This window comes from Zobellella taiwanensis (assembly GCF_003012795.1).
Taxonomy (GTDB): Bacteria; Pseudomonadota; Gammaproteobacteria; order Enterobacterales; family Aeromonadaceae; genus Oceanimonas; species Oceanimonas taiwanensis.
Genome location: NZ_PXYH01000021.1, coordinates 1 through 56585 on the forward strand (window position 1 = coordinate 1; position 56585 = coordinate 56585).

Genomic DNA, 56585 nt, shown 5'->3' on the forward strand with positions numbered 1-56585 from the left:
TATCGGGTCAGGGCTGCGTATTCTACGCAATCCTTGGTGTTCGTCAAGCGGTTAAACCGAAGTTTTTACTGCTTGTTGACGTTGGCGTGTTGTGCCGTGTCAGTGAGGGCGCATTATAGGGAGCCGCGGTTTTTGCGCAAGGGCTTTTTTGAGCCAAAATGTTCGCTTGGCCGTTTTTTAACCCAAACGTCATTTATGAGTCTATACCTGCTGTTGTGCCAAGGGGGATAACACTTCGGCCACCAAGACAAGATGCTTTGGCGGATGCAGCCCAAACGGGCTTGCGGTAAGATAGCGCCCCTTTTTTATACCTCCCCCTTCAGCTTGGAGATTTGAATGCCTTTTTCCCTCGGCCAGCGTTGGATAAGCGATACCGAAACCGATCTGGGACTGGGAACCATAGTCGCCATCGATGTGCGCATGGTAACCATGCTGTTTCCCGCCTGCGGTGAAAACCGCATGTATGCCAAGGACGATGCTCCCGTTACCCGAGTCATGTTCAATCCCGGCGATGTTATCAGCAGTCATGAGGACTGGGAGCTGGAAGTCGCGGACGTGACCGAGCAGGACGGACTGCTGACCTATCACGGTATTCGAGTGGATACTAAGGAGCCGGCTAGCCTGAAGGAAACCTTTCTCAACCACTTTATCAAGCTGAACAAACCCCAAGAGCGGCTTTTTGCCGGCCAGATCGACAAAATAGGCCGCTTTAACCTGCGCTTCCAGGCCCTGACCCATCAGTTCAATCAGCGCCGCTCGCCTTTGCGTGGCCTGGCCAGTGGCCGGGTCAGTCTGATCCCGCACCAGTTGCATATCGCCCGGGAAGTAGGCAGCCGCTATGCCCCCAGAGTATTGCTGGCCGATGAGGTGGGGTTGGGCAAGACCATTGAAGCCGGCATGATCATCCAGCAGCAATGGCTTTCGGGCAGAGCCTCACGCATTCTTATCCTGGTGCCCGATGCGCTGATCCACCAGTGGCTGGTAGAAATGCTGCGCCGCTTCAACCTGCACTTTGCCCTGTTCGACGAGGAACGTTGCGTCGAGGCCTTTGCCGATGCCGCCAATCCCTTCGATACCGAACAGCTCATTATCTGCAGCCTTGATTTTATTACCAAAAAACGCAAGCGTTTCGAGCAACTGCTGGACAGCCAATGGGATCTTCTGGTAGTCGATGAAGCTCACCACCTGGTGTGGGATCCGGAGCAACCCAGCCGAGCCTATGATGTGGTGGAAGCCCTGGCAGGACAAACCCCGGGCGTGCTGTTGCTGACCGCCACCCCGGATCAGCAAGGACATGAAAGTCATTTCGCCCGCCTGCGCCTGCTCGATCCAGAACGTTTTTACGACTATGACGCCTTTCTGGCAGAAGAAGAAAGCTATCAACCGCTGGCTCAGGCGGCCCAGGCCCTGCTGGGAGAAGCCGAGCTCGACGCCAATGCCATGTCCCGACTGGCACCCTTTCTAGATACTCAGGAAAATACCGACTTCTCCGACCCGGAGCAACGCCATGCCCTGTTGGCCCGTCTGCTGGATCGTCATGGTACCGGCCGCCTGTTGTTCCGCAATACCCGCCAGGCCATCAAGGGGTTTCCATCACGCCAGTTGCACCTGCATCCCCTGCCCCTGCCCAATCAGTACAAAACCGCCATCCGGGTTGCCGGCCTGATGGGCAGCCAGCAGGATACCGCCACCCAAGCATTGCAGGCGCTTTATCCGGAAGATATCTATCGTCAGTTCGAGGGGGGCGACAACGCCTGGACCCAGTTCGACAGCCGGGTCGACTGGCTGTTGGAGTTCGCCCGCGGCAAGCGTAACGACAAGATACTGATCATCACCGCCCGGGCCGGCGTCGCGCTGGCACTGGAAGAAGTGCTGCGCATCCGCGAGGGTATCCGGGGTACCGTATTTCACGAAGGCATGACCTTGTTGGAACGGGACAAGGCCGCCGCCTATTTCGCCCAGATGGAAGGCGGAGCCCAGGTGATGATTTGTTCCGAAATCGGCTCGGAGGGACGCAACTTCCAGTTTGCCCACCAGTTGGTGCTGTTCGATCTGCCGCTCAACCCTGATCTGCTGGAGCAGCGTATCGGCCGCCTGGATCGGATTGGCCAACAGCATGATATCGATATCCACGTGCCCTACCTGGAAGGCACCGCCCAGCAAGCCCTGGCCCTCTGGTACCACCAGGGCATGAATGCGTTCGGCAAGCCAAACGCCATTGGCCAGCCGGTCTACCAGCAATTGTCCGCTCGCCTGCTGGAACTGCTGGCCGGCCATGGCCAGGATCAGGACTTGCTCGATCAACTGATAGCGGATACCCAGGCCCTGACCCGGGAGCTGAATCAGCAAATGGAACTCGGCCGGGATCGTCTGCTCGAACTCAACTCCAGCGGCCTGCTGTACCATCGCAATCTGGCCACCGAGCTGGCCGAAGCCGACCAGGATCCCACCCTGGCCATCTTCGCCATCAAGCTGTTCGACGAAGTGGGCATCCATCAGGACGACAGAGGAGAAAACGCCATCGTGCTGCGCCCCACCGAACAGATGCTGGTTCCCAGTTTCCCGGCCCTGCCGGAAGACGGCGCCAGCATCACCTTTGACCGGGACACCGCGCTCGGCCGGGACGACCTGCAGTTCCTGAGCTGGGATCATCCGATGATCCGCGGCGGCATCGACCTGGTCCTGGGATCGGAGATAGGCACGACCGCCGTTGCCATCCTCAAAAACAAGGCGCTGCCGGTAGGTACCCAGTTCGTTGAACTGATTTTTGTCGCCGAGTCGGCCCACCACGCCCAGCTCTATCGTTTCCTGCCACCCGCGCCGATCCGCCTGCTGCTCGATAAAAACGGCAACGACCTGGCGGACAAGGTAAGTTTTGATTCCTTCGACAAACAATTGAGTTCGGTCAACCGCCACCTGGCCAGCAAGCTGGTCAATGCATCCCAGTCGGTCATCCACCGTTTGCTGCAGGCTGCGCAGCCGACGGCGGAAAACCGGATGCAGCAATTGGTGGAGCAGGCCCGCAGCCGGATGCACGCTTCCCTCGGTCAGGAGCTGGAGCGCTTGCAGGAACTGGCCCGGATCAACCCCAACGTCCGCCAGAGTGAAATCGAGCACCTACAGGAGCTGAAAGCGGAGCTGGACAGCCTGCTCAGCCATACTCGCTTAAAACTGGATGCAATCCGGTTTATTGTGGTCAGCCATCAATAAGGAAAAAGAACCGAGCCATGGTGTTGCTGCGTTACGATCCGCCGACGGATCCCCAGTTTGAAGTGCTGTATCAAGACAACAGCCTGATCGTACTGAACAAGCCCAGCGGTCTGCTCAGCGTCCCCGGGCGGGAAGCTGTTCACCGGGACAGCCTGTCCTACCGGGTGGCCCGGGTTTACCCGGATGTACAGGTGGTGCACCGGCTCGATATGGCCACCTCGGGGGTCATCGTCATGGCCCTGCATCCCAAGGCACACCGGGAACTCAGCCGGCAATTCCGTGAGCGGGAAACCGAAAAGCGCTATTACGCCTGGGTTTACGGCAGCCCCGCAGCCGACGCCGGCAGCGTGGATTTACCCCTGTGCTGTGACTGGCCCAACCGGCCCCGGCACATGGTCAGCCTGGAGCACGGCAAGCCGGCCCTCACCCACTGGCGCTGCCTGCGCCGGGAGCCGGGCCGCAGCCTGCTCGAACTCACCCCGATCACCGGCCGCTCCCACCAATTGCGGGTGCACATGCTGAGCCTGGGCCATCCCATACTGGGCGATAACCTTTATGCCAGTGGCGAGGCCCTGACCATGGCGCCGCAGTTGCAGTTGCACGCGGCCCATCTGGCCTTTCGCCATCCCAGGTACCGACACTGGCTGGAGTTTACCGCTCCGGCCCCTTTCGACATGGCGCACGGATGAAGCCCCTCTGCCGACTGCTGCTGGCCCTGGCCCTGTTGCTGAGCTCGCCAGCCTGGGCCCGGCTCGACTGGTCTGCCCTTGAGCAATACCGGGCCCAGCAAAGGTTGCTGTATTTCGAGGCCGCCAGCCCTGCCCTGGCCGGGACCCTGTTGGTATGGCCCGAACAGGATCGGCAGCACGACTGGCTGGCCATGGCCCAGTACTGGCAGCAACGGGGCTGGGATTTCATTCTGTTGCTGCCGGAGCCCGCCCAGCATAGCCTGGATCCGGCTACCGAACAGGCCACGCCGGCACAGCAGGCCTGGCTTGACCGGCTCGGCGAACGCCTGGGCCAGGTCCTGGCCGACACAGAGTCAGCTCCCCCCCTGTTGGTGCTGACCCAGGGCAGCGCCACCCCCTGGTACCAGCAACTGGTCGAGGCCGGCCGCCTGCCGCCGCCGGATGCCCTGGTCGTGCTCGACGCCAGCCCTGCCGGATACGCCCGCCAGCAGATGCTGGCCATGAGCCTGGCCCGCTCGGACTACCCGGTGCTCGACATCTACAGCCATCCTCACGACCCGGCCAGCCGGCTCAACCGGCTAAGGCGCCAGTATCAGGCGACGCAAAGGGAAAAAAACGACTATGGCCAGCAACACCTGCAGGGCCATGCCCTGCTCGAACGACACATCACCGCCTGGCTGGTGAGGCTGGGCTGGCTGGCACCGCCTCCCGGCGCCCCCGACTATTTGAAAGGAAGAATCCATGAAACTGGTATTTCTCGATCGACAGACACTGGCGCCGGAGATTGAGCTGCGCGCTCCGGGTTTTGAGCACAGCTGGCAAAGCCATGCCACCACCCGGGAAACACAAGTAGTGGAGCGGCTGCAGGACGCGGATATCGCTATTGTCAACAAGGTGCCAATACGGCAGGCCCATCTGGATTGCCTGCCTCACCTCAAGCTGATCGCCATTGCCGCTACCGGCAGCGACAACGTGGATCTGGACGCCTGCCGCCGTGCCGGGGTGGCGGTGTGCAATATCCGCGACTATTCCCGGAACTCGGTCCCAGAACATGCTCTGGCGCTGATCATGGCCCTGAACCGCAACCTGACGGCCTACCATGCATCGGTGGCCGCCGGACGCTGGCAGCAATCGGGGCAATTCTGCTACTTCGACTACCCGGTTCGGGATCTGGCCGGGCAAACCCTGGGGCTTATTGGCTACGGCACCATAGCCCGGGATCTGGCCCGGCTGGCAACGGCACTCGGCATGAGGGTAATGGTGGCGGCACGCAAGGGCCAGCCGGCCGACAACGAGCGTCTGCCTTTCGAGCAGGTCATTGCACAGGCCGACGTCCTCAGCCTGCACTGCCCGCTCAACGAACAAACGCGCCATTTGATTGGGGCCACCGAGCTGGCGAGCATGAAACAGGATGCCCTGCTGATCAACGTCGGCCGGGGCGGCCTGGTGGATGAGGCGGCGCTGCTGGACGCCCTGCGCGAGGGGCGCATTGGCGGGGCCGGTTTCGACGTGGTGAGCACGGAGCCGCCGGCACCGGACAACCCCCTGATGCAGGCCCTGAGCCTGCCCAACTTCATTCTCACCCCCCATGTTGCCTGGGCCAGCCGATCGGCCATGCAGCGCCTGGCGGATCAACTGATCGACAATATCGAAGCCTTTGCCGCCGGAGCGGCGCAAAACCGGCTGGTGTAAAATTCGGGGACTGGGGATTAGGGAAATCGAATCCTGATCCCCAGTCCCTATTCCCGGATTTTCAGCGGATATTACGGGCGGCCTTGATGGTTTCCCAGGCCTGCTGGATTTCCTGGGCCTTTTCCTTGGCCATGTCCATCATCTCTTGCGGCAACCCCTGGGCCACCAGCTTGTCGGGGTGGTGCTTGGACATCTGCCGCCGGTAAGCACGCTTGACGGTGGCGTCATCCGCCTCGGCGGCCACCTCAAGGATCCGGTAGGCATCACGCAACCGATCCGCCGGCGGCTGGCGCGGAGCACCACCGGCCTGGCCGCCGCCCCGGAACATGTGCAACTGGGCTTCGGCATAGGCCAGCAATTGTTCCAGTTCATGGCCGGAAAAGCCGAGTTCCGCCGCTATGGCATGCAGCAGGCGCCGTTCGGCCGGGTGCAATTCGCCGTCGGCAAACGCCAGCTGCAACTGGACTTCCATAAAGAACCGCAGCAGGTTGCGGCTGTCGCGCACCTGAGCCCGAAAACGGCGCAGGGTCTGGGCCAGCGGGAAATCGCTGTCCTTGCCCTCGCGAAAGGCCTGCTGGGCCTGGCTGCGCTGCTCGCCCTGCAATCGCATCTGGGTCATCAGGTGCTCGGCCAGGCGGATTTCCTCGCTCGACACCCGGCCGCTCGACTTGGCCAGGTGCCCCATGGTGGCAAAAGTGGCATAGAGAAACTCCTGCTGGGCCCCCCGGTTGAATTGCCAGGCGTGGGCCAATTTCTTGTCGAGCAAATGCCCCAGCCACAGTCCCAGCAAGGCCCCGGGCACATTGCCAATCAACAGTCCGAACAGAAAACCGATCAGTTTGCCCTTGATCCTGGCCAGCATTTATCGTTCCTCGCGCCTGCCGGCCCAAGGATAAGAACAAAGCCAGGAGGATTTCCGCAGGCGGGCAGTTGGGGTCATGGAGTGGTTCCCGAATCGACAGTGGATGGTGCGGGCAGGGCCGTAGTGCTGACAGCGAGAATGCATTATCATAGCCCGCTACCATAAAGTAATGACACCAAAAGCTCAACCAGCCTGAACCCGGCCCGGGCGGTGTCGCCAACACCAGGAACGCGAGCGTCAACCCATGAAAATACGGATTATCGGCCTCCCCCTGCTGCTGCTCCCCGGCCTGGCCCAGGCCCAGGAGGAAGCTTTTCCCCCGGAGACGGATTCGCCCCTGTCCTTCAGCCGCTGTTTCAGCCATGTGCCGCTGCGGGTGGAATCTACCGGCAGTGATTTCAATGCCCCCATCAGGGTTAGTGCCGACACTCTGGAGGCCACTCGCGACGGCAAGATACTCTACCGAGGGAAGGTACAGGTCGAGCAGCAGCAGCGGCGCTTCAACGCCGACTATCTGGAGCTGGAGCAGGCAAGCCGGGATGTGCTGGCCGAGGGTGGCATCCGCTTCAGCGACGGCACCATCACCGTCGACAGCGACCGCCGCCTGAGCGGCAACCTCAACAGCCGCGACACCGAACTCGAGCAGGCCAACTACCAGTTGCATGGCGAGCCGGGACGTGGCCAGGCAGCGCGGGTCAGGCTGACCGACAACACCAACCAGGTCGATCTGAACCAGGCCAGCTATACCACCTGTCCGCCCGGTGAGGAAGCCTGGCAGCTCAGGGCCAGTACGGTCAGGGTGGAGCAGGACGAAGTGTTCGGCGAAGCCTGGAATGCCGTGCTCTGGCTCGGTGACGTCCCGGTGTTCTATTTCCCCTACCTCAAGTTTCCGGTCAAGGACGAACGCCAGAGCGGCTTCCTTTACCCCAGCCTGGACATCAGCGGAGACAATGGCACTGATATCCGGCTGCCCTACTACTGGAACCTGGCCCCCAATTATGACGCCACCATCACGCCCCGCTATATGGAAAAGCGCGGCACCATGGCCCAGCTGGAGTTCCGCTATCTGCCGGTGGCGGGACAAAGCGGCACGCTGTACGGTGAATACCTCGGCAGTGACAACCAGTTGAGTGACACCGAGTACCAGGATCAAGCCCGCTGGCTGTTCAACTGGCGCCACCATGCCCGTTTCGACAGCGAGGGCCACTGGCGCGGGGATATCGACTACACCAAGGTGGCGGGCTGGGATGCAAATTACCTGGATGATTTTTCTCCGCCGGTCGGGGTACTGGTGGACGACCAGCTGATGCAGTCCTTCCGGGGTGGTTACCATGATCGCCACTGGCAGCTGACCGCCGAAATGCGCGATTATCAAATCCTCAAACCCGATGCCCTGAGCCCCTTCCGGCTGACTCCCAGCCTGAGCCTGACCAGCTACCGCGGCCTGGGCGAGATGGACCTGGCCGTCGATGCGGAGCTGACCCAGTTCAGCAACGACAGCCGCCAGGTCTACGAGGCCAACCGTTTCCATATTGAGCCCAGGCTAATCTACTCGGTTATCGATCGCCCCGGTGCCCAACTGACCGCCGACGCGGGAGCCTACTACACCCACTACGAGCAGGATATCCCCGCCGAACTGGCTTCCTACTACCGTAACGAGTGGGGATTCAGTCCGGAGCAGCTCGACAGCAGCGCGGATCGCCTGCTGCCCCGCCTGCGGCTGAACGGCAGCCTGGTGTTCGACCGGGAGACAAACTGGCTCGACCAGGACTTTACCCAGACCCTGGAACCGCAACTCCAGTACCTCTATGTGCCGTACGAAGAGCAGGATCATATCGGCCTGTACGACACCACCGACATGCGCCAGGACTACTACAGCCTGTTCAGCGACCGTCGCTTCGCCGGCCTGGACCGGATCAGCGATGCCAACCAGCTGACCGCCGGCTTTACCAGCCGCATCTACGATGATGCCGGCACCGAGCGGTTGCGTCTGGCCCTGGCCCAGTCGTTCAACTTCACCGCCCCCCGGGTCCGGCTCTATCCCGGCGAAGAGCTGGGCGACAGCAAACGTTCCTTCCTCACGTTCGAAGGGGATGCCAACCTCGACGGCAACTGGTTCCTGCATACCGAAGCCCAGCAGGATACCCGTAACAACCGGCTGGCCGCAGGCAATATCACCCTGGAGTACAACGAACAGGGCAAGCTGGCCCAGCTCGGTTTTCGTCACCTGAACCAGGACTACTTCAGCGACACTCGCCTGGAAGAGGATCTCAACCAGCTCGGCGGTACCTTTTCCTGGCCGGTGGATCCCCAATGGCGGCTGATTGGCGGCCATTACCGGGATATTGAACTCAATCGCAATATCGATACTCTGATAGGACTGCGCTACGACTCCTGCTGCTGGGCCGTCAGTCTGGTGTGGGAGCAATGGCAGAAGGAAGACAAGCTGTTTAATCCCGATAGTGCGACTCAGGAAACCAGCATAGGCCTGCGTTTCGAATTGAAGGGATTCAGCTCGCTGGGCACCGGCAGCGACTTTTCGCCGGGAACCCAACTGCTGCCCTATTATCGCCCGTTCAATCTCAATAACTGATTTTCACTGAGCACAGGACCTGTCATGAAAAAAAGATGTAAACAACTGCTTATCGCCGCCGGCCTGGGGCTGGTATCGGCCACCGGCCAGGCCGTTGAGTTGATCGATAAAGTGGTCGCTGTCGTCAATCAGGACGTAGTGCTCGAAAGCCAGCTCGAGGGGTTGGTCCATCAGGTCCGCCAGAGTGCCCGCACCGCCGGTCAGCCGCTGCCGGACGAGCAACGGCTACGCAAACAGGCCCTGGAGCGCCTCATTCTGGAAAGCCTGCAACTGCAGCTGGCCGAGCGGCTGGGCCTGCGCATCACCGATACCCAGCTGGAACAAGCGATTGGCAACATTGCCCGTAGCGAAGGTAAAACCCAGGAACAACTGCGCGCCGGCCTCCAGGCCCAGGGGCTGACCTATTCCCAGTTCCGCGAGCAGGTTCGCAACGAGATCCTGCTGAGTGAACTGGCCCGCAATCAGGTACGCCGTCGCATCAACATTTCCGATCAGGAAGTGAAACAGGTGGTGCAGATGATCAAGGAGCAGGGCCAAAACAATGCCCGCTACCGGGTCGGCAACATACTGCTGCCGCTGCCCGCCAACCCCAGCAGTGACCAACTGCGCCAGGCCAGCCGCCAGGCCGAGCAATTGCTGGCAGAGCTGCGGCAAGGCGCCGACTTTCGCCAGTTGGCCATCGCCCACAGTGCCGGTCCCAAGGCGCTGGAAGGCGGCGACTGGGGCATGCTCGGCATCAACGAGATGCCTTCCCTGTTCAGTGAAGCGGTGAGAAACCATGCCCGGGGTGATATCATAGGACCCATTCGTTCCGGCGCCGGCCTGCATATTCTGACCATTTTCGACATGGAGGGAGCCAAGGCCCAGACGGTTGAAGCGATGGAAGTCAGGGCCCGCCATATCCTGATCAAGCCTTCGGTGATCATGAGCGAGGACAAGGCCAAGTCGATGCTGGAAGGATTCGCCCGCTCCATCCGCAGCGGCGAAGCCAGCATGGAGCAGTTGGCAGAGCAATTTTCCGAAGACCCGGGTTCCGCCATCCAGGGTGGCGATCTGGGCTGGGCCGCGCCCGAGATGTACGTCAGCAGCTTCCGCGATACCGTCACCAACCTGGAGCCGGGTGAGCTGAGCGAGCCCTTCCGCTCCGAGCATGGCTGGCACCTGGTCAGGCTGGAAGACCGGCGCGTGCTGGACGCCACCGAACAGGCGACCGCACAACGTGCCTATCAGCTGATTTTCAACCGTCGCTTTACCGAAGAAGTGCAGACTTGGCTGGATGAGCTCAAGGACGGCGCCTATATCCGTATTGTCGACACTCATTTATCCGACGGTGAACTGTGACCTGTAAACGCATTGCCATTACCCCCGGCGAGCCGGCCGGCATCGGTCCCGAACTGATGCTGGCCCTGGCCGAGCACGACTGGCCGGTAGAGCTGGTAGTGATCGCCGATCCCGATCTGCTCGCAAGCCGCGCCCAGGCCCTGGGTAAAACCCTGACCCTGCTGCCCTACCGGCAGGAAGATCCTCCCCGTCCCCAGCGAGCCGGCACCCTGACCATAGCACCGGTCCGGCTGGCCCGGCCCGCCGTGCCCGGCGTGCTCGACGAGGCAAACGGCCTCTATGTGCTGGAAACCCTGAAACGGGCTTCCGACGGCAATATGAACGGGGAGTTCGACGCCGTGGTGACCGGCCCGGTCAACAAGGGCATCATCAACAAGGCCGGTGTGTCATTCAGCGGCCATACCGAATTTTTCGCCCAGCAGGCCAATGTGCCTGACGTGGTGATGCTGCTGGCCACCCCCGGCCTGCGGGTCGCCCAGGTAACCACGCATATTCCGCTGGCCTATGTGGCCCGCGCCATCACCCCCGACAGGCTCAGCAAGATCGCCCGCATCCTGCATGCCGAACTCAAATCCAAGTTCGGCATCGCCCAGCCGCGCATTTATGTCTGCGGGCTCAATCCCCATGCAGGGGAAGATGGCCATCTCGGGCGGGAAGAGCTCGACATCATTATTCCCACCCTGAACGAGCTCAGGGCAGAAGGCATGGACCTGGTGGGGCCGCTGTCCTCGGACACCGTGTTCCAGCAGAAATACATGCAGGATGCGGACGCCTTTCTCGCCATGTACCACGATCAGGGGTTGCCGGTACTGAAGTACATCGGCTTCGGCAAGGCGGTCAACATTACCCTGGGATTGCCCTTTATCCGGACTTCGGTCGACCACGGCACCGCCCTGGAGCTGGCCGGCACCGACCAAATCGATGCGGGCAGTATGCTGTGCGCAGTCAATCAAGCCATTGAGATGATAGAAAAACGTGATGAATAGTAAGGTGCACCAGGGCCATAAAGCCCGCAAGCGATTTGGCCAGAATTTCCTGCACGATGACTACGTCATCGACCAGATAGTCGATGCCATCCACCCCAGCGATGATTACACCATGGTTGAAATAGGGCCGGGCCTGGGAGCACTGACGGTACCCGTCTGCGAGCAGATCAGCCGACTCAACGTGGTGGAGCTGGATCGTGACCTGGCAGCGCGCCTGGCGACCCATCCGTTTATCAAGGACAAGTTGAACATCCACCAGGCCGATGCGATGAAGTTCGATTTCGCCACCCTGCTGGAACCGGGCAAGAAAATGAAAATTTTCGGTAACCTGCCCTACAACATCTCCACCCAGCTGATGTTCCACCTGTTCGAGTTTGCCGCCCTGGTGGAAGACATGCATTTCATGCTGCAGAAGGAAGTGGTCAACCGCCTTGCCGCCGGCCCCGGCAGCAAGGCCTACGGCCGGCTGAGCGTGATGGCTCAGTATTACTGCCAGGTGGTGCCGGTACTGGAAGTCGGACCGGAGGCCTTCCGCCCCGCGCCCAAGGTCGAATCGGCTGTGGTCAAGCTGCTGCCCTACGCCAGCCCGCCCTTTCCGGCGAAGGATATCGGCTGCCTTGCCCGTATTGCCGCCGATGCTTTCGGCCAGCGCCGCAAAACCATCCGCAACAGCCTGCAACATTTGTTCAGCGCCGATCGGCTGACGGAGCTGGGCCTGGATCCGTCCGCCCGTCCCGAGCAACTGACCCTGGCCCAGTATGTTACCCTGGCCAATGCCCTGGCCCAGCAGAAGGAATGAACATGTCCACCGGTGCCGTCGAGATTATGGTCCAGCCACGCTACCTGGCCGAGCGTTCCTCCCCTGAGCAGCAACACTATGTCTTTGCCTACACCATCACCATCGCCAACCGAGGCAGTGAGCCGGTGACCCTTACCCGCCGCCGCTGGCTGATCACCGATGCCAACGGCAAAAAAACCGAGGTAGAAGGCAGTGGTGTCGTCGGTGAGCAACCCTGTATCGCCCCGGGCGCCCATTACACCTATACCAGCGGCGTCAGCCTGGAAACACCGGTCGGCGTGATGGAGGGTGGCTATACCATGCAGCGTGGCGATGGTAGCGAATTCCTGGCGCCGATCCCCGCTTTCCGTCTCGCTCTGCCCAATCTGATTAACTGATGGCGACCTATATCATCGGCGATCTGCAGGGCTGCCTGCACGAGCTGGATCTGCTGCTGGCCGAAGTGGAATTTTCCCCTTCACGGGATCAGCTCTGGCTGACCGGCGACCTGGTGGCCCGGGGTCCGGATTCCCTTGGCTGCCTGCGCCGCATTCTCGGGTTGGGCAATGCCGCCACCACTGTGCTCGGCAATCACGATCTGCATCTGCTGGCGGTCGCTAGTGGCATAGGCCGGCCCAAGGCCGCCGACCGCATCCAGCCCGTGCTCGATGCCGCCGACGGCCCCGACCTCCTGTACTGGCTGCGCCATCAACCGCTGCTGGCAGAGCACCACCAGCACGGCTTTGTTATGACCCATGCCGGCATTCCACCCGGCTGGGATCTGGCGCAGGCCAGGGCCGCCGCCCGAGCTGCGGAAGCCGGGCTGGCCTCACCCGATTACCGCGAACACCTGCGGCAAATGTACGGCAACCAGCCAAGCCGGTGGCAGCCGGAGCTGACCTCTGCCGAACAGTTGCGCTACACCATCAATGCCTTCACCCGCATGCGGCTGTGCCACCCGGACGGGGGGCTCGACTTCGACTTCAAGGGGGCGCTTGCCAGCGCCCCGCCCCATCTCAAACCCTGGTTCGAGCTGCGTACCGAAGCCCAGGATCCTCCCCTGATCTTCGGCCATTGGGCGGCGCTGGAAGGCAGATGCGACACAGCCGGTGTCCATGCGCTGGACACCGGCTGTGTCTGGGGTGGCAGCTTGACGCTGCTGTGCTGGGAAAGCGGCGAACGGTTGGCAACAGCCTGTCCGGCCTACGCCGGCTGACGTTCCCAGCACTGAAAACGACAATCGTAGGCATTGCGTTCATCCGCCGGATGGACCGTTTCCGACAGCAGCCGCCAGCCCGTATCCAGCGCCGGAAAACAGGTATCTCCCTCCAGGCTGGCCTCGATACGGGTCAGATACAAGCGGCTCGCCAAAGGCAGGAAGGCCCCATAGAGCTGGCCACCACCGATAATCATCACTTCTTCCGCCCGGTCCAGCAGCGCCAGGGCCGCAGCCGGGGAGTCCACCAGCTCAGTCCCCTCAGGGGCGCTCTCCAACGAACGGCTGACGACCACATTACGCCGTCCGGGTAGCGGCCGGCCGATGGATTCGAAAGTATGCCGCCCCATCACCACCGGCTTGCCCAGGGTGATCCTCTTGAAGTAGGCCAGATCGGCCGGCAAATGCCAGGGCATGCGGTTGTCCTTGCCAATGACCCCTTCCCGGGTCATGGCGACAATCAGTGATATCCGCACCGCTCACTCCCTGACGTAAACGACATGGCCATCGTCTTCTTCGTCATCCCAGTCGTCCTCATCGCCCTCGTCGGCTTCCTCGGTCAATACAGCCTGGTGGTATTCGTCCCACTTGAAGCTGACCGGTTCGCGAGCCGACTCCAGCTCTTCCTGGCTGCGCGGATGCTCATCGAGGAAGGCCATCAGCGCCTGGGTCAGCTCGCGGGTGCCTTCCTTGCTGATGGCGCTGATGCGGAACACCGGGCCCTGCCAATCCAGCAGTTCGAGTACCCGCTCGATGATTTCCTCGGCTTCCTCCTCCAGCACCAGATCCAGCTTGTTGAATACCAGCCAGCGCGGCTTGGCAGCCAGCGCCTCGCTGTATTGGGCCAGCTCGTTGACGATGATATCGGCATTATCGGCCGGATCGGAGCCATCTACCGGCAACACATCGATCATGTGCAGCAGCACCCGGCAACGCTCCAGGTGCTTGAGGAAACGTATCCCGAGGCCGGCACCATCGGCCGCGCCTTCGATCAGGCCGGGGATATCCGCCACCACGAAACTCTTCTGGCCGTCACAGCGCACCACACCCAGGTTGGGCACCAGGGTGGTGAAGGGATAGTCGGCCACTTTGGGCTTGGCTGCGGATACGGCACGGATAAAGGTGGATTTGCCGGCATTGGGCAACCCCAGCAAACCGACATCGGCCAGCAGCAGCAGCTCCAGCAGGAGGTTGCGGATCTCCCCGGGGGTGCCGTTGGTTTTTTGCCGCGGCGCCCGATTGACCGAGCTTTTGAAGCGGGTATTGCCCAGGCCATGGAAGCCGCCCTTGGCTACCAGCAGCTTCTGGCCGTGGCGGGTCAGATCACCCAGGATCTCGCCGGTCATCTCGTCCTTGGCCCGGGTGCCCACCGGCACCTTCAGCACCAGATCCTTGCCTCTTTTGCCGGTACAGTTGCCGCCCCGGCCGTTTTCGCCACGCTCGGCCCGGTGAAAACGCTCGAAATGATAGTCGATCAGAGTGTTGAGATTTTCGTCGGCCAGCAGGTAGACGTCGCCGCCATCACCACCGTCACCACCATCCGGGCCGCCTTTGGGGACATATTTTTCCCGGCGAAAACCGACACAGCCATTACCGCCGTCACCGGCTTCAACCCGGATCTCCGCTTCATCGACAAACTTCATTGCATTGCTCTCCCATTCTGCTGAGACCAGTATAATCCGGCCCAAATGCCGAATGTGAATTTCATAAAGCAAAAAAGCCCCGCCGGGTGGCGGGGCTTTTTATGTCCAGCTTGTAGCTTACTCGGCTACAATGCTGACGAATTTACGGTTGTGCGGACCTTTCACCTCGAACTTCACCTTGCCATTGGCCTTGGCGAACAAAGTGTGGTCCTTGCCCAGACCGACGTTGTCGCCGGCGTGGAACTTGGTGCCGCGCTGACGCACGATGATGTTGCCCGCCAGGACAGACTCACCGCCAAAGCGCTTGACGCCCAGACGTTTGCTTTCTGAATCGCGACCGTTACGAGTAGAGCCGCCTGCTTTTTTGTGTGCCATGGAACTTAACTCCTCTCTTAGGCGCTGATAGCAGTGATCTTCACTTCAGTGAACCACTGACGATGACCCTGTTGTTTACGAGAGTGCTTGCGGCGGCGGAACTTGACGATCTTGACCTTCTTGCCACGACCGTGAGCCACTACCTCAGCAGTCACCTTGCTACCGTCTACGTAGGGAACACCCACTTTAACGTCTTCACCTTGGGCCACCATCAGCACCTTGTCGAATTCGACAGAGGCGCCGGTTTCAACGTCCAGCTTTTCCAGACGAATAACTTGGCCTTCGGCTACACGGTGCTGTTTTCCGCCGCTTTGGATTACCGCGTACATGTTTATAACTCCGAATATGGCACTGCTACCCTGCTCGGGCCGTGCACTAAAACTGTTCTACAATGGCCGCGCATTGTACGCAAATTGATCCCCTTAGACAAGGGCACAACGGCAAAAAAATCATGCCTGTCCGGTTTGCGGGCGATGCCGGCCCGGACAGGTTTATCCCTTTGACGAATCGTGTAAAATCCTACCACCAATGGATTCACACTGCATCGTCCGGCTTATAACTTTATGGTAGATATCAACAGGATCAAACAACTGACCGAGCAGGACATGCAAGCGGTCAACGAGCTCATTATGGCCCGGCTGCAATCGGATGTGAGCCTCATTAACCAGCTGGGTTTTTACATCGTCAGCGCCGGCGGCAAACGCATGCGTCCCATGCTGACCGTGCTGACGGCGAGGGCCCTGGGCTATGAGGGCCAGGATCATATCAAGCTCGCCGCCCTGCTCGAATTCATTCACACCTCCACCCTGCTGCACGACGATGTGGTCGATGAGTCGGATCTGCGCCGGGGCCGGGACACTGCCAACGCCCTGTTCGGCAATGCCGCCAGCGTGCTGGTGGGCGACTTCCTCTACACCCGCTCCTTTCAGATGATGACCGAGCTCAACAGCATGCGCATCATGCAACTGCTGAGCGACGCCACCAACGTGATCGCCGAAGGGGAAGTGCTGCAGTTGATGAACTGCAACGATCCCGACACCACCGAAGCCAGCTATATGCAGGTGATCTACTGCAAGACCGCCAAACTGTTTGAGGCGGCTACCCGCCTGGCGGCGGTACTGACCCAGCAGCCCGATGCCATTGAACAGGCCATGCTCGACTACGGCAAGTACCTGGGCACCGCCTTCCAACTGATGGACGACGTGATGGATTATTGCTCCGAGGCAGCCGACATGGGTAAGAACGTGGGCGACGATCTGGCCGAAGGCAAACCCACCCTGCCTCTGCTGCGGGCCATGGCAAAGGGCACCGATGCCCAGCGAGAGCGCATTCGCGATGCCATCGCCAACCGCACCGGTATGGCTCACCTGAGTGATATCATGGCCATTCTTGAACAGACCAAAGCGCTGGACTACTGCCGGCAGCGCGCCCGGGAAGAAGCCCAAAAGGCCATCAACGCCCTGAGCGTGCTCCCCGACTCCGAGCACAAGGCCGCACTGGTAGACCTGGCCCATATGGCGGTAGAGCGCAGCAGCTGACTTCATGAGGGGTGACGGGCAAAGGTGTTTCTCCTCCCCTGTTACCTCTCTCCTCACCACAAACAAAAACGCCGGCTCAGTGAGCCGGCGTTTTTTCTGCGCTCCGTCAGGATATCAGGCCTCGAACGGATGGCGCAGTATCATGGTCTCGGCGCGATCCGGACCGGTGGAGATGATGTCTACCGGCACACCGGTCAGCTCCTCGATGCGCTTGATGTAATCGCGCGCCGCCTGGGGCAGGCCTTCCAGGGTGGTCACACCCACGGTGTTGTCACTCCAGCCGGGCATGGACTCGTATACCGGGGTAACCGTCTCATAGCCTTCGGCCGCCATGGGCGGTACATCCTTTACCGAGCCATCGGGCATGCGGTAGCCGGTGCAGATCTTCACCTCGCTCAGACCATCGAGCACGTCGAGCTTGGTCAGGCAGAAACCGGTGATGGAGTTGACCTGAATGGCCCGCTTCATGGCCACGATGTCGAGCCAGCCGGTACGGCGCTTGCGGCCGGTGGTGGCGCCAAATTCGTGCCCTTTCACACCCAGGTGCTCGCCCACTTCGTCGAACAGTTCGGTGGGGAACGGACCCGAACCCACCCGAGTAGTGTAGGCCTTGATGATACCCAGCACATAGTCCACATAGCAGGGACCAAAACCGGAACCGGTGGCCACGCCGCCGGCGGTGGTGTTGGACGAGGTCACGTAGGGGTAGGTGCCGTGATCGATGTCCAGCAGGGTGCCCTGGGCCCCTTCAAACATGATGCGCTCACCGCTGCGGCGGGCCTTGTCGAGCATGTCGGTGACGTCGACCACCATGCTGGTCAGCAACCCGGCATAGCCTTTGGCCTGCTCCAGCACGGCGTCGTAGGACACTTCATCCACGCCGTAAAAGCCTTTCAGCTGGAAGTTGTAGTACGCCACCACTTCCTTCAGCTTGACCGCGAAGGTGTCCATGTCGAACAGATCACCCACGCGCAGGCCGCGACGAGCCACCTTGTCTTCATAGGCGGGGCCGATACCACGGCCGGTGGTGCCGATGGCCTTGGCGCCACGGGCTTTTTCCCGGGCCTGATCCATGGCGACATGATAAGGCAGGATCAGCGGACAGGCTTCGCTCAGCTTCAGGCGCTCGCGTACCGGTACGCCGCTTTGTTCCAGGCCGGCCATTTCCTTGAGCAGCGCGTCGGGAGACAGCACCACGCCATTGGCGATGATACAGGTGCAATTGTCGCGCAGGATACCGGAGGGGATGAGATGGAGGACGGTCTTCTTGCCGTCGATGACCAGGGTGTGTCCGGCGTTGTGGCCGCCCTGATAACGTACAACATAACGAGCCTTGTCGGTCAGCAGATCGACAACTTTGCCCTTGCCTTCGTCACCCCACTGGGTGCCAAGTACAACAACGTTTTGTCCCATTTTCACTAACTGTCGAGTTGTTAAAAATGGAGTCTAACAAATTTTAACCAAGGCCGGAACTGCCAGACGGCCGGATTGCCGAAAATATTGCCAGGCAATAAAAAAGCCCGGTTGCCCGGGCTTTTGCATCAGTTGGATCCGGAAGGATCCTTAAGGAAGCGGAAGAAGTCGCCTTCCGGCTTGAGTATCATCATGTCGCCGCCCTGTTCAAAGCTCTTGCGATAGGCCTCAAGGCTTCGGATAAAGGTAAAGAACTCGGGATTGGCGGAATAGGCATCGGCATAGATCTTCGCTGCCTCGGCATCCCCTTCACCACGCAGGGTGCGGGAGTTGCGCTGGGCATCGGCGATCATGACGGTCACCCGACGATCGGCTTCGGCCTTGATCACCTCGGCCTGTTCACGACCTTCGGATCTGTGCTCCCGGGCCACGGCGGTCCGCTCGGCGCGCATCCGCTGGTAGATGGAATTGGACACTTCTGTCGGCAGGTTGATCTGCTTGATCCGCACATCCAGTACCTTGATCCCCAGCTCGGAGGACGACTCCAGCAAGCCCTTGAGGGCACTTTCCATCACGTCGCCACGTTCACCCGAAACAATGTCGCGAATGGTGCGGCTACCGATTTCGGAACGCAGGCTGTTGTTGATCCGCCGGCGCAGCAGGCTCTCGGCCTGCAGCCGGTTGCCACCACCGGTCGCCAGGTAATACTGGGCGAAGTTGTCGATGCGCCACTTGACGTAGGAGTCGATAATCAAATCCTTTTTCTCGGAAGTGACGAAACGATCCACCTGATCATCCAGGGTCTGCACCCGAGCATCGAGCTTGCGCACCTGGTCGATCATCGGCACCTTGAAGTGCAGGCCCGGCTGGTACACGGTCGGCAGCTCGGAGTCCTGCTCACGCTTGACCTTGCCGAATTGCAGTACTATGCCCCGCTCGCCTTCCGCTACCACAAACACCGATGAGAACAGCAGTATGGCCAACAGGGCAATGACCACGATTAAGACTTTTTTCATCGCTTAGTTTCTCCCTGTCGTCGGACGGATATTGGTACGTTCGGATCCCGGCCTGAGCTGGCCGCTGTCCTGACTGGAAGACCCATTGCCGTTGAGATAGTCGGAGGTAATCACATTCGGATCGACCCGGGTTTCACGCTTGGCCTGCTGCTCCATCATCTTGTCCAGCGGCAGGTACATCAGGCTGTTGTTGCCTTCCGGTGTATCCACTATCACCTTGTTGACCTTGCTGTAGATTTCTTCCATGGTTTCCAGGTAGATACGCTGGCGAGTCAGATCGGGGGCCTGCTCATACTGGGGCAGCAGTTCCCGGAAACGGGCCACCTCACCCTCGGCACGCAGGGCCACCTGCTCCTTGTAGGCCTCGGCTTCCTGCAGCAGGCGCTGGGCCTGGCCGCGGGCCTTGGGCTCGATTTCCCGGGCATAAGCTTCGGCTTCGCGGATAAAGCGCTGCTCGTCTTCCTGGGCGGCAATGGCGTCATCGAAAGCGTCCTTCACTTCTTCCGGCGGACGGGCCGGCAGGAAGTTCAGATCCAGTATCATCAGGCCGAGTTGATAGGGCTCGATAATTTCTTCGAGCAGTGCCCGGGTTTCCTGCCTTACCCGCTCACGTCCCACGGTCAGGACGTCATCCATGGTACTGTGACCCACCACATAGCGCAGGGCGCTGTCGAGGGCCTGATGCAGGCTGTCGTCGGCGTTGGTGACGTTAAACAGGTAATCACGCGGTTCTATGACCCTGTATTGCACGTCCATCTCGACCCGCACCAGGTTTTCGTCCCGGGTCAGCATGAAGCCGGAAGCGGGCTGGGAACGCACCGTTTCCACATCTACCGGATACACCCGATCGATAAAGGTGGCTTTCCAGCTCAGGCCAGGCTCCACCGTCTGGTAGAACTTGCCAAAACGCAGTACCACGCCACGCTGGGCCTCGCCTATGGTGTAAAAGCCGCTGACCACCCACACCACCAGGGCAATGACCAAGGCCACCACCACACCGAAGCTGCCTATACCGCCGCCACCGGAGCCGCGATTGCCGAGCAGTCCGCCCAGCTTGCCACTCAGGTTACGAATCACCTGATCCAGATCTGGCGGGCCCTGATGCTTGCCGTTGTTCCCCCAGGGATCACGGTCTTTGCCACCATTTCCAGGCTCATTCCAAGCCATTTGTATCTCCGTCTGTCTGGTTTAGAAAGTAACTTTACCAAGCAATCAATCGCTTATAAAGCGTTCCAGCTGCTCGCCTTCCTGTTTCAGCAATCGATGCCAATCCGCCTGCTGCAGGCGGATGTCGACCACGAACTCCCCCTGCTCGCCGAAAGACTCGGCCACCACACCATTCAGCCCGTACAGCCGGCTGCGCAGCCGGGACGCCGAGGGCGGCAACACCAGCCGGTATTCGACCAGGGTACCGGCCAACAACTGGTTCAATGCCTCAAGCAGACCGTCTATACCCAGCGCTTGTTGCGCAGAAACCCAGACCGCGCGTGGCCGCCCCTGATCATCCCGCTTCACCCGTGCCGCCGGCGGATCGAGTTTGTCTATCTTGTTGAACACCATCAGTACCGGGATCTCGTCCGCCTCGATCTGCTCGAGCACGGCGTTGACCTCGTCGATATTGTCCTTCATCTGCTCGTCGGCACAATCCACCACATGCAACAGCAGGTCCGCATCACGGGTTTCCTGCAGGGTCGCCTTGAAGGCGGCCACCAGGTCATGGGGCAAGTGGCGGATAAATCCTACCGTGTCGGCCAGGATCACCGGGCCCGCATCGGGCAGCTCCACCTTGCGCAGGGTAGGATCCAGGGTGGCAAACAGTTGATCCGCCGCGTACACATTGGCCTGGGTCAGTCGGTTGAACAGCGTCGACTTGCCGGCGTTGGTGTAGCCGACCAGGGACAAGGTGGGGATCTCGTTGCGCCGGCGCGCCCGTCGTCCCTGTTCCCGCTGGCGGGACACCTTCTCCAGCCGTTTTTGGATGTACTTGATGCGCTCGCGCAACAAGCGGCGGTCGGTTTCCAACTGGGTTTCACCGGGCCCGCGCAGGCCTATGCCCCCCTTTTGCCGCTCCAGGTGGGTCCAGCCTCGGACCAGGCGAGTGGACAGGTGGCGCAACTGGGCCAGCTCAACCTGTAGTTTGCCTTCATGGGTGCGGGCACGCTGGGCGAAAATATCGAGAATAAGGCCAGTACGATCGAGCACCCGGCATTTGATTTCCCGCTCCAGGTTGCGCTCCTGGGCCGGCGTCAGGCTATGGTTGAAAATGACCACATCGGCCTGGTGCATCTGCACCAGGCTGGCCAGCTCTTCGACCTTGCCGGTCCCGATGAAAAACTTCGACTGGGGGGCTGCCCGGCTGGAGGTAACCACGGCACGGGTGGTGACCCCGGCGGAGTCGGCCAGCAGCTCGAGCTCCTCGAGATCTTCCCGCTCATTGTCATCGGTGAAATGGATATGAACCAAAATGGCGGACTCGCCACCTTGATAGCGCTCAAACAAGGTGTTTCCTCCGTCGTTGGGACAGCACTGGGCTCGCCCTCAGGGGCCGCCCACCGGAATCAGGGGCCGGGATCAATCCTGATCCTGTTCGTTGTCCGCCTGCTCCTGGCCCGCTCCCGACGGAGCCTGGTGATGCACCGGCCTAGCCGGTACCACAGTAGAAATGGCATGCTTGTAGACCATCTGGCTGACCGTATTTTTCAGCAGGATCACGAACTGATCGAAAGATTCGATCTGCCCCTGCAGTTTGATGCCGTTGACCAGATAAATAGAGACGGGGATCCGTTCGCGTCGCAGCGCGTTCAGAAACGGATCCTGCAATGATTGTCCCTTAGCCATCTTGTTGTCCTTATCTTTTGTAATAGTGGAAAATTATTATTGTTTAGTCTGGTTATGGGCCTGGTGCACCTGTTGAACCAGGCGCTGGCAAGCCGTTTTGTCATCGCTGTCGAGCCAGGTCAGATCCGGCCAGCTCCTGAGCCAGGTCAGCTGCCGCTTGGCCAATTGACGGGTGGCCGCAATGCCGCGTTCCGTCATTTCATCATAGCCGACAACCCCGTCGAGGTAATCCCACATTTGCCGGTAGCCGACACAGCGAATCGACGGCAGTTCCGGATGCAGATCTCCCCGCCGGTACAGGGCCCTCACTTCCTGCTCAAAGCCCTGCTCCAGCATCAGCCGAAAGCGCTCGGCAATACGCCGGTGCAGTTCGGCGCGCTCCGCTGGCGCAATCGCGAACTGTAACACTTTGTAAGGCAAGGGATCACCCTTGCGTTGTGTTAATTCTGTGAGCGTTTTACCGGAAATACGAAAAACCTCCAGCGCCCGGGACAGGCGTTGAGGGTCGTTGGGATGAATGCGGGCGGCGGCCACCGGGTCGACCGCCGCCAGTTGCCGATGCAGTCGTTCCCAGCCCTGCTCGGCCGCCTCGGCCTCGATGGCCGCGCGCACTGCAGGATCCGCCGATGGCAGCGGCGAAAGCCCTTCCAGCAACGCCTTGAAATACAGCATGGTGCCGCCGACCAGCAGGGGGATTCGCCCCGCGGCGGTGATCTCGGCCATGGCCGCCAGGGCGTCCCGGCGGAACTCAGCGGCCGAATAGGCCTGGGAAGGATCCCGCAAATCGATCAGCCGGTGCGGCGCCTGAGCCAGTTCCTCTCGGCTCGGTTTGGCAGTACCGATATCCATCCCCCGGTACACCAGGGCCGAGTCCACGCTGACCAGCTCACAGGGCAGCTCACGGCACAGAGTCATGGCCAGACTGGTCTTGCCCGACGCCGTCGGGCCCATCAAAAATACCGCCAGGGGCTTAGTCCCCATTCATCCACCTGTCCAATTGTTGTTCCAGCTCCAGCGGGCGCAGCCAGTCCGGCGGCGATGCCGGCAAGGGAGCCAGTTGCCGCCACAGCTCAAGAGCCCGGTTCCAGCTCCAGGGTTCGCCCGCCGCCTGCTGTGCCAGCCAGTGGCACAGTGCCTCGGGCTGGCGGTCGGCCTCCTGGCGCAGGCGAGCCAGCAGTTGGGGAAACAGCCTGGCCAGATCCGCATGGCGCAGGGGCTGCGGCACCCGGGTGAGGATAATGGTGTCGCCACCGCCGCTTTTCAACTCCAGCCCCAGTTTTTGCAAAAGTGCCTGATGCTCATTCAATTGTTCCCTGTCGGCCGCCGTCAGCGACAGGCGGATCGGCAACAACAGGGGCTGGGGCGTCAGCCCCTGCTGCCAGGCCCCCAGCAGCGCCCGGCCATCCCGCCAGACACGGGCCTGGTCAAGATCGCACAGCCAGAGCCCGCCTTGCCGCAATACCACCAGAAAGCGTTCCCGTTGCAGCAGCAAGGGAGATTCCGCCTCCGGTTCCCGCGCCGGTGCCGACTCGGCCACGCCGCCCGGAGTGGCTGGCGTCGTGGTCAGCAAAGCGTCCAGCCCCTGCCATTGCCGGCGACTCGGGCCACCGCCGGATGACGATTGCCGCCCTTGGCCGGCGTGGGCGCCATAGCCATGCTCGGCCGCCGGATAACGGGGCGCCGGCCTGTCGGTGTCGACATCGCGAACGGCCGGTGACGGAGAAGGTTGCACTGACTCGCCCTGCTCCAGCGCCTGGCTCAGGGCCTGATAGACAAAGTCGTGTACCAGCCTGGCCTGGTGGAAACGGACCTCGTGCTTAGCCGGATGCACGTTAACGTCCACTTCCGCCGCATCCAGTTCAAGATAGAGCACAAAGGCCCCGTGTCCTTCGGCCGGCAGGCGATCGCCATAGGCCTGGCGCACCGCATGGTTGAGCAGTTTATCGCGCATCATGCGGCCATTGACGTAGGTGTATTGCACGTCGGGCTGAACCCGGGCGGCGGACGGCGGCGCCAGCCAGCCCCACAACCGCAGGCCATGGTGTTCGCTGTCAAAACGCAGGGCCGACGTCATAAAGGCTGGCCCGCAGATGGCGGCCAGCCGTTTGTCCTGCTGGGACGGCAGGCTGGCCGCACGGTACTGGCGCACCGGCTTGCCGTTATGGCGCAGGCTGAGGGCAAGGTCGAACCGGCTGAGGGCGATGCGCCGGACCACTTCGTCGATATGGCCGAACTCGGTTTTTTCGGTGCGCAGGAAGCGGCGGCGGGCCGGGGTATTGAAAAACAGGTCGCTCACTTCCACCGTGGTGCCATCGGGATGGGAGGCCGGCTGCAGCCGGACATCCATCTCCCGGCCTTCGGCCATCGCCTGCCAGGCCTGCTCCTGGGAAGGCGGCTTGGAGGTCAGCACCAGACGGGATACCGAACTGATGGAAGCCAGCGCCTCGCCACGAAATCCCAGACTCAGGATCCGTTCCAGATCTTCCAGGCTGCTGACCTTGGAGGTGGCGTGGCGCGACAACGCCAGGGTCAGCTCGTCCCTATCAATACCGCCGCCGTTGTCACGGATGCGGATCAGCTTGGCACCACCCTTTTCCACCTCCACCTCGATACGGGTCGCACCGGCGTCGAGGCTGTTTTCCACCAGTTCCTTGACCACGGAAGCGGGACGTTCGACCACCTCGCCGGCGGCTATCTGGTTGGCCAGCCGGGCTGGCAATATCTGTATCGGCATATCAACTGCTTGGAATGTCCAGTACCTGGCCTACCTTGACCACGTCAGAACGCAGCTGGTTGTGCCCCTTCAGGCGGGCGATGGACACCCCGTAACGCTGAGCGATGACCGACAGGCTTTCTCCCGTGCGGACCGTGTGCTGGCGCGCCCCTGTGGGTACTGCCGTGCCCGCCATCATGGTACCGGGCAAGGGATTTTGCCGGTAGTAGGACTTGACCCCATTGAACAGCGCCTGGGCGATTTTCTGCTGGTGCCCGGCGGTGATCAGCAGTTGTTCTTCCTGGGGGTTCGAGATAAAGCCGGCCTCAATCAGCAACGAGGGAATGTCCGGCGACTTGAGTACCGCCAGGCTGGCATGCTCAGGTTTGCTCTTGTGCAGCCGCACCACCTTGCCCATGGCCGCCAGTATGTGCTCGCTGATGGCATAGCTGTCGGCACGGGAGCGATCCATCGACAGGTCGAGGAAGGTACGGGTCAGGTAGGGGTTGCCATCGGTCTGGGAAATTACCTCGCCCACCCCGCCCAGCAGTTCCGACTGGCGCTCCTGCTTTTCCAGCCAGCCGGCCATTTCACGGTTGGCCCGGTTGGAGGACAGCAGCCACACGGAAGCGCCACGAGGCCCCTGGTTGGCTACGCTGTCGGCGTGAATTGACAGCAGCAGGTCGGCCCTGGCCTTGCGGGCAATCTCGGAGCGCTGGTTGAGGTTAACGAAATAGTCGCCGGTACGGGTCAGTACAGCCCGCATTCCCGGCTCCTTATTGATCAAATCGGCCAGGCGGCGTGAAATGGACAAGGTTATGTGTTTTTCCCGGTTCTTCCTCGGCCCTATGGCACCGGGGTCCTCACCGCCATGGCCGGCATCGATGGCCACCACTATCTCCCGCTGGCCGACCGGAGCGGCCTTGTGCACCGCCTGCTGGGGCTTGCGGCTCTGATCCTGGTATGGCAGATCGATGACCAGCCGGTGACCGTAGTCGCCGGCCGGGGTCAGTGGAAAAATAACGGGCTTGACCGCCGCCGCCAGCTCGAACACCAGCCGGTAGCTGCCCGTCTTTTGCGGCGTGCTGTGGCGTATGGTGGTGATTAGCTCGCTGCTGTTTTTGATGGCGGAGAAATCGACCCGGTTCTGGGTCTGTTCCAGATCGATCACCAGCCGGTGGGGATCGTAGAGCAGGAAATACTCGTAGCGGGGAGCCGCGCCCAGGTCGAGCACGATGCGGGTGTTGTCGGGCGATGGCCAGACCCGGATGCTCTCGAGCTGGTTGGCCCAGGCCGACAGACTGAACAGCAGGCAGCAGATCGCAAGGATGGACTTCATGCCTTGACCCTCTCCAGCAGGTGCCGGCCGGCCGGGCTGCGGGCCTGCAGGTGCGCCTGGCGCCCCTCGTTCTGATAGACCAGGGTCAGCTCCAGATCCGGTGACGGCAACATGCCCTGGCCCCGCTCCGGCCATTCCACCAGGCACAGGCTGTGCCCGGTAAAATAATCACGAATGCCCATGTACTCCAGCTCCTCCGGATCGGCCAGGCGGTAGAGATCGAAATGGTAAATCTGCCAGGGACCGCTCTGGTAGGGTTCCACTAGAGTATAGGTCGGACTTTTTACCTTGCCCTGATGGCCAAATGCCTGAATGAATCCCCGACTGAGGGTGGTCTTGCCGGCGCCGAGATCGCCATGCAGAAAAATGACGCTGGCCTCGCGACAGGCGGCGGCTAGCGCGCGGCCCAGTGCCAGGGTTGCTTCTTCATCGGCCAGGGCCAGGGTCAAGCTTGTGGTTGTCATATTCATCTGTTTGATTGATAAGGCTTCTCAGTGGGGATAACAAATCCGACGCCAGCATGCCAATCATGCCGTCCCGGGCAGCGCCGTCACCAGCCCGGCCGTGCAGGCAGACCGCCAGCCGGGCAGCCAGGCCCGTAGCCAGGCCCTGGGCCAGGAAAGCGCCGATTATACCAGATAACAGGTCGCCCATACCGCCCGATGCCATGCCAGGATTACCATAATGGCACAGGGCGATACCCTGCTCATCCGCAATCAGGGTACCGGCCCCCTTGAGGACCACAACGGCGCCGTATTGTTCCCGTAAACGCCGCACGGCCGCCAGCCGGTCGTGTTCCACTTCGGTGCTGGTGCAACCCAGCAATACCGCCGCCTCGCCCGGATGGGGCGTCAGCACCCAGGGTCTTGACCCGCCCATCGCCCCCCTTAGGGCCAACAGGTGCAGCGCATCCGCGTCGATCACCATCGGCTTGTCCTGGCCGAGGGCACGCTCAAACAGGGCCTGCGCCCAGTCGTCCCGTCCCATACCAGGGCCCACCACCAGGGCATGGGCCCAGTCTTCTGCCACCGGACCGGGGAAGGACGCCGTCATCAGCTCGGGCCGGGTCAGGCTCAGTTGGTGTACCTGGGTCGGATGGCCGACCAGGCGTACCAGCCCGGTACCACAGCGCAAGGCGGCCTCGCCCGCCAGGCGCAGCGCCCCGCCCATGCCCTGGTTGCCACCCAGTACCAACAGGCGCCCGGCTTCTCCCTTATGCGCCGCCTGCCGGCGCCGGGGCAATCGCCCGGCCAGGGTTGACCAGTTAAGCAGTTCGGCCACGGGAGCCTGCCCCAGGCGCGACTGAATGCCGAGGTCGGCAAGCCATATCCGGCCACAGACATCGGGTCCGCGTCCGGTCAGCAGTCCGGGCTTGAGCCCCACAAACGTCAAGGTGTGGGTTGCCACTACGGCCATGTCATCGATCCGGCCGGTATCGGGGTTAAGGCCCGAAGGCAGGTCGAGTGCCAGCACCGGTACGCCCACCCGGTTCAGGGCGGCAATATGGCGCCGAGCCGCTCCTTTCAGCTCGCCCCGGATACCGGTACCGAGCAGGGCGTCGATAACAAGATCCGGCGTTTCCTGCAGGGCGTCCAGGCTTTCGATGGCGCCCCCGTCGGCCCGGTAGTGATCCCGGGCGGTGGCGGCGTCTGCGCCCAGCTTCTCGGCGTCGCCCAACTGCACCAGTTGCACCCGGATACCGGCGGCCCGGGCCAGTCGCGCCACCACATAGCCATCGCCGCCATTGTTGCCGCCGCCGCAGAAGATCCACCAATGGCGCGCCGTCGGCCACTGCCGGCGAGCCAGCTCGAAGGCGGCCAGTCCGGCCCGGGACATCAGCTCGAACATGGCCATCCCCATCGCCGCCGCCGCCCGGCGCTCACCTTCGCGGATCTGCTCCGAGAGCCAGAGCCCTTGTGTTAGACTGTGGGGCTTTTCCAGACCGGTAATGCTCATGACCACTCCCGACTTTGACGCTTTGGCTCACGATATCAAGCTCTGGGCGGCAGAGCTAGGTTTTGACCAGGCCGGCATCGCCGACCCGGACCTGTCGGAACACGAACCCCTGCTCGCCGACTGGCTGGACCAGGGTTACCACGGCGACATGGAGTACATGGCTCGCCACGGCATGATGCGCGCCCGCCCCGCCGAACTGCTGCCCGGCACCCTGCGGGTGATCTCGGTGCGAATGAACTACCTGCCCGAGCAGGCCGCCATCGCCCGGGTGCTGAGCGACCCGGACAAGGGCTATATCAGCCGTTATGCCCTGGGGCGGGATTACCACAAGGTGATGCGCAACCGGCTGAAGAAACTGGCAGACCAGATAGCCCAGCGGGCCCAAAAGCTGGTCGCCCGCCCCTTCGTCGACTCGGCTCCCATCCTGGAGCGGCCGCTGGCCGCCAAGGCTGGCCTGGGCTGGGTCGGCAAGCACTCGCTGCTGCTCAACCGGGAGCCGGGCTCCTTCTTCTTTTTGGGTGAACTCTTGGTCAACCTGCCGCTGCCGGTGGACCGCCCGGTGGAAGAAGGCTGCGGCAAATGCGTAGCCTGCATCACCACCTGCCCCACCGGCGCCATCGTCGCGCCCTATGTGGTGGATGCCCGCCGCTGCATATCCTACCTCACCATAGAGCTCGACGGCCCCATTCCCGAACCCTTGCGCCCGCTGATGGGCAACCGCATCTACGGCTGCGACGACTGTCAGCTGATCTGCCCCTGGAATCGCTTTGCCAGGGCCAGCCGGGAGCCGGATTTCGCCGCCCGGGACGATCTGCACGCCCCCGAGTTGCTGGCCCTGTTCGCCTGGAGTGAAGCGCATTTCCTGAAGATGACCGAAGGCAACCCCATCCGCCGCATCGGCCATCGCCGCTGGCTGCGCAATATCGCCGTGGCCCTGGGCAACGCCCCCGCCTCGGAGCAGGTAATCCAGGCCCTGGAGCAGAAACGGGAAGTGGTGGACGAACTGGTGCGGGAGCATATCGACTGGGCATTGGCGCGACAACAGGCCGGACTGGCGCAGCCGGAGCGCAAGACCGAGCGGCTTATCCGCGCCGTGGACAAGGGCATGCCGGAGCATGCCCGTTGAAGGCCTGCGTGCTCTATCGCAGCCCTTTGCAGGCATAAAAAAACCGACCCTGAGGTCGGTTTTTTTATTTGGAGCGGGAAACGAGACTCGAACTCGCGACCCCAACCTTGGCAAGGTTGTGCTCTACCAACTGAGCTATTCCCGCAAAACACTTTTCACTTTCAATGCCGCCTTGGTGAGCCGCATCGCTGCAATTTGGAGCGGGAAACGAGACTCGAACTCGCGACCCCAACCTTGGCAAGGTTGTGCTCTACCAACTGAGCTATTCCCGCAAAATACTTTTCACTTTCAACGCGCCCTTGGTCAGCCGCATTGCTGCAATTTGGAGCGGGAAACGAGACTCGAACTCGCGACCCCAACCTTGGCAAGGTTGTGCTCTACCAACTGAGCTATTCCCGCAAAACACTTTTTACTTTCAATGCCGCCTTGGTGAGCCGCATCGCTGCAATTTGGAGCGGGAAACGAGACTCGAACTCGCGACCCCAACCTTGGCAAGGTTGTGCTCTACCAACTGAGCTATTCCCGCAAAATACGCTTAACTTGTGCATGGGGCCGCGGCGCGACCCTCATCAACTTCAGCAAGGTTAAGCCCTATCAACTGAGCTATTCCCGCAATTTGTTACGTAGGCAGTGGCTTGCTTCGCAATTCCGTCCGGCTACGGGAGGCGAATTATACGAGCGACTTAAGTGAATGCAAGCCCTTTTTTCGCCCCCCCGGGATCGTTTGCCGAATTTACCATCAACGGCGTCCGATAGGCTCAGATAGTGAACACTTTTTCCCGGTAAAACTGCAGTTCGGCGATGGATTCCCGGATATCGTCGAGCGCCAGGTGGCTGCCTTTTTTGCTGAACTGCTCGAGCAGGGCCGGCTGCCAGCGGCGTACCAGCTCCTTGACCGTGCTGACGTCAATACTGCGGTAATGGAAAAAAGCCTCCAGCTCGGGCATATGGCGCACCAGAAAGCGCCGGTCCTGACCAATGGAATTGCCGCACAGGGGCGAGGTCTTTGCCGGCACCCACTGGCGCAGGAAATCCAGGGTGCGGGCCACGGCCTCGGCTTCGGTCACCGTGCTGGCACGGACCCTGTCCACCAGGCCGGAGCCGGTATGGGTGCGCACATTCCACTCGTCCATCTTGGCCAGTTCGCCCTCGCTCTGGTGAATGGCCAGCACGGGTCCCTCGGCCAGCACCGTCAAATCCTTGTCGGTCACTATGCTAGCAATCTCGATAATGCGGTGCTCGTCGGGCTCCAGACCGGTCATTTCCAGATCGATCCAGACCAGGTTGTCTGCATGTTGGGTCATGTTATGTCTCTGCGGCTTGGCAATGGGGACAAGGTTGAACGGGAAAGTGTATCATAGCCGCCAGTGAAAGCAGGTTCGAGGATATCGTGACCAAGAAAAAACGCCTGAGCAAAGGCCAGAAACGCAGGGTCAGCGACAACCACAGCCGCCGGCTCAAACCCCAGCACGCCGATGTCATCGACGACAGCCTGCTGGGCCCGCCCGCCGAAGGCACGGTGATCAGCCGCTTCGGCCAGCATGCGGATATCGAGGATCAGCAAGGCCAGATCCATCGCTGCAACCTGCGCCGCACCCTGGGCTCCCTGGTCACCGGCGACCGGGTGGTCTGGCGCCCCGGCATCGAGGCCATGCAGGGCATCAGCGGCGTGGTGGAAGCGGTGCATCCGCGCCGCACCGTGCTCACCCGTCCCGACTATTACGACGGCATCAAGCCGGTGGCCGCCAATATCGACCAGATAGTGGTGGTGTCCGCCGTACTGCCCGAGCTGAGCTGCCATATTATCGACCGCTATCTGGTGGCGGCCGAGGACGTGGAAATGCCGCCGATGATCGTCCTGAACAAGGCGGACTTGCTGACCCCGGAGCAACGCCGCCTGGCGGAACGGGACCTTGAACGTTACCGGGCTATCGGCTATCAGGTGCTGCTGGTCAGTTGCGACAGCGGCGAAGGGCTGGACCAGCTCCGCCAGGCGCTCAAGGACCACACCAGCATCTTCGTCGGCCAGTCCGGGGTGGGCAAGTCTTCCCTGGTCAACGCCGTTATGCCCCATGTGGACGCCCTGACCGGCGCCGTATCCGACAATTCCGGGCTGGGCCAGCACACCACCACCACCGCCCGCCTCTATCATTTCCCGAGCGGCGGCTCCCTGATCGACTCTCCCGGCATCCGGGAATTCTCACTCTGGCACCTGGCCCCCGAGCGGGTAGCCTGGTGTTTCCGGGAGTTTCGCGATTACCTGGGCGGCTGCCGCTTTCGCGACTGCAAGCACGGCACCGATCCGGGCTGCCTGCTGCAACAGGCGAAGCACGAGGGCCGGCTCCACCCGGAACGGCTCGACAGTTATCACCGCATCATGGACGCCATGGCCGACAAGCCCAGTCGCCATCACCCTCACAGCTGATTTGTTGGACGCAAGATGACAGACCACCTCAAGATATTGCTGCAATACCTGTTGCCCAAACACCTGCTCTCCCGCCTGGTCGGCAGGCTGGCCGCCGCCCGGGCGGGAGCCCTGACCCAGTGGCTGATCCGCCGCTTTATCGACCGTTACCGGGTCGACATGAGCGAAGCGGCCCAGCCCGACCCCGAGCATTACCAGAGCTTCAACGACTTTTTCACCCGGCCCCTGAAAGCGGGCGCCCGCCCGCTGGTTCCCGGCGATGAGATACTGGCCATGCCGGTGGACGGCGCCATCAGCCAGCTCGCCCCCATCCAGCAGGGCCGCATCATCCAGGCCAAGGGGCACGACTACAGCGCCCGGGCCCTGCTCGGCGGCGAGCATGCCCTGGCCGCCCCCTTCATGGACGGCGACTTCGCCACCATCTACCTGGCCCCCAGGGACTATCATCGCATCCACATGCCCCTGGACGGGGTGCTCAGGACCATGATCTACGTGCCCGGCGAGCTGTTCTCGGTCAACCCCCTCACTGCCTCCCGGGTGCCCGGGCTGTTCGCCCGCAACGAGCGGGTGGTGTGCCTGTTCGACACCGCCGCCGGCCCCATGGCCATGGTGCTGGTGGGCGCCACCATAGTGGCCAGCATAGAAACCGCCTGGGCCGGCACTGTCACCCCGCCTCCCGGCAAGCGGGTCCAGCGCTGGGACTATGACCCGGCCACGGCGCCGCGCCTGGCCAAGGGCGAGGAAATGGGCCGCTTCAAGCTGGGCAGCACTGTGGTATGCCTGTTCGGTCCCGGCCGGGTAGCGCTGGAGCCGAGCCTGGAGCCCGGCAGCCCCACCCGCATGGGCACCGCCTTCGGCCGTATCCTGCGGGATCATCCTTAACCCTAGCCGAGAGCCGCCCCCGTGTTTGCGCCCCTACTGCTGTTTTTCATGTTGCTTCTGCTGCCGGCACCGGTGCCGGCGGATCAGAGCGTGTCCGATATCGAAGCCCTGCTGGCAGAAATCCCCGACGGGGACAAGCCGGAGCTGCAAAAGCTGCGCGACAGCTATAACCAGGCCCTGCAACTGGTGCGCGAAGGAGAGCGCCTCCAGCAGCAGGCCGAGGGCCTCAAGCAGTTCATGGACGACTATCCGGCAGAGCTGAAAAAGCTGGAACGGGAGCGGGCCGGGCTTAAGCCGACCCCCACCGCTAACATAGTCCGCCTCGACGAAGCCGCCACGGAGCAGGCCCTGGTCGATGCTCAGGCCCGGCGCCTGGAACTGCGCCGGCAGCGGGAAGAGCTGACCAATGCCCTCAACCTGCAAGAGCTGAGCAACAGCGGCCTGCACGGTCTGCTCGACGACCTCCGCCAGCAATTGCGGCGGACCCAGCAGTCCCTCGACGAACTGCAGTTCGCCGACAACCAGGATCGCCAGCAAAACGCCAACCGCATCCTCGCCATGGTCCGGGAGCAAAACCTGCAACGGCGCATCCAGGCACTGGAGCTGGAGCAGCTGTCCTCGGGCAACCGCGACGCCCTCAACCGGCTGCGGCTGGACATACTGCAGGCCCGACTGGCCGACCTCGATCAATATATTGAGGCCCTGCAACAGCACCAGAACGAACTGCGCCGGGCCACCACCGAAGCGGCCATCGCCGAGAGCGAGCGGCTGCTCGACGACGTGGAGACCGACTCGCCGCTGCTGGCCCGCCAGCAGGAATTCAACCAGCAGCTGTCCAATCAGCTGGTGGAACGCAGCCGGGCCATCGAGGCACTGCAGCTCGAATACCAGGCGGTAGAACGGGCCGCCGGCGAGCTGACCGGACTTAAGGCCAACCTCAAGGAGCAGCTCGAGTGGCTGCAGGTCAGCCGGGGATTCGGTGAAAACCTGCGCAACCGGCTGAGCGAATTGCCTGCGCCTTATTCCCTGCCCCAGCTGGAGGCCCGCATTGTACAGAGTCGGGTCGACAAATACGGCTACCAGGAGTCCCTCGACAGCCTGCGCAACAACAGTTACCGCAATCAGTTGCTGAGTGCCGAAGAAGCGACCCTGACCGAAGAACAGCAGTTGCTGCTCGATGAACTGCTGGCAACCCGTACCCGGTTGCTGGAACGGTTGATCAGCGCCACCGACAACCACATCCACGAACAAACCCGCCTCAAGGTGGCCTACAGCCGGCAGAACAGCCAGTTGGAGGAAATCCGGGCCCTGACCGACGAGCGCCTGTTCTGGCTGCCGGATCTCAGGCCCATCGGCGGCCAGTTCCCCTCTGCCATGATGGAAACCCTGGGCTGGCTGGCGCGCGCCTCCACCTGGACCGCCCTGCCCCAGTCGCTGCGACAACAGGGCGGCGCCAGCCTCACCCTCTACGGCATCAGCTCGATGATGGTGCTCTACCTGTGGCTGATGAGCCGCCGCAGTCTGCGCGACTACCTGGATCGCATCGGCCCGCGCATCGGCAACGTCACCCAGGATAAATACGGCTATACCTTCAACACTGTGCTGCTCAGCCTGCTCACCGCCATGCCGATACCGGCACTGCTGTCGCTGCTGTCCAACGCCATTGACTCCCCCTGGGCACCGCCGGTGGTGGTGGCGCTGTCCTCCGCCCTCAAGAGCCTGATGCTGCCGGTGTTCATCCTGCTGGTGGTCGGTAACCTGACCCTGCCCAAGGGGCTGCTGGTGGCCCATTTCAATCTGCCGCCGGCGCGCGTGCGCCGTATCGGCCGCCAGTTCAGGACCCTGATGCTGAGCCTGCTGCCGGCACTGCTGCTGTTTTACACCGCCCGCGAGTTCCGGGAGTTTTCCCTCTACGATACTCTGGGCCGGCTGAGTTTCATTTACAGTTGCCTGCTGATGAGCCTGTTTTCCTGGCGGCTGTACCGGGAAGATCTGCCGCTGCTGGTGTCGACGCCGAAAAAAGAACACCTGACCCTGGCCAACCACCTGCTGTGGGGGCTGCTGGTGGTGGCGCCGCTGCTGGCCCTGGCCGCCTCGGCCATGGGCTACCTGTTCACCGCCCACACCCTGTTGCGCCAGCTGGAGGTGTCGGTGCTGGCCGGGCTCGGCTTCCTGCTGTTCTACTACCTGGTACGGCGCTGGATGCTGCTCCAGCGCCGCCGCCTGGCCTTTGAACGGGCCAAGGCCAGGCGGGCCGAGATCCTCGCCCAGCGCAAGGAAAAGGAACGGGAAGACGCCCAGGAAACCCCGCCCAGCCCGGAGGCGGAAGCGGCCGCCGTGGCCGAAGTGGACCTGGACACCATCAGCGCCCAGTCCCTCGGCCTGTTGCGCTCGGCGCTGATGCTGGGCTACATCCTGAGCCTGATGCTGCTGTGGTCCGAGATCAACACCGCCTTCAGTTTCCTCGACAGCATCGAGGTCTGGCAGGTGTCCAGTACCCTGGCCGGGGAGGATACCCTGGTGCCCATCTCGCTCAAGGATCTGGTGATCGCCGCCTTCCTGGTGGTGCTCACCTGGATCACCGCCCGCAATCTGCCGGGACTGATGGAACTCAGCCTGCTGCAGCACCTGGATCTGTCGCCGGGTACCGGTTTCGCCATCACCACCATCTCCAAATACCTGGTGCTGATGATCGGGGCCTTTACTACTTTCGCCATGCTCGGCATCGACTGGTCCAAAACCCAGTGGCTGGTGGCCGCCCTGTCGGTGGGGCTGGGCTTTGGCCTGCAGGAGATCTTCGCCAACTTCGTGTCCGGCCTTATCATCCTGTTCGAAAAACCCATCCGCATCGGCGACACCGTCACCATCCGCGATCTCACCGGCACCATTTCCAAAATCAAGACCCGGGCCACCACCATAGTGGACTGGGACAGGCGCGAAATCATCGTACCCAACAAGGCCTTTATCACCGAGCAGTTCATCAACTGGTCCCTGTCCGATGCCATCACCCGGGTCAAGCTGCTGGTGCGGGTACGGCTGGATGCGGACATCGAGCTGGTGCAGCGCCTGACCCACGAGGCTATCCGCGAGTGCAGCCTGATCCTCGACAACCCGGTGCCCGAAGTGTTTTTGATTGAGCTGACCGACTCGGCACTGGTGTACGAAGTACGGGTCTATGTCAACGACATGAGCCATCGCATGCCCATGACCCACGAGCTGCACAACCTGCTGCTGGCACGCCTGCGCCGGCACAATATCAAGATCCCGCACCAGCAGGTGGATATTCGTCTGCTGGGCGAGCACTCGGGCAGCGGTCGCCGGGAGGACAGCCATGGCCGGCCGGATTAAACTGCTGCTGGCCCTGCTGCCGCCGCTGCTGGTGCTGAACCTGCCGGTCCAGTGGCTGCCATTGCCCGATCCGACCCTGATAGAACAACGCTTGCTGGCCATTTTCCTGCTCGCCGCCCTGCTGTGGGTGCTGGAGCCGGTACCGGTGTTCGCCACCTCTTTGCTGATCATCGGACTGCTGCTGGTGATGACCTCGGATCAGGCCGCCGTCTGGTTTCTCGCCGACGCCCCCGGCCAGCCCCTGGGCGAGCCACTTTCCTATCAGGCCATCCTCGGCAGCTTCGCCTCCCCCATCATCATCCTTTTCCTCGGCGGCTTCGCCCTGGCCCTGGCGGCGGCCAAGTACCAGCTCGACACCAACCTGGCCAACACCCTGCTGCGCCCCTTCATGGCCAGCCACGACCGCCTGATGCTGGGGGTGATGCTGATCACGGCGCTGTTTTCGATGTTCATGTCCAACACCGCCACCACCCTGATGATGCTCACCATCATGGGCCCGGTATTCGCCAGCCTGGGACTGCAGGCGCCCTCCACCCGCGGCCTGTTGCTGGCCATCCCCATCGCCGCCAACCTGGGCGGCATCGGCACGCCCATCGGCACTCCGCCCAACGCCATCGCCCTGCAGTACCTGGCCGAGCCCATTGACTTCCTGAGCTGGATGGCTTTCGCCGTGCCCCTGGTGCTGGTACTGCTGCTCGCCGCCTGGCGGCTGCTGCTGAAATGGTATCCGCCCACCGGGCTCGGCCTTTGCCTGACACTCAGCAGCCGCTTCGTACGCACGCCCCGGGCCTGGTTGCTCTATGTTACCTTCGCCCTCACCCTGCTGCTGTGGCTCACCTCCTTCTGGCACGGCATGAACAGCTATGTGGTGGCGGTGATCCCGCTGGTGGTGTTCAGCCTGACCGGCATACTGACCCCCGCCGACCTGCAGAAAATCAACTGGGATGTACTCTGGCTGGTGGCGGGCGGCATCGCCCTGGGGCTGGCGCTGGACCAGTCGGGACTGGCGCGCAAACTGGCGCTGGCACTGCCCCTGGAACACCTGGGCGGCGGCGCCATCCTGCTGTGCCTGCTGCTGGTGTGCTTCCTGCTCGCCAACGTCATGTCCAACACCGCCACCGCCAACCTGCTCCTGCCCATCACCGCCGCCGTGGCCACCGGCTACCAGGGCATGGCCGATATCGGCCTGGACACTGCCGTGGTGCTGGTGGCCCTGTCCTGTTCACTCGGCATGATACTGCCGGTCAGCACCCCGCCCAACGCCCTCGCCTACGCCACCGGGCTTATCGCCACCCGTGATTTGCTGCGCACCGGCCTGGCGGTGGGACTGCTGGGGCTGGCCCTGCTGCTGGCGGTCATGCTGGTGCTGGGGGCCCTGGCGTGAATTTCACCCTAAAACAGTTGCGGTTATTTGTCAGTGTGGCGGAAAACGGCAGCCTGAGCCGGGCCGCCGAGTTGCTGGCCATGACCCAGTCCGCCGCCACCATGGCGTTGCAGGAACTGGAACGCCAGCTCAACCATCCGCTGTTCGACCGGGTCGGCCGCCGGCTCAGGCTCAACGCCTGGGGGCTCTGGCTGCTCCCCAGGGCACAGAAAATGCTCGCCGAAAGCTACCTTATCGAACAGGGCTTCAAGGGTCAGAGCCCCATCGCCGGCCGGCTGCGCCTGGGCGCCAGCCGCACCATCGCCGACTATCGCATTCCCGAATTGATCGAGTACAGCTCGCGCCGCTATCCCCAGCTCGACATCAGTCTGGCGGTGGACAATACCCACAGCCTGTTGCTGCAGTTGTACCAGGGACGGCTGGAAATGGCGTTGATTGAAGCTCATGCCCAGGAAAAATGGCTGCGCCTCGAACCCTGGTGCCGGGACGAACTGGTCATTGTCTGTCGCGCCGATCACCCCCTGGCCGCCGAGCCCGTGGTCGGACTGAGCCAACTGGCCGATTGCGAATGGATACTGCGCGAGTCCGGCTCAGGCACCCGCGATACCTTCGAACAGGCCCTGCAAGGCCGGCTGGGGCCCTTGAAAATCCGCCAGGAGTACCCGCACCTGCCCACCATCAAGCGGCTGTTGCTGGCACGCCCCTGGCTGAGCTGCATGTCGCGCCTGAGCGTGGCCGACGAACTGGCGGCGGGCACCCTGGTGGCCCTGGCGGTGCCGGAGCTGGCCCTGAACCGTTTTTTTTACTTCGCCTGGCACAAGGAAAGAGGCGATCACCCATCCCGCATGGCCCTGATCGAGTTGGCCCGGGAAATCCAGTCCTGAGGCGACCGGATGCGCCCTTGCTTTTTTGCCGCGCCGGGCCCTAAATAACCCTGATCCCGGCCGGAGGTATCCATCATGCTGCGACAACTGCTTATCGTGCTGTTATTGAGCGGCTGTGCCGCGCCCTACGACTATGCCGAACACACCGATTTCGGCCGTTTCACTACCGTTGCCCTGGCGCCGGGCGCGGATCGCCAGTCGCTGGACGGCGCCCGCATCACGGCCGCGGCCCTGGCCCAGCTGCCCGGCCGGGGGTTGAACCCGGCGCCCCCGGCCGGGGCCGAGCTCTGGCTCGACTACCGACTGGAGGAAGAAACCCGGCTGCTCACCACCATGCCGCGCATGCTGGAGCGGCACAATGGCTTTTGGGACGACGAGGAGAGGGTCTATGGCATGGTACGGGAACAAAAATTACGCCTCTGGCTGGCGCTGCCCGACGGCACCGTGGTCTGGCAAAGCCGCCATCCCAGAGCCTTTCCCGCCGAACGGATAAAGGGCGCCGAACGCAGCCGGCGCATTGAACAACAGGTGGCCGAGCTGCTGGCCAACTACCCGCCCCGACCCTGACTCAGGCGCGGGTGACGGTAAAGGCGATCACCTGTTCCAGCCGCTCGGCGCCCTGGGCCAGCATGATCAGCCGGTCTACCCCCAACGCGACCCCGGCGCAATCGGGCAGCCCGGCCTCCAGGGCGGCGAGCAGATATTCGTCCACCGGGCGCTCGGGCAGCCCGCGTCCCCGACGCAGCCGGTTGTCCTGTTCGAAACGGCGTCGCTGCTCGGCGGCATCGCTCAGCTCATGAAACCCGTTGGCCAGCTCGATACCCTTGAAATAAACCTCGAACCGCTCCGCCACCCGCGGATCCTGCGGGCTGAGCCGGGCCAGGGCCGCCTGGCTGGCGGGAAAGTGGTAGACAAAACAGGGCACCGCTTGGCCGACACGCGGCTCGACGCCAAGGGCGAACAGCAACTGCAGCAGGGTGTCCCTGTCTTCCTCCCGGGCAATAAGGTCATCGGCCCCCAAGCCCAGACCGGCCCGGCGCAACTCATCGAGGGACGCGCTCAGCGGGCAGATCCCCAGGGTGGTCGTAAAAGCCTGCTGGTAAGTCAATCGTTCGGGGCTGTCACAATCCAATACCGCCTGCAGCAACTCGGCCATCTCGTCCATCAATTGATGATGATCGAAACCGGGCCGGTACCACTCCAGCATGGTGAACTCGGGATTGTGCAACCGCCCCGACTCCTCGTTGCGATAGGCCTTGCAGATCTGATAGATGGGACCACTGCCGGCGGCCAGCAGCCGCTTCATGTGGAATTCCGGCGAGGTCTGCAGGTAAAGATCCAGCCCCCGTGCCATGCCGGGACCGACAAAGCGGGTGACGAAATTGTCCAAGTGCACGTCGGTCACCCCGGCGGCGGCCAGGGTGGGCGTATCCACTTCCAGCACGTCGCGGGCAGCAAAAAAGGCACGGATCAAGGCCAGCAGCTCGGCACGCCGGCGCAACGCCGGCAGGGTGGCCGTGGGCGGCCAGGCAAGGGTATTCATGGGTGTAGGGCCTAAATAATCCAGTGTAACCTTATTCGTCGCCGGTGGCAGCCCCGGCCGGTCCCTTCAGCTCCAACTGGTTACCCTCGGGGTCGAACAGGTAGATGGAGGGCCCTTCCCCTTCGGCACCGTAACGCAGGGCCGGCGGCTCGCAGATCACCCCGGCCAGGGTGAAGTAGTTGAGCAGGGCATCCGGCTCGAAGGGCTCGATGCGCAGGCAAAAATGATCCATGTTGGCCTTGCACTGATCCGCCGCTTCGCCGTCGCCGCCCAGGGGGCCACGGATATCGACCAGATCGATGAGCTGGGCCCCGGCACGCAGTTGGTAAAGGCCGATGTCGGTTTTCTCCCGCTCCAGGCAGCAGCCCAGGATACGGCAGTAAAAATCCAGCATGCGCTGGGGATTCCTGACCCTCAACACCAGGTGATCCACGCCCAGAACCTTGAACATTGCCCTCTCCCGTCCGCCAGCCTGGTAACAGCATGGCGTAATTTCGAGCAAAATAAAAGGGCGCCGCGGCGCCCTCGGAAGCAGCTCAGGTCAGTCCTCACCCAGGTAGTGATCGTCGCGCTTGACCACGCCCCTGAAGGCGTACCAGGCAAACAGCAGCGCCATGACCAGGTAGCCCATCACATAATCGGGCGCGGCGTAAAAGGCCAGCTTGGGGGCGTGCATCAGGCCCACAAAGGAGAAACCGGCACTGCACAGGGCAAACGCCATGGCCCGCTTGAAGGCGCCGTCGATCACGCAGACGGTGATGGCGCCCAGCATCATGGCGGTGAACATGGCGCCCTGGCCCAGGGGGACTATGCCGTCGGAGATGCGGCTGACCACCTCGCCGGCGGCATTGTTGAACCGGGTCATTACATAGTTGGCGAAATAGGGCAGCATGGCCAGGGCCACCGCCGGATAGTACTTCTTGGCGTTGGTCTGGAAGGCGGTGGACACCATGGACATGCCCACAAACACCAGTATCGGCGCCACCACCGCCACCGGGATCAGCGCCGAAATCACCGCGATCAACCCGAACATGGCCGCCAGCAGGTACACCAGGCCGTTGAGGATGCTGTAGCCGCGACCGGCCCTCATCCATTTGGCTCCTACCGTGGCGATATAAACGGTGGTCGGAAACAGGCCGCCGAACAGGGCGCCGATCATGGTGCCCACGCCATCGACCGCCTGGCATTCGCGCACGTCGTACTTGTCGCCGGCCGCCTCCATCGCTTCCACGTTGTTCATGGTCTCGATGGCGTTATACAGGGTGATGGGCAGCACCACGGTGAGGATACCAATCATGGAGCCAAACAGGTAGCTCATGCCGTCGAAGGCGGCCATGCTGGGCAACACGGGGTAAAAGCCGAAATGGGACAGCCCCTCGGCAATCTTGCCACTGTCGCTTTCCCCCAGCAGGTAGGCCAGCAGGGTGCCGAAGACGATGGCGAACAGGGAAGCCGGCATGCGAAACGGCAGCACCACCCGGCCGACGATACCGATGATGATCACCGCCAGCACGAACAGGCCGACCACCGGCATTTCCAGGGTCTTGAACATCATCTCGCCGGCGATAAAGGTCAGCGCCACCCCGGCCACCGCCCCCAGCATGGCGGCCCGGGGCAGGTTGCGCTGCACCCAGCGGCCGATCACGCTCACCAGCACTTCCAGCAGGCCACTCAGAAAGCAGGCGCCCACCGCGATTTTCCAGGCCAGCTCGGGATCGCCGGTCAGGGTCTTGGCCGGCAGCAACACCCCGAACAGGAACACAAACATCACCGGTGTGCTGATGCCGTAGGACAGGGCGGTCACATCGGTGCGCTGTTCCCGGTGGGCCAGCCGGTTGGCGCTGTAGGCATAATAAAAGTTGCCCACCAGCACGGCGATGGCCGCGCCCGGTATCACCTGGCCAAACACGATATCCTGGGGAAAGCCCATGCCCAGCATGGTAATAGTGATGATGACGAAGTTGGCAACGTTATTCTGGAACAGGGCGAAAAAGGCGTCGGTGTCCTCTTTCTTGTACCAGGGGTAATGGAAGCGGGGCTCGGCCACTGCGGGTTTCTCCTTTAAGTATGGGGCCGCATCGGAAACGATGGGCAAACGATTGCGTGTGCAAGTGCCACCTTCTGGAGGGCGGCTTGAAGCGGCTGATTATAGGCGAAAAAGCATAGTGTAGAAGCCGTTTTCAAACTTCAGGTCAGTTTTTAGGACGCCACGGCCGATAATTTTTGAACCATGAGTCAGGATAGTTGCAAAAAATAATCCTCTGGCTAGAATGATGAAAACCGGGGGCCTAAAAAACCCCCGGTTTTTTTGTGCCTGTCATCTACCGAGGTAACACCATGCGTATCGAAGAAGACTTGAAACTGGGCTTTAGGGATGTGCTGTTTCGCCCCAAGCGCTCCACCCTCAACAGCCGCTCCCAGGTTGAGCTGCACCGGGAGTTCACCTTTAAGCATTCGGGTCGGCGCTGGTCCGGGGTACCGGTTATCGCCGCCAACATGGATACCGTCGGCACCTTCGCCATGGCCCGAGCCCTGGCCCGCCACGATATGCTGACGGCGGTGCACAAGCATTACTCGGTTGATCAATGGCAGGCCTTCGTGGCAGAGGCCGGCGCCGATCTGCTCGGGCACGTTATCGTCTCCACCGGCACCGCCGAGCGGGACTTCGAGAAGCTGCAGCAAATCCTGGCCCTGTCCGGTGAGCTGGGCTTTATCTGCATCGACGTGGCCAATGGCTACAGCGAGCACTTCGCGTCCTTCGTCAGCCGGGTACGCGAGCAGTGCCCCCACCACACCATCATCGCCGGCAACGTGGTGACCGGCGAAATGGTGGAAGAGCTGATCCTGTGCGGCGCCGACATCGTCAAGGTCGGCATAGGCCCGGGCTCGGTATGCACCACCCGGGTCAAGACCGGGGTCGGCTATCCCCAGCTGTCCGCCATTATCGAATGTGCCGACGCCGCCCACGGCCTGGGTGGCCAGATCATCGGCGACGGCGGCTGCACCTGCCCGGGCGACGTGGCCAAGGCCTTTGGCGGCGGTGCCGATTTCGTGATGCTGGGCGGTATGCTGGCAGCCCACGAGGAGTGCGGCGGTGAACTCATCGAGCGGGACGGCCGGCAGTTCATGACGTTCTACGGCATGAGCTCTTCCAGCGCCATGGAAAAGCACGCCGGTGGCGTGGCCAAGTACCGGGCGGCGGAAGGCAAGACAGTAGCGCTGCCCTACCGCGGTCCGGTGGAGGAAACGGTACAGGACATCCTCGGCGGCGTCCGCTCCACCTGCACCTATGTGGGCGCCCAGCGGCTGAAGGAACTGACCAAACGCACCACCTTTATCCGGGTGCGGGAGCAGGAAAACAACGTGTACGGCAAAGAATAAACAAAAACGGCGCCCAGAGGCGCCGTTTTTACATCGGGAACAAGAGCTTACTTCACCCGGGACACGTACTCGCCGGAGCGGGTGTCGACCTTCAGCACTTCGCCGATCTGGATGAACAGGGGCACCCGTACCACGGCGCCGGTGCTCAGGGTGGCGGGCTTGCCGCCGGTGCCGGCGGTGTCGCCCTTCAGGCCCGGATCGGTTTCCACCACTTCCAGCTCCACGAAGTTGGGCGGGGTGACGGAGATGGGAGCGCCGTTCCACAGGGTCAGGATGCAGACGTCCTGCTCCTTCAGCCACAGCTTGGCATCACCCACCGCCTTGTCGTCGGCGGCCAGCTGCTCGAAGGTATCGTTGTTCATGAAGTGATAGAACTCGCCGTCGTTGTACAGGTAGGCCAGTTCCATGTCCATGACGTCCGCCGCTTCCACGGTGTCGCCGGATTTGAAGGTCTTTTCCAGCACCTTGCCGTTGAGCAGGCGGCGGATTTTAACGCGGTTGAAGGCCTGGCCCTTGCCGGGCTTGACGAACTCGTTCTCAATAATGGCGCAGGGTTCGCCGTCCAGCATAATCTTTAGGCCGGAGCGGAATTCGTTGGTACTATAAGAGGCCATTTTACCCTCGTGAATTAGACAGAGTTGCAGAAAATGCCGGCAATGATACCCCTAAACGGGGGCGATTTACATATTAACTGGCAAAAAGAACTTGCCCGCGCCTTTACCACTCCCGACGCCCTGCTCGACTATCTGGGCATAGATCCGGCCCCCTGGCGTCCGGGCTTGGAGGCCCGCCGGCTGTTCCCGATGCGCGTGCCCCGTCCCTTCGCCGACAAGATGCGCCCGGGCGACATTCACGATCCCCTGCTGCGCCAGGTGCTGCCCCTGGGCGAGGAATTCGCCGAAGTGCCCGGCTTCGTCGCCGATCCCCTCGAAGAGCACGACAGCGCCCTGCCCGGCCTGCTGCACAAATACCGCTCCCGGGTGCTGCTGGTGCTGCGCGGCGGTTGCGCGGTCAACTGCCGCTACTGCTTTCGCCGCCACTTTCCCTATGCCGACAACAGCCCGGGACGGGAAGGCTGGCGCGAGGCACTGGACTACATCGCCGCCCACCCCGAAATCAACGAGGTGATCCTCTCCGGCGGCGATCCCCTGATGGCCAAGGACGAGCAGATTGCCACCCTGCTCGATGCCCTGGAAGGCATACCCCACCTGCGTCGGCTACGCATCCACAGCAGGCTGCCGGTCGTGATCCCGGCCCGGCTGACCGGAGCGCTCAAAACCCGCCTGGCCGACAGCCGGCTGCAGCCGGTGCTGGTACTGCACATCAATCACGCCAACGAGGTGGACGATATCCTGGCCGACACGCTGCAGGACTGGCGCCGGGCCGGCATCACCCTGCTCAACCAGAGCGTGCTGCTGGCCGGGATCAACGACGACGCCGAGGTGCTCGAGGCGCTGTCGGAGCGGCTGTTCGAGGCCGGTGTACTGCCCTATTACCTGCACCAGCTCGATCGGGTACAGGGCGCGGCGCACTTTCTGGTCGGCGATGACCGGGCCCGGACGCTCATGGCCCGGCTGCTGGCCCGTCTGCCCGGCTTCCTGGTCCCCCGGCTGGTACGCGAAATCGGCGGCGAAGCCAGCAAAACCCCGTTAGATCTCGGTCTTGAACCCCGTTAAGGAATACAGATGCACGATTCGGTTATCGCCAAGTTGAACGACACCCTGAGGGATCTCTACCACCAGGCCATCGACGCCGACAAAAAGCTCGCCGCCCTGCGCGCCAAGGGCCAGGCCAAGTTCAGCGCCGTACTGCGCGAGGACAGCCAGTTCACCACCCACGCGGATCACTTCCTGCCCTATGTGGCCGAGTTGGCGGAAGAACTGGAACTGCTCGAAATGAGCACGGAACAGGAATACCAGGCTCTGCTGTCGCGCATGGTGCACAAAATCCAGCTGCTGGCATCCACGCTCGGGCAGTTTCTGCGCCTCGACTGACGCCGGTCCTCAATGCGCCGCCAGCCAGGGCGGCACTTCTACCGCCGCCAGCACGCCCCCCAGTTGGCGTCCCTGTAATAGCGGCCGTCCGCCGAGTTCGCGCACAACCTCCAACTCGGCGGGGTTATTCACTCCGCAGCAAATCAGCGGCAGCGACAGCAACCCCGCCAGCTCGAACAGCAGCCGCAGCTGCCGGCGCGCTTCACCTTCCATCGCTATGCCGTTGCAAAAAACCTCGTCCAGCTTGAGCCAGTCCAGCGGCAGGCGGGCCAACTGGCCCCAGACCGAGCAGCCGCTGCCGAAGTCGGCCAGGGCCAGCCGTATCCCCCGCTCGCGAAACGCGTCGAGCAGGGGGCGGGTTTCATGGGGATCGGCCATCACCGTTTCTTCGCTCAGATCCAGTACCAGGGCACCGGCATCCAGCCCGTGGCGCGCCAGCACCGCCAGCAGCAGTTCAAGCACGGTTGCGCGAAACGCCGAGGCCGGCAGAGTCAGGTTGAGGAAGAGGCCGGGCCGGCTCCGACGCCAGTCGTGCAATGCTTCCCCGGCATGATCCAGCAACCACAGCAGCAGCCGTTCGGCCAGCTGGAACTGTTCGGCCACCCGCCACAACTCGCTGTCGCCGATTACCCCAAAGGCGGGATGGCGCCACTGCAGCGTCAACTGCAGGCCAACACAGTGGTCGTCGGCATCAACCAGGGGAAGATAGCCCAGGTTCAGGCTGCCGCTGTCGAGGGCCGCCGGCAGATCCTGCGCTAGTTGCTGGCGGCGGCGGATCTCCTTGAGCAGGGAAGGATCGAAAATCACATAGGGCTGCCGGTCGCGACGGCACAGCGCCAGGGCCAGCTCGCCCCGAGCCAGCAGATCCACCAGATTGTCGGCGTCGGCGGGATAGAGCACGACACCTATCACCGGCTTCATGTAAAAATCGTGGTCCGCTATCGGCTCGACCGCCACCAGTGCCTGCCGTATCCGGGACAGCCTGGCCCGAACTTCCGCCAGCTCCACCACGCCTTCGGCCACCACCACCAGCCCGTCGCCGCCGCAACGGGCAAGGGACTCGCCGGCCTGCAGGCCCTGGCCCAGACGTCCGGCAAAGGCCTGCTGCAGGCGATCGGCCACTTCGAAGCCAAAGCGGTGATGGACCCGGGTCGCATCCTCCAGCTCCAGCAGGATCAGGCTGAACGGAAGCCGGCGCGCCATCAGTTGTTCCAGCCGGCGCTGCAGGGAAAAACGGTTGGGCAGGCCGGTCAGGGGATCGTGCAGCAACTGGTGGCGATAGCCGCGCAGTTCCCGCCACAGCAGCAGCAGCAACAGCAGGGTGCTGCCGCCCAGGCCGCCAATCCGGACGTACAGCTGACGCCCCAACTGGCGGTAGGTCTGATCGTACTCCGCATAGAACATTACGTTGCTGTGCATGGTGGCGGTCAGGGTCCGGGTGAGCGGCTCCAGGTAGGGACTCAGTTCGGCCAGTAGCAGCTGGTAGGCGGGCGAACCGGGCACCAGGACCTTGACCAGGGGCTCCATGGCCCGCACCCGGGTTTCAATCTGCTGGATCAGCAGCCACAGATCGGGGCGCTCGCTCAGGGTGTCCTTGAGCTGGCTGCTGAGCAGAACGGGAGTGCGGCTCCACAGGATATCGTAACGCAGCATCAGTTCGTCATGGCCGATGGCGCCGGCATGCAGTAGCCGCACCGCGTCGAGGAAACGGTTCACCTCCAGTTGCAGCTGCATCAGCGACCAGGGCACTTCGTAGGTACGCCGTTCCAACAGATCGTTGTGCTTGCGGATACCCACCAGGGTATGGGCGGCGCCCAGGCCGAAGGTGAGCATCGCCAGCAACAGGAGCCCGCCCACCACGACCTTGGCCGGATGCAGCCGGCCGGGGGTGGGTCGAAGGGGCGGCCGCCGACGGGGAAGCAGCCTCACCGGGGCTCCGTGAAAACCCGGATTTTGTGCAACTGCCAGACCATATAGTGGCGAAAGTCGGACAACTGGGGCTCGGAAAGCCGTTCAAAGGGCAGCAGCAGCCACAGGGGGCCCTTGTCGCGCCGGCTCATGGTTTTGCCGTTTTCCTGCCAAGCCAGTATGGGCTGATGGGGCGCCAGGGCCGGCCAGTCCACGGCCACGCTATAGCCGTTGAGTCCTTCCAGGTGCAGGGTGGTGATGCGGGCGTGGCCGAACAGGGTCTCCATCAAGAGCGCAAGATCAGGGCCAAGATAACGGTGCGGCTCACGGGCCCAGAGGTGGGCTGTGGTCAACTCCCGCTGTGGCAGGGCCTGCAGTTGTTCCAGGGTGAACTCCAGCTGCTCCAGGCTTTCCCCCTGATGGCGGATATTGCCGGTAATGGTCAGGATCACCGGCGATGCCGCCACAGTTGTCGGCAACAGTATGATCATCAGCAATAGCAGCAGGCCTGCTCGTCCTGTCACAGCGTCTCCCCAACATCGGGCCCGGGCCGGGCACAAAAGGACTCACTCAAACCCATCTTGTTCACAAAACCATGATAACGGAGTTGGCGCGGCAAGCAGAAGCAGTATTTGAAGGCTGGGACGACGAAAACCGGTAGCTGCAACAAAAATCCAGGCCCCGAGCCAGGATGAGTGGCAGAGCAGCTGCAGAGAAAGAGGCCGCCCCCAGGCTACGTGGGCTGCACAACAGGTTACGCACCACTTCCAGGGGAAGTCGTCTTTTTGTTTGAACGTCATTGGATAGCCCGGGCCCTGTGTAGGTAACAGGCAATAAGATGCCTGACCAAACGGATTCCCTGGTTGGACGGAGTTGCCTTGGGCAACCGGTTTTGGAACGGGATTTTATCCCTAGGTTGTATAGCGAGTAGCCCGACATTATCGGTAGGCCTCTTTCATACTCTGAGGCCTTGAGGGAAGGAGTGGCTGGCTTGCCCAGCCACTCCCGGTGTGAACTCCTATTATTTCAAGGAGTTACACAAGGTAACACGACTCTCGTCGCATCACATCATGCCACCCATACCACCCATGCCGCCCATGTCGGGCATGGCCGGAGCGGCTTCCTTCGGCAGCTCGGTCACCATGGCTTCGGTGGTGATCATCAGGCCGGCTACGGAAGCAGCGAACTGCAGCGCGGAGCGGGTGACCTTGGTCGGATCCAGGATACCCATGTCCAGCATGTCGCCGTAGGTGTCGTTGCCGGCGTTGTAACCGAAGTTGCCTTCGCCGTCCTTCACCTTGGACACCACCACAGAGGCTTCTTCGCCGGCGTTGCTGACGATTTGGCGCAGCGGGGCTTCCATGGCGCGCAGGGCCACCTTGATGCCCACGTTCTGATCTTCGTTGTCACCGGTCAGGTTACCCAGCTTGGCAGCGGCACGCACCAGGGCCACACCGCCACCGGGCACCACGCCTTCTTCCACTGCGGCGCGGGTGGCGTGCAGGGCGTCGTCGACACGGGCCTTCTTCTCTTTCATTTCCACTTCGGTGGCGGCACCCACCTTGATCACGGCCACACCGCCGGCCAGCTTGGCCACACGCTCCTGCAGCTTCTCTTTGTCGTAGTCGGAGGTGGACTCTTCGATCTGCTGGCGGATTTGCGCCACGCGGGCGTTGATGGTGTCGGCTTCACCCACGCCATCGATGATGGTGGTGTTGTCCTTGCTGATCACCACGCGCTTGGCACGGCCCAGATCTTCCAGGGTGGCCTTTTCCAGCTCCAGACCCACTTCTTCGGAGATCACGGTACCACCGGTGAGGATGGCGATGTCCTGCAGCATGGCCTTGCGGCGGTCGCCGAAGCCCGGTGCCTTGACGCCGGCCACCTTCACGATGCCGCGCATGTTGTTCACTACCAGGGTAGCCAGGGCTTCGCCTTCCACGTCCTCGGCCACGATCAGCAGCGGCTTGGATTGCTTGGCGACGCCTTCCAGCACCGGCAGCAGTTCGCGGATGTTGGAGATTTTCTTGTCGACCAGCAGGATGAAGGGGTCGTCCAGCTCGACGGTGCCGGTTTCCTGCTTGTTGATGAAGTAGGGAGACAGGTAGCCGCGGTCGAACTGCATGCCTTCCACCACGTCCAGCTCGTCTTCCAGGCCCTGGCCTTCTTCCACGGTGATGACACCGTCGGTGCCCACTTTTTCCATGGCTTCGGCGATCAACTGGCCGACTTTCTCATCGGAGTTGGCGGAGATGGTACCTACCTGGGCGATGGCCTTGGTGTCCTTGCAGGGAACGGACAGGGCCTTCAGCTCTTCCACCGCCTTGATCACGGCCTTGTCGATACCGCGCTTCAGGTCCATGGGGTTCATGCCGGCGGCCACCGCTTTCAGGCCTTCGTTGACGATGGACTGGGCCAGCACGGTGGCGGTGGTGGTGCCGTCACCGGCTTCGTCGTTGGCCTTGGAAGCGACTTCCTTCACCATCTGGGCGCCCATGTTCTCGAACTTGTCTTCCAGCTCGATTTCCTTGGCCACGGACACGCCGTCCTTGGTGATGTTGGGAGCGCCGAAGGATTTGTCCAGCACCACGTTGCGGCCTTTCGGACCCAGGGTCACCTTGACGGCATCGGCCAGGATGTTTACGCCTTTCAGCATTTTTACGCGGGCGTCGTTACCAAATTTTACGTCTTTAGCTGCCATTGTTTATCTTCCTTTAAAGTGGATGAACCGGATTATTCTTCGACGATGGCGAGAATGTCGTTCTCGGCAAGAATGAGTACTTCCTTGCCGTCCAGCTTCTCGGTCTTGACGCCAAAACCTTCGTTGAAGATGACCTTGTCACCGACCTTGACGGACATGGCTTTTACTTCACCGTTGTCCAGGACGCGGCCATTACCTACCGCCAGTACCTCACCACGGGTGGATTTTTCGGCGGCGGACCCGGTCAGAACGATGCCTCCGGCAGATTTTGACTCGGCTTCAATACGTTTGATAATGACGCGATCGTGCAATGGACGAATGTTCATCGATAACTCTCCTGATGAGTGTTGTTACCTTGTGAGATAAACGGCCAAAGGCCGCAAACCGTTCCGTTGACCTTCTATATGGGAGCGCTTTCAGCGCCTTCAAGGGCAAAACACAAAAATTTTTTAAGTCGCCCGGGCCGGCGGCGTTATCATAGCCCTCGCCTCCACCCGCCCCAGCGTCAAGGTATTCTCAGTGGCAAGACCGAATTCCCTGCTCACCGCCCCCATAGGACCGCAACTGGCGCGCATGACGGGCCCCATGGCGCTCGGCATCGTCGCCATCCAGGCCTTCAACCTGGTGGACACCTTCTTTATCGGCCTGCTGGGCACCGACGCCCTGGCCGCGGTCAGCTTCACCTTTCCGGTGACCTTCGTGGTGATCTCCCTGGCCATGGGGCTGGGTGCCGGCCTGTCGGCCAGCCTGGGCCAGGCCCTGGGCGCCGGCCGCCAGCAGCAGGCGGCCCGTTTTACCAGCGACAGCCTGCTGCTGGCGCTGGTCCTGGTCTGCCTGCTGGCGGCGCTCGGTGTCGCAACCCTGGAACCGCTGTTTCGTCTGCTGGGAGCCGACCCTACCCTGTTGCCACTGATCCGCGACTATATGCTGATCTGGTATCTGGCGGCCCCCATGCTGATCCTGCCGATCGTGGGCAACGCCGCCATCCGCGCCACCGGCGATACCCGGACCCCCAGCCTGGTCATGGCGGTAGCCGGTCTGGCCAACGGCATTCTGGACCCCCTGCTGATCTTCGGCCTGGGACCCGTTCCAGCCCTGGGAATCCGGGGGGCGGCGCTGGCCTCGGCCTGCTCCTGGCTGCTCGCCATGGTGCTCGGCCTTTACCTGCTGCGTCGCCGGGAGCGGCTGCTGTGCTGGCCGCCCTCCCCCTGGCCTGTGCTGCAGAGCCATTGGCAACAACTGCTGCATGTGGCCATTCCCGCCTCCTGCACCAGCATGCTCAACCCCATTGCCACCGCCCTGCTGATGTTGCTGCTGGCGCGTTTTGGCACCGAAACCGTGGCCGCCTTCGGCGCCGCCTCTCGCATAGAGGCCCTGGTGCTGATCGTGATGATGGCGCTCAGTTCGGTACTGGCGCCCTTTATTTCCCAGAACACCGGCGCCGGCCTGCATGAACGCAGCCGCCATGGCCTGCTGCTGGCGATGCGCTTCGCCATCCTGTTTCAATTGGGGGTGTTCGCCTTACTGTGGTGGCTGGCACCGACCATCGCCGACGCCTTCACCGACAGCCCGGCGGTGGCGGAGCAATTGACGTTCTACCTCAGACTGGTGCCGGCCAGCTATGGCCTGCAGGGATGCTTCATGCTGCTGGGGGCGGCCCTGAACGGCCTGCGGGTGTCGGTGATTTCACTGCTGCTCAACGGCTTTCGGCTGTTCGGCCTGCTGCTGCCGCTGGCCTGGCTGGGGGCCGATCTGGCCGGTGCCCGGGGTATTTTCACCGGTATACTGCTGGCCAACCTGCTGGCCGGGCTTGTGGCCTGCCTGTTTGCCTGGTGGCGTTTTCCGTGGAAGATTCGCCACCCGCTGAGTTGACGGGGACTGGGGACTGGGGACTGGGGACTGGGGACTGGGGACTGGGGACTGGGGACTGGGGACTGGGGAAATTAAACTCAGATCTGTGCCAGATCACAATCAAGTTATTTGGCCGCGCATTGCGCGCGGCCTCCCAAACAACACCACTTAAGGCTTCCAGCTTCAAGCTCCCGAAGGGGCCGGTTATTTGTCGTCCTTGCGCTCGGCTTCGCCTTCAAAGGTCACGCCTTTTCTGTCCTGCTCGCCATCGTTCACCCGGGTTTCAGCGTGGTAGTAATATTCGGCGCTGAAGGTATGCCCCTTGTCACCGCGTACATGGGTCCGGCTCAGGAAGCGTTCGGCCAGGGCATGGCGCACCGGCGGCAACAGCAACAGTATCCCCGCAAAGTCGGTGACGAATCCGGGCAACAGCAGCAAGACCCCGCTCAGCGCCAGCATCATGCCCGACACCATTTCCCTCGCCGGGGTCTCGCCCCGGTTGATTTTGGTCTGGGCCGCCATCAGGGTCTGCAAGCCCTGAATGCGCACCAAGCTAATGCCGGCAATGGCGGTCAGCAGGATCAGGGCAATGGTGCTCCAGGCCCCGATGGCCGCTCCCACTTCGATAAATACAAAAATTTCCAGCAGGCCGGCGCCGATAAACAGTAACAATACCTTACCCACAATCACCTCTTGTCGCCGCTGTCGGCATAGAATAGGGTCGAACCATTAAAATGGGGACGGCGACCGCTCATTTCAAATACCGTCCATCGGTCGACCTTAACCCGGAGGCACCGGCATGAAAAGCGGCCGGCAACACGGCATTGCCGCTTTATGACCCAGGTCAAGGGCTGGCGCCCGCCCGGGAGTATGATGCGGGCAGCCACAATATCCAGGAGGCACGGCTTATCATGGTACGCATTTTTATCGTCCTCTCGGCCCTGGCCATGGTGCTGTCGGCGGTCCTGCTCGGCCCGAACCGCAACCCCGGTCCCACGGCGGGCGATTTTCTGCCGGTAGAGCAGGCTTTCGTGCTCGACAGCGAACACCATGGCGATGAACTGAGAATCCGTATCCACGTCGCCCCCGGCCACTATCTTTACCGCCACAGCATCACCGCCGCCGGCCAGGAGGTCAGCCTGGGCGAGTGGCATCTGCCCGAAGGAGAACCCTACCAGGATGAATACTTCGGTCAGAGCCAGGTATACCGGGAGCGGCTGGAGTTGCAACTGCCCCTGCATGCTGCCGGCCCCGGGGCCCAGGTTGAACTGCGCTACCAGGGCTGTACTACTGGGTTGTGCTATCCGCCCCAGACGGTACTGCTGCCGATCGCTTACTCCAGCAGGTAGTCGACGCTGGTCACCACCCTCACCTGCTTGATCTCGGGGGTATAGCTGTCGAGATCGGTCACCGAAAAATATCCCTGCTGGGCCGAGCGGATGCCTCCCACCTCGGCGTCGGCATCCTTGGCAAACTGGCGGGCCGCCTCCCGGGCGTTGGCGGTAGCTTCGGCGATCATGGCCGGCTTGATATCGTTGAGGCCGGTGAACACATACTGGATCTTGTGTTCATAACTCTGGGTCAGCAGCACGCCCTGGCTGACCAGTTCGGCCGAGGCCGGCAGGCTCTGCTTGACCAGGTCGACCCGGTTGCTGCGCACCAGCACCACGGCATCGGCCCGGTAGCGCTGGGGCGGACGCGGCTCGGCAAACTGGCTGGCCCACACATCCTGCACCACGGGCGCGGCAATGCTCAGTTCACCGGGCTCGAAGCCCGCGTTGCCGAGAAAGCGGGTGATCTTGCCCCTGTCTTCGTCGATGGCGTCATAAAGGCCGGCCAGGCTGTCTGCGGTCACCGAAAAGCTGATTGGCCACAACACCAGATCCGCCTGTACCTGGCGCTCGGCCAGGCCCTTGACCGCCACCACCCGGTCCGCCTGCTTCCACAACTGGACCGCGTCCCGTAGATGACTCCCGCCCCAGACAAGGCCCAGGGCGATCAACCCGCCGAGCAGCGCTGCGGCGCTCCTGTCGTTTCCATGCATAATGAACCTCGCTATGATGACGCTTTCCCTCCGGTGAGTGTAATGGATCCCATGACCGACGAAAGCCCAACCTGGTTTGTCTACCTGCTGCGCTGCCGGGATCGGAGCCTGTATGCGGGGATCAGCCGGGATCCGGAGCGTCGCTGCCGGGAGCACAACGAGCACCAGCGGCTGGCCTCGCGCTATGTCTGGTCGCGCCGCCCCGCCGAACTGGTCTGGCGCCTGCCGGTGGCGGACAAGTCCACCGCCCTGCGGCTGGAATACCGGCTCAAACGACTCGACAAGCAACAAAAGGAGCAATTGCTGCTCGAAGCGGAAGGCTGGCAGCGCTGGCTCTGATGGGTCACAAGCAAGAAAAAGGCGCCGTATGGCGCCTTTCTCGTTATTCCTGGGTCTCGCCCTCGGGCTGTTCGGCCCGTTCGATGTCCAGCAGTTCCACCTCGAAAATCAGTACGGCGTTACCGGGAATGGTACCGGCACCGGATTCGCCGTAGGCCAGTTCGGCAGGGATAAAGAACTTGAATTTGGAGCCCACCGGCATCAGTTGCACACCTTCGGTCCAGCCCGGGATCACCTGGTTGAGCGGGAAGCTGGCGGGTTCGCCGCGCTCGACCGAACTGTCGAACTGGGTGCCGTCCACCAGGGTGCCGGTGTAATGCACTGTCACCACATCTTCCGCCGCCGGCTTGTCGCCTTCACCTTCGCTCAGCACCTCGTACTGCAGGCCGGATTCGGTGACCTGTACCCCTTCCCGTTTGGCATTTTCCGCCAGGAAGGCCTGGCCTTCTTCCAGGGTGGCCGCCGCCTGCTCCTTGGCCTGGCTTTCAATCAGCCCGTTGATATGCTCGTCGTAGGCCATGAGGGCGTTCTGCACTTCCTCGTCGGTCATCTGGCCGCCTTCGGTAAAGCCGTCCTTCACACCGCGCAGGATAACGTCGTTGTTCAGGGTAACGCCCAGTTCCTGTTGTTTTTCCAGGGTGGAGCCGATGTAGCGGCCCATCGACAGTCCGATGGCGTAGGCGGATTTCTCCTCGAAACTTTCCAGTGCCGGTGCTGCCTCGGCCGCCGGGGCGGGAGCCGCCGCCTGCTCTTCCTTACAACCACTCAGGGCCACCGCCACGGCGGACGCCAGCAAGCCGACTTGCAACAGTTTTTTCATTATCAACTCCAGATCAGGGGAAAAACCCCAAGGAAAATGAGATGCTTATAGTCCAGGACCTATACTAACGTTTCAACTTGCCGATGCGAAAGCCCAAACGGACAAAAATGCTGCCCCCTCGCCTGTTCACTGCGCTGTGCGTCACATTCCTGCTGCTGAGCGGCTGCGACGGCGGCTCCCGGCCGCTGGCCAGGCAGGCTTTTACCGAAGGCACTGTGCTGGCGACCGAAACCACCGCCGACGCCGGACATGTGCTGGTGTCGACCGGCCCCGGGCCGGTGCGGGTCTGGCGCCGGGGCGAGGCCGAACCCCGCTATCACTGGTATCAGGGCGAGTCCACCGATGACATCCTGTTGCTGGCCAGCTCGCCGGGCAGCGACGTGGCGGCCACCGCCACCACCGATACCCTGGCGCTGTGGTCCCTCGACGATGGCCGCAACCTGGGTTTTTACCGTCTCGAACAGACCCTGCGGGCCCTGGCCCTGGAGGATGGCGGACGCGGCCTGCTGCTCGGCTACCAGAGCGGCGAAGTGGAATACGTGGATCTGACCAGCGGGCGCCGGCTGCGCTTTCTTGGCCATCAGGACAGGATCAACGCCGTGGATCTGTCGGCCAATGGCCGCTACGCCCTGAGCGCCAGCCACGACGGCGAGGTGATCTTCTGGCAAACCGATAACGCCGCCATCCTGGCCCGCTGGCGGCACGAGCACAGCGCCAGCCTGGTCCGCCTCGATCCGCAGGGCGGCTACGCCTTCAGTGCCGATGCCCAGGGCAGCGGCGATATCCGCCGCCTGCCGGGGGGCGAACGCCAGGCCCGGCTGCACTCCGCCCACCGGGGGCAAACCTTTGTCAGTGCCCGCCTGGACGTCACCGGCAACCGCCTGCTCACCGGCGGCACCGCCCGCCGGCTGGATCTGTGGCAACTGGACGACGGCCGCCTGCTGAACAGCTGGCAGGTGGGACTGCACACCCGGCTCAGGCCCGCCAGTGCCATGGTATATAGTGTGGCCTTTATCGACTCCCGCCAGGCCTACAGCGTCAGCTCTGCCGGCCTGGGGGAAACCTGGCCACTTAACCACAGAGACGACGACAATGAATGACGCCTTGCTGCAACGGCTGGAACAACTGGAAACCCGCCTGGCTTTCCAGGATGACACCATAGAGCAGCTCAACCAGGAAATCACCGCCCAGGGCGGAGAAATCGCCCGCCTGAAACTGCAGCTCGGCCTGCTGAGCCAAAAATTCAAGGAGCTGCAGCCCGGCCAGCTCGCCAGCCAGGCGGAGGAAACCCCGCCACCCCATTACTGAGCCGAACCGCGTTTCAAACAACAAAAAAGGCGCCGCAGCGCCTTTATCCCGGAGTTTCCGTCACACTCAGTGGTGGTGGCCGCAGCAACCGCCTTCGTGGTGGTGATCGTGGTCATGGTCGTGCTCACCGTGCACATGGCCGTGGGCCAGCTCTTCCTCGGTGGCGGCGCGCACTTCGCGCACCACGCCCTTGAAGCTCAGGGTCATGCCCGCCAGCGGATGGTTGCCGTCCACCTTCACGTACTCCTCCGCCACCTCGACAATGGTTACCGGACGGTGACCGTCATCGGTTTCGGCCACGAAGGTGTCGCCTTCGGACACTTCCATGCCGTCGAACATCTCGCCGGGCACCGACTGCACCAGGCTTTCGTCATATTCGCCATAGGCCTGTTCCGGCGTCAGGGTTACTTCGAAGTCCTCACCGGCCAGCTTGTTCTCCAGCACCGTTT

Annotated in this window: 54 protein-coding genes and 4 tRNA genes (1 of these 58 running past the window's edge); 26 read left to right on the forward strand and 32 right to left on the reverse strand. The window is 62.4% G+C overall.

Features of this window, described 5'->3' with window-relative positions; translation table 11 throughout:
* Window positions 1–336 precede the first annotated feature (336 nt).
* The 4 genes from rapA to C7I36_RS13590 are packed head-to-tail and all read left to right on the forward strand — an operon-like array spanning window position 337 to window position 5591.
* Window positions 337–3210 carry an RNA polymerase-associated protein RapA gene (rapA, locus tag C7I36_RS13575; protein ID WP_106454239.1) on the forward strand — a complete coding sequence of 958 codons (2874 nt, stop codon included), beginning with the start codon at window positions 337–339 and terminating at the stop codon, window positions 3208–3210.
* Between the two features lie 23 nt (window positions 3211–3233).
* On the forward strand, window positions 3234–3899 hold the full coding sequence (locus C7I36_RS13580) for an RluA family pseudouridine synthase (RefSeq protein ID WP_219899661.1): 666 nt from the start codon (window positions 3234–3236) through the stop codon (window positions 3897–3899).
* Window positions 3896–4687, forward strand: a complete 792-nt coding sequence (locus C7I36_RS13585) for a DUF3530 family protein (RefSeq protein WP_106454241.1) — start codon at window positions 3896–3898, stop codon at window positions 4685–4687. The genes C7I36_RS13580 and C7I36_RS13585 overlap by 4 nt, the downstream gene beginning before the upstream one ends.
* A complete protein-coding gene (locus C7I36_RS13590; RefSeq protein ID WP_106454242.1) occupies window positions 4641–5591 on the forward strand; it encodes a D-2-hydroxyacid dehydrogenase in 951 nt (316 codons plus the stop codon). Before C7I36_RS13585 ends, C7I36_RS13590 begins: the two co-directional genes overlap by 47 nt.
* Window positions 5592–5652: 61 nt before the next feature.
* Here the strand turns inward: C7I36_RS13590 and djlA are convergent, their stop codons facing one another.
* Window positions 5653–6453, reverse strand: coding sequence for a co-chaperone DjlA (gene djlA, locus C7I36_RS13595; protein ID WP_106454243.1), 801 nt, complete (start codon window positions 6451–6453; stop codon window positions 5653–5655).
* A gap of 244 nt (window positions 6454–6697) precedes the next feature.
* On the opposite strand from djlA, the gene lptD reads away from it, so the two are divergent.
* Genes lptD through C7I36_RS13625 form a run of 6 tightly spaced genes read left to right on the forward strand, consistent with a single transcriptional unit; the run spans window position 6698 to window position 13367 of the window.
* Complete coding sequence (gene lptD / locus C7I36_RS13600; RefSeq protein ID WP_106454244.1) at window positions 6698–9046, forward strand: LPS assembly protein LptD; 2349 nt, start codon at window positions 6698–6700, stop codon at window positions 9044–9046.
* A gap of 24 nt (window positions 9047–9070) precedes the next feature.
* Window positions 9071–10387, forward strand: coding sequence for a peptidylprolyl isomerase SurA (gene surA, locus C7I36_RS13605; RefSeq protein WP_106454245.1), 1317 nt, complete (start codon window positions 9071–9073; stop codon window positions 10385–10387).
* A complete protein-coding gene (pdxA, locus tag C7I36_RS13610; RefSeq protein WP_106454246.1) occupies window positions 10384–11373 on the forward strand; it encodes a 4-hydroxythreonine-4-phosphate dehydrogenase PdxA in 990 nt (329 codons plus the stop codon). Before surA ends, pdxA begins: the two co-directional genes overlap by 4 nt.
* Complete coding sequence (gene rsmA, locus C7I36_RS13615; RefSeq protein ID WP_106454247.1) at window positions 11366–12172, forward strand: 16S rRNA (adenine(1518)-N(6)/adenine(1519)-N(6))-dimethyltransferase RsmA; 807 nt, start codon at window positions 11366–11368, stop codon at window positions 12170–12172. Before pdxA ends, rsmA begins: the two co-directional genes overlap by 8 nt.
* A 2-nt stretch (window positions 12173–12174) precedes the next feature.
* Window positions 12175–12549 (forward strand): Co2+/Mg2+ efflux protein ApaG, encoded by a 375-nt coding sequence (apaG, locus tag C7I36_RS13620; RefSeq protein ID WP_106454248.1) that lies wholly within the window; start codon window positions 12175–12177, stop codon window positions 12547–12549.
* On the forward strand, window positions 12549–13367 hold the full coding sequence (locus C7I36_RS13625) for a symmetrical bis(5'-nucleosyl)-tetraphosphatase (RefSeq protein ID WP_106454249.1): 819 nt from the start codon (window positions 12549–12551) through the stop codon (window positions 13365–13367). The genes apaG and C7I36_RS13625 overlap by 1 nt, the downstream gene beginning before the upstream one ends.
* On the opposite strand, the gene folA is transcribed toward C7I36_RS13625, so the two are convergent.
* The 4 genes from folA to rplU all read right to left on the reverse strand — a co-directional run bounded on the left by folA (window position 13355) and on the right by rplU (window position 15714).
* A complete protein-coding gene (gene folA, locus C7I36_RS13630; protein WP_106454250.1) occupies window positions 13355–13843 on the reverse strand; it encodes a type 3 dihydrofolate reductase in 489 nt (162 codons plus the stop codon). The genes C7I36_RS13625 and folA overlap by 13 nt on opposite strands.
* A 3-nt stretch (window positions 13844–13846) precedes the next feature.
* Window positions 13847–15010, reverse strand: coding sequence for an Obg family GTPase CgtA (cgtA, locus tag C7I36_RS13635; RefSeq protein WP_106454251.1), 1164 nt, complete (start codon window positions 15008–15010; stop codon window positions 13847–13849).
* Between the two features lie 117 nt (window positions 15011–15127).
* Complete coding sequence (gene rpmA, locus C7I36_RS13640; protein ID WP_106454252.1) at window positions 15128–15385, reverse strand: 50S ribosomal protein L27; 258 nt, start codon at window positions 15383–15385, stop codon at window positions 15128–15130.
* Between the two features lie 17 nt (window positions 15386–15402).
* Window positions 15403–15714, reverse strand: a complete 312-nt coding sequence (gene rplU, locus C7I36_RS13645) for a 50S ribosomal protein L21 (RefSeq protein WP_106454253.1) — start codon at window positions 15712–15714, stop codon at window positions 15403–15405.
* Between the two features lie 234 nt (window positions 15715–15948).
* Here rplU and ispB point away from each other — a divergent pair, with 234 nt between their 5' ends.
* Entirely contained in the window at window positions 15949–16923 is a 975-nt protein-coding gene (gene ispB / locus C7I36_RS13650; RefSeq protein WP_106454254.1) for an octaprenyl diphosphate synthase, read from the forward strand.
* 114 nt (window positions 16924–17037) lie between these two features.
* Here the strand turns inward: ispB and C7I36_RS13655 are convergent, their stop codons facing one another.
* From C7I36_RS13655 to C7I36_RS13700, 10 genes are all read right to left on the reverse strand, one after another.
* A complete protein-coding gene (locus C7I36_RS13655) occupies window positions 17038–18336 on the reverse strand; it encodes an adenylosuccinate synthase (RefSeq protein WP_106454255.1) in 1299 nt (432 codons plus the stop codon).
* A 128-nt stretch (window positions 18337–18464) separates the two neighbouring features.
* Complete coding sequence (hflC, locus tag C7I36_RS13660) at window positions 18465–19352, reverse strand: protease modulator HflC (RefSeq protein WP_106454256.1); 888 nt, start codon at window positions 19350–19352, stop codon at window positions 18465–18467.
* A gap of 3 nt (window positions 19353–19355) precedes the next feature.
* Window positions 19356–20519 carry an FtsH protease activity modulator HflK gene (gene hflK / locus C7I36_RS13665; protein WP_106454257.1) on the reverse strand — a complete coding sequence of 388 codons (1164 nt, stop codon included), beginning with the start codon at window positions 20517–20519 and terminating at the stop codon, window positions 19356–19358.
* Between the two features lie 45 nt (window positions 20520–20564).
* Window positions 20565–21851, reverse strand: coding sequence for a ribosome rescue GTPase HflX (gene hflX / locus C7I36_RS13670; protein WP_106454258.1), 1287 nt, complete (start codon window positions 21849–21851; stop codon window positions 20565–20567).
* 72 nt (window positions 21852–21923) lie between these two features.
* Window positions 21924–22190 carry an RNA chaperone Hfq gene (hfq, locus tag C7I36_RS13675; protein ID WP_106454259.1) on the reverse strand — a complete coding sequence of 89 codons (267 nt, stop codon included), beginning with the start codon at window positions 22188–22190 and terminating at the stop codon, window positions 21924–21926.
* A 36-nt stretch (window positions 22191–22226) separates the two neighbouring features.
* Complete coding sequence (miaA, locus tag C7I36_RS13680; protein WP_106454260.1) at window positions 22227–23171, reverse strand: tRNA (adenosine(37)-N6)-dimethylallyltransferase MiaA; 945 nt, start codon at window positions 23169–23171, stop codon at window positions 22227–22229.
* On the reverse strand, window positions 23161–24924 hold the full coding sequence (gene mutL / locus C7I36_RS13685) for a DNA mismatch repair endonuclease MutL (RefSeq protein WP_106454261.1): 1764 nt from the start codon (window positions 24922–24924) through the stop codon (window positions 23161–23163). The genes miaA and mutL overlap by 11 nt, the downstream gene beginning before the upstream one ends.
* A gap of 1 nt (window position 24925) precedes the next feature.
* Entirely contained in the window at window positions 24926–26242 is a 1317-nt protein-coding gene (locus C7I36_RS13690) for an N-acetylmuramoyl-L-alanine amidase (RefSeq protein WP_106454262.1), read from the reverse strand.
* Complete coding sequence (gene tsaE / locus C7I36_RS13695) at window positions 26239–26706, reverse strand: tRNA (adenosine(37)-N6)-threonylcarbamoyltransferase complex ATPase subunit type 1 TsaE (RefSeq protein ID WP_106454263.1); 468 nt, start codon at window positions 26704–26706, stop codon at window positions 26239–26241. Before tsaE ends, C7I36_RS13690 begins: the two co-directional genes overlap by 4 nt.
* Window positions 26669–28198, reverse strand: coding sequence for an NAD(P)H-hydrate dehydratase (locus tag C7I36_RS13700; RefSeq protein ID WP_106454264.1), 1530 nt, complete (start codon window positions 28196–28198; stop codon window positions 26669–26671). The genes tsaE and C7I36_RS13700 overlap by 38 nt, the downstream gene beginning before the upstream one ends.
* Here C7I36_RS13700 and queG point away from each other — a divergent pair.
* A complete protein-coding gene (gene queG / locus C7I36_RS13705; protein WP_106454265.1) occupies window positions 28197–29324 on the forward strand; it encodes a tRNA epoxyqueuosine(34) reductase QueG in 1128 nt (375 codons plus the stop codon). The genes C7I36_RS13700 and queG overlap by 2 nt on opposite strands.
* 69 nt (window positions 29325–29393) lie before the next feature.
* Here queG and C7I36_RS13710 read toward each other — a convergent pair.
* The 5 genes from C7I36_RS13710 to orn form a co-directional block, all read right to left on the reverse strand.
* Window positions 29394–29469, reverse strand: a tRNA-Gly gene (locus C7I36_RS13710).
* 51 nt (window positions 29470–29520) lie between these two features.
* Window positions 29521–29596, reverse strand: a tRNA-Gly gene (locus C7I36_RS13715).
* 51 nt (window positions 29597–29647) lie between these two features.
* A tRNA-Gly gene (locus C7I36_RS13720) sits at window positions 29648–29723 on the reverse strand.
* A 51-nt stretch (window positions 29724–29774) separates the two neighbouring features.
* Window positions 29775–29850, reverse strand: a tRNA-Gly gene (locus C7I36_RS13725).
* A gap of 232 nt (window positions 29851–30082) precedes the next feature.
* Window positions 30083–30628: an oligoribonuclease gene (gene orn, locus C7I36_RS13730; RefSeq protein WP_106454266.1), complete on the reverse strand. Its 546-nt coding sequence runs from the start codon at window positions 30626–30628 to the stop codon at window positions 30083–30085.
* 86 nt (window positions 30629–30714) lie between these two features.
* Here orn and rsgA point away from each other — a divergent pair, with 86 nt between their 5' ends.
* The 6 genes from rsgA (at window position 30715) to C7I36_RS13760 (ending at window position 38814) form a co-directional block, all read left to right on the forward strand.
* Window positions 30715–31749: a small ribosomal subunit biogenesis GTPase RsgA gene (gene rsgA, locus C7I36_RS13735; RefSeq protein WP_106454267.1), complete on the forward strand. Its 1035-nt coding sequence runs from the start codon at window positions 30715–30717 to the stop codon at window positions 31747–31749.
* A gap of 15 nt (window positions 31750–31764) precedes the next feature.
* A complete protein-coding gene (gene asd / locus C7I36_RS13740) occupies window positions 31765–32631 on the forward strand; it encodes an archaetidylserine decarboxylase (protein ID WP_106454268.1) in 867 nt (288 codons plus the stop codon).
* Between the two features lie 48 nt (window positions 32632–32679).
* Complete coding sequence (gene mscM / locus C7I36_RS13745) at window positions 32680–35979, forward strand: miniconductance mechanosensitive channel MscM (RefSeq protein WP_245880122.1); 3300 nt, start codon at window positions 32680–32682, stop codon at window positions 35977–35979.
* A complete protein-coding gene (locus C7I36_RS13750; RefSeq protein ID WP_106454270.1) occupies window positions 35963–37363 on the forward strand; it encodes an SLC13 family permease in 1401 nt (466 codons plus the stop codon). Before mscM ends, C7I36_RS13750 begins: the two co-directional genes overlap by 17 nt.
* Window positions 37360–38247 carry a LysR substrate-binding domain-containing protein gene (locus C7I36_RS13755; RefSeq protein ID WP_106454271.1) on the forward strand — a complete coding sequence of 296 codons (888 nt, stop codon included), beginning with the start codon at window positions 37360–37362 and terminating at the stop codon, window positions 38245–38247. Before C7I36_RS13750 ends, C7I36_RS13755 begins: the two co-directional genes overlap by 4 nt.
* Before the next feature lie 75 nt (window positions 38248–38322).
* Window positions 38323–38814 carry a DUF4136 domain-containing protein gene (locus C7I36_RS13760; protein WP_106454272.1) on the forward strand — a complete coding sequence of 164 codons (492 nt, stop codon included), beginning with the start codon at window positions 38323–38325 and terminating at the stop codon, window positions 38812–38814.
* 1 nt (window position 38815) lies between these two features.
* Here the strand turns inward: C7I36_RS13760 and epmA are convergent, their stop codons facing one another.
* The 3 genes from epmA to C7I36_RS13775 all read right to left on the reverse strand — a co-directional run bounded on the left by epmA (window position 38816) and on the right by C7I36_RS13775 (window position 41837).
* Window positions 38816–39790: an elongation factor P--(R)-beta-lysine ligase gene (gene epmA, locus C7I36_RS13765; RefSeq protein ID WP_106454273.1), complete on the reverse strand. Its 975-nt coding sequence runs from the start codon at window positions 39788–39790 to the stop codon at window positions 38816–38818.
* A gap of 31 nt (window positions 39791–39821) precedes the next feature.
* Window positions 39822–40241 carry a VOC family protein gene (locus C7I36_RS13770; protein WP_106454274.1) on the reverse strand — a complete coding sequence of 140 codons (420 nt, stop codon included), beginning with the start codon at window positions 40239–40241 and terminating at the stop codon, window positions 39822–39824.
* A 90-nt stretch (window positions 40242–40331) separates the two neighbouring features.
* Window positions 40332–41837: a uracil permease gene (locus C7I36_RS13775; protein ID WP_106454275.1), complete on the reverse strand. Its 1506-nt coding sequence runs from the start codon at window positions 41835–41837 to the stop codon at window positions 40332–40334.
* Between the two features lie 290 nt (window positions 41838–42127).
* Between C7I36_RS13775 and C7I36_RS13780 the strand changes: the two genes are divergently transcribed.
* Window positions 42128–43171 carry a GMP reductase gene (locus tag C7I36_RS13780; RefSeq protein ID WP_106454276.1) on the forward strand — a complete coding sequence of 348 codons (1044 nt, stop codon included), beginning with the start codon at window positions 42128–42130 and terminating at the stop codon, window positions 43169–43171.
* Window positions 43172–43218: 47 nt separating this feature from the next.
* On the opposite strand, the gene efp is transcribed toward C7I36_RS13780, so the two are convergent.
* The gene (gene efp, locus C7I36_RS13785; RefSeq protein ID WP_106454277.1) at window positions 43219–43785 is read right to left on the reverse strand and encodes an elongation factor P; all 567 of its coding nucleotides are present in this window, start codon (window positions 43783–43785) and stop codon (window positions 43219–43221) included.
* Window positions 43786–43827: 42 nt separating this feature from the next.
* Here efp and epmB point away from each other — a divergent pair, with 42 nt between their 5' ends.
* Window positions 43828–44847, forward strand: a complete 1020-nt coding sequence (gene epmB, locus C7I36_RS13790) for an EF-P beta-lysylation protein EpmB (RefSeq protein WP_219899660.1) — start codon at window positions 43828–43830, stop codon at window positions 44845–44847.
* 9 nt (window positions 44848–44856) lie between these two features.
* On the forward strand, window positions 44857–45165 hold the full coding sequence (locus C7I36_RS13795; protein ID WP_106454279.1) for a hypothetical protein: 309 nt from the start codon (window positions 44857–44859) through the stop codon (window positions 45163–45165).
* A 9-nt stretch (window positions 45166–45174) separates the two neighbouring features.
* Here the strand turns inward: C7I36_RS13795 and C7I36_RS13800 are convergent, their stop codons facing one another.
* From C7I36_RS13800 to C7I36_RS13815, 4 genes are all read right to left on the reverse strand, one after another.
* Window positions 45175–47094 carry an EAL domain-containing protein gene (locus tag C7I36_RS13800; RefSeq protein ID WP_245880123.1) on the reverse strand — a complete coding sequence of 640 codons (1920 nt, stop codon included), beginning with the start codon at window positions 47092–47094 and terminating at the stop codon, window positions 45175–45177.
* Window positions 47091–47597 (reverse strand): putative pterin-binding protein, encoded by a 507-nt coding sequence (locus C7I36_RS13805; protein ID WP_245880124.1) that lies wholly within the window; start codon window positions 47595–47597, stop codon window positions 47091–47093. Before C7I36_RS13805 ends, C7I36_RS13800 begins: the two co-directional genes overlap by 4 nt.
* A gap of 539 nt (window positions 47598–48136) precedes the next feature.
* The gene (gene groL, locus C7I36_RS13810; RefSeq protein ID WP_106454281.1) at window positions 48137–49774 is read right to left on the reverse strand and encodes a chaperonin GroEL; all 1638 of its coding nucleotides are present in this window, start codon (window positions 49772–49774) and stop codon (window positions 48137–48139) included.
* Window positions 49775–49806: 32 nt separating this feature from the next.
* Window positions 49807–50100 carry a co-chaperone GroES gene (locus tag C7I36_RS13815; RefSeq protein ID WP_106454282.1) on the reverse strand — a complete coding sequence of 98 codons (294 nt, stop codon included), beginning with the start codon at window positions 50098–50100 and terminating at the stop codon, window positions 49807–49809.
* Between the two features lie 193 nt (window positions 50101–50293).
* Here C7I36_RS13815 and C7I36_RS13820 point away from each other — a divergent pair, with 193 nt between their 5' ends.
* Window positions 50294–51646, forward strand: coding sequence for an MATE family efflux transporter (locus tag C7I36_RS13820; protein ID WP_483887918.1), 1353 nt, complete (start codon window positions 50294–50296; stop codon window positions 51644–51646).
* Window positions 51647–51829: 183 nt separating this feature from the next.
* On the opposite strand, the gene C7I36_RS13825 is transcribed toward C7I36_RS13820, so the two are convergent.
* Window positions 51830–52309: an FxsA family protein gene (locus tag C7I36_RS13825; RefSeq protein WP_245880125.1), complete on the reverse strand. Its 480-nt coding sequence runs from the start codon at window positions 52307–52309 to the stop codon at window positions 51830–51832.
* A 227-nt stretch (window positions 52310–52536) separates the two neighbouring features.
* Between C7I36_RS13825 and C7I36_RS13830 the strand changes: the two genes are divergently transcribed.
* Window positions 52537–52974 (forward strand): protein-disulfide reductase DsbD domain-containing protein, encoded by a 438-nt coding sequence (locus C7I36_RS13830; RefSeq protein WP_106454285.1) that lies wholly within the window; start codon window positions 52537–52539, stop codon window positions 52972–52974.
* Here C7I36_RS13830 and C7I36_RS13835 read toward each other — a convergent pair.
* Window positions 52959–53669, reverse strand: a complete 711-nt coding sequence (locus C7I36_RS13835; RefSeq protein WP_106454286.1) for an SIMPL domain-containing protein — start codon at window positions 53667–53669, stop codon at window positions 52959–52961. The genes C7I36_RS13830 and C7I36_RS13835 overlap by 16 nt on opposite strands.
* 42 nt (window positions 53670–53711) lie before the next feature.
* On the opposite strand from C7I36_RS13835, the gene C7I36_RS13840 reads away from it, so the two are divergent.
* Window positions 53712–54008, forward strand: a complete 297-nt coding sequence (locus C7I36_RS13840) for a GIY-YIG nuclease family protein (RefSeq protein ID WP_245880126.1) — start codon at window positions 53712–53714, stop codon at window positions 54006–54008.
* A 43-nt stretch (window positions 54009–54051) separates the two neighbouring features.
* Here C7I36_RS13840 and fkpA read toward each other — a convergent pair whose 3' ends face one another.
* On the reverse strand, window positions 54052–54828 hold the full coding sequence (gene fkpA, locus C7I36_RS13845) for an FKBP-type peptidyl-prolyl cis-trans isomerase (protein ID WP_106454287.1): 777 nt from the start codon (window positions 54826–54828) through the stop codon (window positions 54052–54054).
* A 107-nt stretch (window positions 54829–54935) separates the two neighbouring features.
* Here fkpA and C7I36_RS13850 point away from each other — a divergent pair, with 107 nt between their 5' ends.
* Both C7I36_RS13850 and C7I36_RS13855 read left to right on the forward strand, forming a co-directional pair.
* Window positions 54936–55928 (forward strand): WD40 repeat domain-containing protein, encoded by a 993-nt coding sequence (locus tag C7I36_RS13850; protein ID WP_245880127.1) that lies wholly within the window; start codon window positions 54936–54938, stop codon window positions 55926–55928.
* Window positions 55921–56136, forward strand: coding sequence for a SlyX family protein (locus tag C7I36_RS13855; protein WP_106454288.1), 216 nt, complete (start codon window positions 55921–55923; stop codon window positions 56134–56136). Before C7I36_RS13850 ends, C7I36_RS13855 begins: the two co-directional genes overlap by 8 nt.
* A gap of 66 nt (window positions 56137–56202) precedes the next feature.
* Here C7I36_RS13855 and slyD read toward each other — a convergent pair whose 3' ends face one another.
* Window positions 56203–56585, reverse strand: partial view of a peptidylprolyl isomerase gene (slyD, locus tag C7I36_RS13860; RefSeq protein ID WP_106454289.1) — the 3' portion only. The gene runs 136 nt beyond the window's last position; only the last 383 of its 519 coding nucleotides appear in the window; its start codon lies off the right edge, out of view; it ends in the stop codon at window positions 56203–56205.

Coding starts and splice junctions, on each gene's coding strand:
- rapA (WP_106454239.1), top strand. CDS start 337: ATGCCTTTTTCCCTCGGCCAGCGTTGGATAAGCGATACCGAAACCGAT.
- C7I36_RS13585 (WP_106454241.1), top strand. CDS start 3,896: ATGAAGCCCCTCTGCCGACTGCTGCTGGCCCTGGCCCTGTTGCTGAGC.
- C7I36_RS13590 (WP_106454242.1), top strand. CDS start 4,641: ATGAAACTGGTATTTCTCGATCGACAGACACTGGCGCCGGAGATTGAG.
- djlA (WP_106454243.1), bottom strand. CDS start 6,453: ATGCTGGCCAGGATCAAGGGCAAACTGATCGGTTTTCTGTTCGGACTG.
- lptD (WP_106454244.1), top strand. CDS start 6,698: ATGAAAATACGGATTATCGGCCTCCCCCTGCTGCTGCTCCCCGGCCTG.
- surA (WP_106454245.1), top strand. CDS start 9,071: ATGAAAAAAAGATGTAAACAACTGCTTATCGCCGCCGGCCTGGGGCTG.
- rsmA (WP_106454247.1), top strand. CDS start 11,366: ATGAATAGTAAGGTGCACCAGGGCCATAAAGCCCGCAAGCGATTTGGC.
- apaG (WP_106454248.1), top strand. CDS start 12,175: ATGTCCACCGGTGCCGTCGAGATTATGGTCCAGCCACGCTACCTGGCC.
- C7I36_RS13625 (WP_106454249.1), top strand. CDS start 12,549: ATGGCGACCTATATCATCGGCGATCTGCAGGGCTGCCTGCACGAGCTG.
- cgtA (WP_106454251.1), bottom strand. CDS start 15,010: ATGAAGTTTGTCGATGAAGCGGAGATCCGGGTTGAAGCCGGTGACGGC.
- rpmA (WP_106454252.1), bottom strand. CDS start 15,385: ATGGCACACAAAAAAGCAGGCGGCTCTACTCGTAACGGTCGCGATTCA.
- rplU (WP_106454253.1), bottom strand. CDS start 15,714: ATGTACGCGGTAATCCAAAGCGGCGGAAAACAGCACCGTGTAGCCGAA.
- ispB (WP_106454254.1), top strand. CDS start 15,949: ATGGTAGATATCAACAGGATCAAACAACTGACCGAGCAGGACATGCAA.
- C7I36_RS13655 (WP_106454255.1), bottom strand. CDS start 18,336: ATGGGACAAAACGTTGTTGTACTTGGCACCCAGTGGGGTGACGAAGGC.
- hflC (WP_106454256.1), bottom strand. CDS start 19,352: ATGAAAAAAGTCTTAATCGTGGTCATTGCCCTGTTGGCCATACTGCTG.
- hflK (WP_106454257.1), bottom strand. CDS start 20,519: ATGGCTTGGAATGAGCCTGGAAATGGTGGCAAAGACCGTGATCCCTGG.
- hfq (WP_106454259.1), bottom strand. CDS start 22,190: ATGGCTAAGGGACAATCATTGCAGGATCCGTTTCTGAACGCGCTGCGA.
- miaA (WP_106454260.1), bottom strand. CDS start 23,171: ATGGGGACTAAGCCCCTGGCGGTATTTTTGATGGGCCCGACGGCGTCG.
- mutL (WP_106454261.1), bottom strand. CDS start 24,924: ATGCCGATACAGATATTGCCAGCCCGGCTGGCCAACCAGATAGCCGCC.
- C7I36_RS13690 (WP_106454262.1), bottom strand. CDS start 26,242: ATGAAGTCCATCCTTGCGATCTGCTGCCTGCTGTTCAGTCTGTCGGCC.
- tsaE (WP_106454263.1), bottom strand. CDS start 26,706: ATGACAACCACAAGCTTGACCCTGGCCCTGGCCGATGAAGAAGCAACC.
- queG (WP_106454265.1), top strand. CDS start 28,197: ATGACCACTCCCGACTTTGACGCTTTGGCTCACGATATCAAGCTCTGG.
- C7I36_RS13700 (WP_106454264.1), bottom strand. CDS start 28,198: ATGAGCATTACCGGTCTGGAAAAGCCCCACAGTCTAACACAAGGGCTC.
- orn (WP_106454266.1), bottom strand. CDS start 30,628: ATGACCCAACATGCAGACAACCTGGTCTGGATCGATCTGGAAATGACC.
- asd (WP_106454268.1), top strand. CDS start 31,765: ATGACAGACCACCTCAAGATATTGCTGCAATACCTGTTGCCCAAACAC.
- mscM (WP_245880122.1), top strand. CDS start 32,680: ATGTTGCTTCTGCTGCCGGCACCGGTGCCGGCGGATCAGAGCGTGTCC.
- C7I36_RS13750 (WP_106454270.1), top strand. CDS start 35,963: ATGGCCGGCCGGATTAAACTGCTGCTGGCCCTGCTGCCGCCGCTGCTG.
- C7I36_RS13760 (WP_106454272.1), top strand. CDS start 38,323: ATGCTGCGACAACTGCTTATCGTGCTGTTATTGAGCGGCTGTGCCGCG.
- epmA (WP_106454273.1), bottom strand. CDS start 39,790: ATGAATACCCTTGCCTGGCCGCCCACGGCCACCCTGCCGGCGTTGCGC.
- C7I36_RS13770 (WP_106454274.1), bottom strand. CDS start 40,241: ATGTTCAAGGTTCTGGGCGTGGATCACCTGGTGTTGAGGGTCAGGAAT.
- C7I36_RS13780 (WP_106454276.1), top strand. CDS start 42,128: ATGCGTATCGAAGAAGACTTGAAACTGGGCTTTAGGGATGTGCTGTTT.
- efp (WP_106454277.1), bottom strand. CDS start 43,785: ATGGCCTCTTATAGTACCAACGAATTCCGCTCCGGCCTAAAGATTATG.
- epmB (WP_219899660.1), top strand. CDS start 43,828: ATGATACCCCTAAACGGGGGCGATTTACATATTAACTGGCAAAAAGAA.
- C7I36_RS13795 (WP_106454279.1), top strand. CDS start 44,857: ATGCACGATTCGGTTATCGCCAAGTTGAACGACACCCTGAGGGATCTC.
- groL (WP_106454281.1), bottom strand. CDS start 49,774: ATGGCAGCTAAAGACGTAAAATTTGGTAACGACGCCCGCGTAAAAATG.
- C7I36_RS13815 (WP_106454282.1), bottom strand. CDS start 50,100: ATGAACATTCGTCCATTGCACGATCGCGTCATTATCAAACGTATTGAA.
- C7I36_RS13830 (WP_106454285.1), top strand. CDS start 52,537: ATGGTACGCATTTTTATCGTCCTCTCGGCCCTGGCCATGGTGCTGTCG.
- C7I36_RS13835 (WP_106454286.1), bottom strand. CDS start 53,669: ATGCATGGAAACGACAGGAGCGCCGCAGCGCTGCTCGGCGGGTTGATC.
- C7I36_RS13840 (WP_245880126.1), top strand. CDS start 53,712: ATGGATCCCATGACCGACGAAAGCCCAACCTGGTTTGTCTACCTGCTG.
- fkpA (WP_106454287.1), bottom strand. CDS start 54,828: ATGAAAAAACTGTTGCAAGTCGGCTTGCTGGCGTCCGCCGTGGCGGTG.
- C7I36_RS13850 (WP_245880127.1), top strand. CDS start 54,936: ATGCTGCCCCCTCGCCTGTTCACTGCGCTGTGCGTCACATTCCTGCTG.
- C7I36_RS13855 (WP_106454288.1), top strand. CDS start 55,921: ATGAATGACGCCTTGCTGCAACGGCTGGAACAACTGGAAACCCGCCTG.